Origin of the sequence: Azospirillum agricola (assembly GCF_020005195.1) — a bacterium.
GTDB lineage: Bacteria > Pseudomonadota > Alphaproteobacteria > Azospirillales > Azospirillaceae > Azospirillum > Azospirillum agricola.
Genome location: NZ_JAIFZR010000005.1, coordinates 1,179,398 through 1,234,517 on the forward strand (window position 1 = coordinate 1,179,398; position 55,120 = coordinate 1,234,517).

Annotated in this window: 54 protein-coding genes and 3 tRNA genes (2 of these 57 cut by a window edge); 34 read left to right on the top strand and 23 right to left on the bottom strand. The window is 68.9% G+C overall.

Annotated features, from left to right (window positions below; translation table 11 throughout):
- Positions 1-491: the 5' portion of a zinc metalloprotease HtpX gene (gene htpX / locus JN22_RS20555; RefSeq protein WP_085555703.1), read on the bottom strand. The gene continues 430 nt to the left of window position 1, outside the view; the window shows 491 of its 921 coding nt (coding positions 1-491); the start codon lies at positions 489-491; its stop codon lies beyond the left edge, outside the window.
- A gap of 107 nt (positions 492-598) precedes the next feature.
- Here htpX and JN22_RS20560 point away from each other — a divergent pair, with 107 nt between their 5' ends.
- Together JN22_RS20560 and JN22_RS20565 are read left to right on the top strand one after the other, a co-directional pair.
- Complete coding sequence (locus tag JN22_RS20560) at positions 599-817, top strand: succinate dehydrogenase assembly factor 4 (RefSeq protein ID WP_085555704.1); 219 nt, start codon at positions 599-601, stop codon at positions 815-817.
- Positions 818-992: 175 nt separating this feature from the next.
- Entirely contained in the window at positions 993-1,463 is a 471-nt protein-coding gene (locus tag JN22_RS20565; RefSeq protein WP_085555705.1) for a thermonuclease family protein, read from the top strand.
- A 76-nt stretch (positions 1,464-1,539) separates the two neighbouring features.
- Here JN22_RS20565 and JN22_RS20570 read toward each other — a convergent pair whose 3' ends face one another.
- Together JN22_RS20570 and JN22_RS20575 are read right to left on the bottom strand one after the other, a co-directional pair.
- Complete coding sequence (locus JN22_RS20570; protein WP_085555706.1) at positions 1,540-2,460, bottom strand: replication protein RepA; 921 nt, start codon at positions 2,458-2,460, stop codon at positions 1,540-1,542.
- 297 nt (positions 2,461-2,757) lie between these two features.
- Positions 2,758-3,597, bottom strand: coding sequence for a universal stress protein (locus tag JN22_RS20575; RefSeq protein WP_085555707.1), 840 nt, complete (start codon positions 3,595-3,597; stop codon positions 2,758-2,760).
- A 242-nt stretch (positions 3,598-3,839) separates the two neighbouring features.
- On the opposite strand from JN22_RS20575, the gene JN22_RS20580 reads away from it, so the two are divergent.
- From JN22_RS20580 to JN22_RS20590, 3 genes are all read left to right on the top strand, one after another.
- The gene (locus tag JN22_RS20580; protein WP_143268370.1) at positions 3,840-4,064 is read left to right on the top strand and encodes a hypothetical protein; all 225 of its coding nucleotides are present in this window, start codon (positions 3,840-3,842) and stop codon (positions 4,062-4,064) included.
- Positions 4,040-5,806, top strand: coding sequence for a putative bifunctional diguanylate cyclase/phosphodiesterase (locus JN22_RS20585; protein WP_223677816.1), 1,767 nt, complete (start codon positions 4,040-4,042; stop codon positions 5,804-5,806). Before JN22_RS20580 ends, JN22_RS20585 begins: the two co-directional genes overlap by 25 nt.
- A 253-nt stretch (positions 5,807-6,059) precedes the next feature.
- Positions 6,060-7,049 carry a hypothetical protein gene (locus tag JN22_RS20590; RefSeq protein ID WP_085555709.1) on the top strand — a complete coding sequence of 330 codons (990 nt, stop codon included), beginning with the start codon at positions 6,060-6,062 and terminating at the stop codon, positions 7,047-7,049.
- Between the two features lie 25 nt (positions 7,050-7,074).
- On the opposite strand, the gene JN22_RS20595 is transcribed toward JN22_RS20590, so the two are convergent.
- Complete coding sequence (locus JN22_RS20595; RefSeq protein ID WP_085555710.1) at positions 7,075-7,743, bottom strand: response regulator; 669 nt, start codon at positions 7,741-7,743, stop codon at positions 7,075-7,077.
- A 488-nt stretch (positions 7,744-8,231) separates the two neighbouring features.
- On the opposite strand from JN22_RS20595, the gene JN22_RS20600 reads away from it, so the two are divergent.
- The 4 genes from JN22_RS20600 to JN22_RS20615 all read left to right on the top strand — a co-directional run bounded on the left by JN22_RS20600 (position 8,232) and on the right by JN22_RS20615 (position 11,328).
- On the top strand, positions 8,232-10,115 hold the full coding sequence (locus JN22_RS20600) for a methanol/ethanol family PQQ-dependent dehydrogenase (RefSeq protein ID WP_085555711.1): 1,884 nt from the start codon (positions 8,232-8,234) through the stop codon (positions 10,113-10,115).
- A 90-nt stretch (positions 10,116-10,205) separates the two neighbouring features.
- Positions 10,206-10,853, top strand: coding sequence for a pentapeptide repeat-containing protein (locus JN22_RS20605; RefSeq protein ID WP_085555712.1), 648 nt, complete (start codon positions 10,206-10,208; stop codon positions 10,851-10,853).
- A 112-nt stretch (positions 10,854-10,965) separates the two neighbouring features.
- Positions 10,966-11,040, top strand: a tRNA-Gly gene (locus JN22_RS20610).
- A gap of 213 nt (positions 11,041-11,253) precedes the next feature.
- A tRNA-Gly gene (locus JN22_RS20615) sits at positions 11,254-11,328 on the top strand.
- A 123-nt stretch (positions 11,329-11,451) separates the two neighbouring features.
- On the opposite strand, the gene JN22_RS20620 is transcribed toward JN22_RS20615, so the two are convergent.
- Positions 11,452-12,087 carry a glutathione S-transferase family protein gene (locus JN22_RS20620; protein WP_085555713.1) on the bottom strand — a complete coding sequence of 212 codons (636 nt, stop codon included), beginning with the start codon at positions 12,085-12,087 and terminating at the stop codon, positions 11,452-11,454.
- Positions 12,088-12,309: 222 nt separating this feature from the next.
- On the opposite strand from JN22_RS20620, the gene JN22_RS20625 reads away from it, so the two are divergent.
- The 4 genes from JN22_RS20625 to JN22_RS20640 all read left to right on the top strand — a co-directional run bounded on the left by JN22_RS20625 (position 12,310) and on the right by JN22_RS20640 (position 16,863).
- A complete protein-coding gene (locus JN22_RS20625; RefSeq protein ID WP_085555714.1) occupies positions 12,310-13,680 on the top strand; it encodes an aspartate aminotransferase family protein in 1,371 nt (456 codons plus the stop codon).
- 355 nt (positions 13,681-14,035) lie between these two features.
- Positions 14,036-15,250, top strand: coding sequence for a 5-aminolevulinate synthase (hemA, locus tag JN22_RS20630; protein WP_085555715.1), 1,215 nt, complete (start codon positions 14,036-14,038; stop codon positions 15,248-15,250).
- Between the two features lie 166 nt (positions 15,251-15,416).
- On the top strand, positions 15,417-15,962 hold the full coding sequence (locus tag JN22_RS20635) for a hypothetical protein (protein WP_085555716.1): 546 nt from the start codon (positions 15,417-15,419) through the stop codon (positions 15,960-15,962).
- 124 nt (positions 15,963-16,086) lie between these two features.
- A complete protein-coding gene (locus JN22_RS20640; RefSeq protein WP_085555717.1) occupies positions 16,087-16,863 on the top strand; it encodes an Hpt domain-containing protein in 777 nt (258 codons plus the stop codon).
- A gap of 42 nt (positions 16,864-16,905) precedes the next feature.
- On the opposite strand, the gene JN22_RS20645 is transcribed toward JN22_RS20640, so the two are convergent.
- From JN22_RS20645 to mscL, 5 genes are all read right to left on the bottom strand, one after another.
- A complete protein-coding gene (locus tag JN22_RS20645) occupies positions 16,906-17,328 on the bottom strand; it encodes an SH3 domain-containing protein (RefSeq protein ID WP_223677817.1) in 423 nt (140 codons plus the stop codon).
- 148 nt (positions 17,329-17,476) lie between these two features.
- On the bottom strand, positions 17,477-18,190 hold the full coding sequence (locus tag JN22_RS20650) for an ArsR/SmtB family transcription factor (protein WP_085555719.1): 714 nt from the start codon (positions 18,188-18,190) through the stop codon (positions 17,477-17,479).
- 85 nt (positions 18,191-18,275) lie between these two features.
- Complete coding sequence (locus tag JN22_RS20655; RefSeq protein ID WP_085555720.1) at positions 18,276-18,524, bottom strand: DUF1272 domain-containing protein; 249 nt, start codon at positions 18,522-18,524, stop codon at positions 18,276-18,278.
- 183 nt (positions 18,525-18,707) lie between these two features.
- Positions 18,708-20,084, bottom strand: a complete 1,377-nt coding sequence (locus JN22_RS20660; RefSeq protein ID WP_085555721.1) for a DEAD/DEAH box helicase — start codon at positions 20,082-20,084, stop codon at positions 18,708-18,710.
- Positions 20,085-20,397: 313 nt separating this feature from the next.
- Entirely contained in the window at positions 20,398-20,844 is a 447-nt protein-coding gene (mscL, locus tag JN22_RS20665; RefSeq protein WP_085555722.1) for a large conductance mechanosensitive channel protein MscL, read from the bottom strand.
- Between the two features lie 340 nt (positions 20,845-21,184).
- Between mscL and JN22_RS20670 the strand changes: the two genes are divergently transcribed.
- Positions 21,185-21,679, top strand: a complete 495-nt coding sequence (locus JN22_RS20670) for an AraC family transcriptional regulator (RefSeq protein WP_211099677.1) — start codon at positions 21,185-21,187, stop codon at positions 21,677-21,679.
- 73 nt (positions 21,680-21,752) lie between these two features.
- Here JN22_RS20670 and secA read toward each other — a convergent pair whose 3' ends face one another.
- On the bottom strand, positions 21,753-24,470 hold the full coding sequence (gene secA / locus JN22_RS20675; protein ID WP_085555724.1) for a preprotein translocase subunit SecA: 2,718 nt from the start codon (positions 24,468-24,470) through the stop codon (positions 21,753-21,755).
- A gap of 321 nt (positions 24,471-24,791) precedes the next feature.
- Here secA and JN22_RS20680 point away from each other — a divergent pair, with 321 nt between their 5' ends.
- The 5 genes from JN22_RS20680 to JN22_RS20700 all read left to right on the top strand — a co-directional run bounded on the left by JN22_RS20680 (position 24,792) and on the right by JN22_RS20700 (position 30,107).
- A complete protein-coding gene (locus tag JN22_RS20680) occupies positions 24,792-25,751 on the top strand; it encodes a peptidylprolyl isomerase (protein WP_085555725.1) in 960 nt (319 codons plus the stop codon).
- Positions 25,752-25,946: 195 nt separating this feature from the next.
- A complete protein-coding gene (gene argJ, locus JN22_RS20685; protein ID WP_085555726.1) occupies positions 25,947-27,185 on the top strand; it encodes a bifunctional glutamate N-acetyltransferase/amino-acid acetyltransferase ArgJ in 1,239 nt (412 codons plus the stop codon).
- Between the two features lie 7 nt (positions 27,186-27,192).
- Positions 27,193-27,636: a (deoxy)nucleoside triphosphate pyrophosphohydrolase gene (locus JN22_RS20690; RefSeq protein WP_085555727.1), complete on the top strand. Its 444-nt coding sequence runs from the start codon at positions 27,193-27,195 to the stop codon at positions 27,634-27,636.
- 418 nt (positions 27,637-28,054) lie between these two features.
- Entirely contained in the window at positions 28,055-29,962 is a 1,908-nt protein-coding gene (gene recQ, locus JN22_RS20695) for a DNA helicase RecQ (RefSeq protein WP_085555728.1), read from the top strand.
- 70 nt (positions 29,963-30,032) lie between these two features.
- Positions 30,033-30,107, top strand: a tRNA-Thr gene (locus JN22_RS20700).
- 187 nt (positions 30,108-30,294) lie between these two features.
- Here the strand turns inward: JN22_RS20700 and JN22_RS20705 are convergent.
- From JN22_RS20705 to JN22_RS20715, 3 genes are all read right to left on the bottom strand, one after another.
- The gene (locus JN22_RS20705) at positions 30,295-31,173 is read right to left on the bottom strand and encodes a lysophospholipid acyltransferase family protein (RefSeq protein WP_085555729.1); all 879 of its coding nucleotides are present in this window, start codon (positions 31,171-31,173) and stop codon (positions 30,295-30,297) included.
- Positions 31,174-31,189: 16 nt separating this feature from the next.
- Positions 31,190-32,011, bottom strand: coding sequence for a GNAT family N-acetyltransferase (locus JN22_RS20710; protein ID WP_085555730.1), 822 nt, complete (start codon positions 32,009-32,011; stop codon positions 31,190-31,192).
- A gap of 271 nt (positions 32,012-32,282) precedes the next feature.
- The gene (locus JN22_RS20715; RefSeq protein WP_085555731.1) at positions 32,283-32,699 is read right to left on the bottom strand and encodes a MucR family transcriptional regulator; all 417 of its coding nucleotides are present in this window, start codon (positions 32,697-32,699) and stop codon (positions 32,283-32,285) included.
- A gap of 90 nt (positions 32,700-32,789) precedes the next feature.
- On the opposite strand from JN22_RS20715, the gene JN22_RS20720 reads away from it, so the two are divergent.
- Entirely contained in the window at positions 32,790-33,044 is a 255-nt protein-coding gene (locus JN22_RS20720) for a sulfurtransferase TusA family protein (protein ID WP_085555732.1), read from the top strand.
- On the opposite strand, the gene JN22_RS20725 is transcribed toward JN22_RS20720, so the two are convergent.
- Positions 33,041-33,532, bottom strand: a complete 492-nt coding sequence (locus JN22_RS20725; RefSeq protein ID WP_085555733.1) for a GNAT family N-acetyltransferase — start codon at positions 33,530-33,532, stop codon at positions 33,041-33,043. The genes JN22_RS20720 and JN22_RS20725 overlap by 4 nt on opposite strands.
- On the bottom strand, positions 33,529-34,206 hold the full coding sequence (tsaB, locus tag JN22_RS20730) for a tRNA (adenosine(37)-N6)-threonylcarbamoyltransferase complex dimerization subunit type 1 TsaB (protein WP_085555734.1): 678 nt from the start codon (positions 34,204-34,206) through the stop codon (positions 33,529-33,531). Before tsaB ends, JN22_RS20725 begins: the two co-directional genes overlap by 4 nt.
- A gap of 70 nt (positions 34,207-34,276) precedes the next feature.
- On the opposite strand from tsaB, the gene ddpX reads away from it, so the two are divergent.
- Both ddpX and JN22_RS20740 read left to right on the top strand, forming a co-directional pair.
- A complete protein-coding gene (gene ddpX, locus JN22_RS20735; protein WP_085555735.1) occupies positions 34,277-34,828 on the top strand; it encodes a D-alanyl-D-alanine dipeptidase in 552 nt (183 codons plus the stop codon).
- Positions 34,829-35,015: 187 nt separating this feature from the next.
- On the top strand, positions 35,016-36,059 hold the full coding sequence (locus JN22_RS20740; RefSeq protein ID WP_085555736.1) for a polysaccharide deacetylase family protein: 1,044 nt from the start codon (positions 35,016-35,018) through the stop codon (positions 36,057-36,059).
- A 4-nt stretch (positions 36,060-36,063) separates the two neighbouring features.
- Here JN22_RS20740 and JN22_RS20745 read toward each other — a convergent pair whose 3' ends face one another.
- Entirely contained in the window at positions 36,064-37,098 is a 1,035-nt protein-coding gene (locus tag JN22_RS20745; protein ID WP_085555737.1) for a lysine-2,3-aminomutase-like protein, read from the bottom strand.
- A 66-nt stretch (positions 37,099-37,164) separates the two neighbouring features.
- Here JN22_RS20745 and JN22_RS20750 point away from each other — a divergent pair, with 66 nt between their 5' ends.
- The 6 genes from JN22_RS20750 (at position 37,165) to JN22_RS20775 (ending at position 42,887) form a co-directional block, all read left to right on the top strand.
- Positions 37,165-37,929 (top strand): glycerophosphoryl diester phosphodiesterase, encoded by a 765-nt coding sequence (locus JN22_RS20750; protein WP_085555738.1) that lies wholly within the window; start codon positions 37,165-37,167, stop codon positions 37,927-37,929.
- A gap of 177 nt (positions 37,930-38,106) precedes the next feature.
- Positions 38,107-39,504 carry an NAD(P)H-dependent flavin oxidoreductase gene (locus JN22_RS20755; protein WP_179166198.1) on the top strand — a complete coding sequence of 466 codons (1,398 nt, stop codon included), beginning with the start codon at positions 38,107-38,109 and terminating at the stop codon, positions 39,502-39,504.
- 168 nt (positions 39,505-39,672) lie between these two features.
- Entirely contained in the window at positions 39,673-40,098 is a 426-nt protein-coding gene (irrA, locus tag JN22_RS20760) for an iron response transcriptional regulator IrrA (RefSeq protein WP_085557268.1), read from the top strand.
- A 181-nt stretch (positions 40,099-40,279) separates the two neighbouring features.
- Positions 40,280-40,693, top strand: coding sequence for a rubrerythrin family protein (locus JN22_RS20765; RefSeq protein WP_085555740.1), 414 nt, complete (start codon positions 40,280-40,282; stop codon positions 40,691-40,693).
- A gap of 224 nt (positions 40,694-40,917) precedes the next feature.
- The gene (locus JN22_RS20770; RefSeq protein ID WP_085555741.1) at positions 40,918-42,282 is read left to right on the top strand and encodes a heterodisulfide reductase-related iron-sulfur binding cluster; all 1,365 of its coding nucleotides are present in this window, start codon (positions 40,918-40,920) and stop codon (positions 42,280-42,282) included.
- 14 nt (positions 42,283-42,296) lie between these two features.
- Positions 42,297-42,887, top strand: a complete 591-nt coding sequence (locus tag JN22_RS20775; RefSeq protein WP_085555742.1) for a DUF3501 family protein — start codon at positions 42,297-42,299, stop codon at positions 42,885-42,887.
- A 15-nt stretch (positions 42,888-42,902) separates the two neighbouring features.
- Here JN22_RS20775 and JN22_RS20780 read toward each other — a convergent pair whose 3' ends face one another.
- On the bottom strand, positions 42,903-43,433 hold the full coding sequence (locus JN22_RS20780) for an SH3 domain-containing protein (protein WP_085555743.1): 531 nt from the start codon (positions 43,431-43,433) through the stop codon (positions 42,903-42,905).
- A gap of 263 nt (positions 43,434-43,696) precedes the next feature.
- Here JN22_RS20780 and JN22_RS20785 point away from each other — a divergent pair, with 263 nt between their 5' ends.
- On the top strand, positions 43,697-44,686 hold the full coding sequence (locus JN22_RS20785; RefSeq protein WP_085555744.1) for a 2-hydroxyacid dehydrogenase: 990 nt from the start codon (positions 43,697-43,699) through the stop codon (positions 44,684-44,686).
- 48 nt (positions 44,687-44,734) lie between these two features.
- Here JN22_RS20785 and JN22_RS20790 read toward each other — a convergent pair whose 3' ends face one another.
- From JN22_RS20790 to JN22_RS20805, 4 genes are all read right to left on the bottom strand, one after another.
- A complete protein-coding gene (locus JN22_RS20790; protein WP_396021955.1) occupies positions 44,735-46,399 on the bottom strand; it encodes an acyl-CoA synthetase in 1,665 nt (554 codons plus the stop codon).
- Between the two features lie 60 nt (positions 46,400-46,459).
- The gene (locus JN22_RS20795; protein WP_085555745.1) at positions 46,460-46,681 is read right to left on the bottom strand and encodes a hypothetical protein; all 222 of its coding nucleotides are present in this window, start codon (positions 46,679-46,681) and stop codon (positions 46,460-46,462) included.
- 57 nt (positions 46,682-46,738) lie between these two features.
- Entirely contained in the window at positions 46,739-47,131 is a 393-nt protein-coding gene (locus tag JN22_RS20800; protein ID WP_085555746.1) for a tetratricopeptide repeat protein, read from the bottom strand.
- A gap of 126 nt (positions 47,132-47,257) precedes the next feature.
- On the bottom strand, positions 47,258-50,218 hold the full coding sequence (locus JN22_RS20805) for a PAS domain S-box protein (protein ID WP_085555747.1): 2,961 nt from the start codon (positions 50,216-50,218) through the stop codon (positions 47,258-47,260).
- A 242-nt stretch (positions 50,219-50,460) separates the two neighbouring features.
- Here JN22_RS20805 and JN22_RS20810 point away from each other — a divergent pair, with 242 nt between their 5' ends.
- From JN22_RS20810 to JN22_RS20820, 3 genes are all read left to right on the top strand, one after another.
- A complete protein-coding gene (locus JN22_RS20810) occupies positions 50,461-50,700 on the top strand; it encodes a hypothetical protein (protein ID WP_085555748.1) in 240 nt (79 codons plus the stop codon).
- Entirely contained in the window at positions 50,700-50,927 is a 228-nt protein-coding gene (locus JN22_RS20815; protein ID WP_085555749.1) for a hypothetical protein, read from the top strand. Before JN22_RS20810 ends, JN22_RS20815 begins: the two co-directional genes overlap by 1 nt.
- Before the next feature lie 103 nt (positions 50,928-51,030).
- On the top strand, positions 51,031-52,269 hold the full coding sequence (locus tag JN22_RS20820; RefSeq protein ID WP_085555750.1) for an argininosuccinate synthase: 1,239 nt from the start codon (positions 51,031-51,033) through the stop codon (positions 52,267-52,269).
- An 85-nt stretch (positions 52,270-52,354) separates the two neighbouring features.
- Here JN22_RS20820 and JN22_RS20825 read toward each other — a convergent pair whose 3' ends face one another.
- Positions 52,355-52,792, bottom strand: coding sequence for a VOC family protein (locus tag JN22_RS20825; RefSeq protein WP_085555751.1), 438 nt, complete (start codon positions 52,790-52,792; stop codon positions 52,355-52,357).
- 327 nt (positions 52,793-53,119) lie between these two features.
- On the opposite strand from JN22_RS20825, the gene JN22_RS20830 reads away from it, so the two are divergent.
- Entirely contained in the window at positions 53,120-53,995 is an 876-nt protein-coding gene (locus JN22_RS20830) for a DMT family transporter (protein WP_085555752.1), read from the top strand.
- A gap of 227 nt (positions 53,996-54,222) precedes the next feature.
- Positions 54,223-55,120: the 5' portion of a helix-turn-helix transcriptional regulator gene (locus tag JN22_RS20835; protein ID WP_085555753.1), read on the top strand. It continues 158 nt past the right edge of the window; the window shows 898 of its 1,056 coding nt (coding positions 1-898); it begins with the start codon at positions 54,223-54,225; its stop codon lies off the right edge, out of view.

Sequence of the window (55,120 nt, forward strand, 5' to 3'; positions counted from 1 at the left end):
AAGAACAGGCCGAAATTCGCCAGCATCGACACGGCGCCGGCGATGGTCGCGGTGACGGTCATGATCAGCGTGTCGCGGTTCTTCACATGGGCCAGCTCGTGCGCCATCACGCCGGCGACCTCCTCCGGGCTCAGCATGCGCAGCAGGCCGGTGGTGGCGGCGACGGCGGCGTGCTCCGGGTCGCGGCCGGTGGCGAAGGCGTTGGGCTGGTCGTTCTCGATGATGAAGACGCGCGGCATCGGCAGGCCGGCGCGCTCGGCCAGCCGGGCGACGATGCCGTAATATTCGGGGGCGGAGTAGGCGTCGACCTCGCGGGCGCCGTACATCGACAGCACCATGTCGCCGGAATTCCAGTAGCTGAAGAGATTCATGCCAAGCGCGGCGACGAAGGCGACGATCAGGCCAGTCTTCCCGCCCAGCAGGAAGCCGACCGTCATGAACAGGGCCGTCAGGGCGGCGAGGAGGATGGTGGTCTTCAGGGTGCTGGTCATGGCAGTCGCATCGGTTCAGGATGGGGCCGGCGGGCTTTCCGCCCCGCCTCGCCGATGATATGGGCTTGGCCGAAGCCCCCGTTCAAGATGGTTGCACGCAGGTTGCCATGACCGACAAGACCCCCGCCGCCCCCGCCCCCGCCGCACCGACACCCCTTCCGGTCGATCCGAAGGCGGACGCCACCACGCCGCCCGCCGGGACGGCTTCCGACGCCTCCGCCCTGACGGGGCCGGAGCAGAAGCCCGGCGAGATCGGCGGCCCGCAGGGGCCGGAACCGACCCGCTACGGCGACTGGGAGTTCAAGGGGCGCTGTTCGGACTTTTGAGGCGGACCGGGTGATAGGGAGAATAGGATTTCTGTCTGATTGTGGGCCGGAATCCAAATAGAATACAAAGGTATTCAGGAATAAAAGCCCTTATGCGCCTTGCTCCGGCCGGGCGGGCGCGGTAGTCTCGGCGCCAAGGACACGCTTTCCGTTCCTTGGCCCGAGGTTTCCTCCCATGCACGCGCTCCGCCGCTGGACATCGACCGCCACGCTGGCCGCCGCCTTGGCCGCGGCCTGGGCCCCGTCGGCCGGCGGTGCGCCCGCCACGCTGCCCGGCCCGATCCCGGCGGAGGTCGTCGAGGTGGTGGACGGCGACACCCTGACCGTCCGCGCCATCATCTGGCTCGGGCAGTCGGTGGAAACCAAGGTGCGGCTCGACGGCGTCGACGCCCCCGAAATGCGCGCCCACTGCCCGGAGGAGAAGGCGCTGGCGGAATCGGCGCGCGACGCGGTGCGCGAGCTGGTCGGCGTCGGGCTGGTGCATCTCCTGGACGTGCAGCCCGACAAGTACGGCGGCCGGGTGCGCGCCCGCGTGCGGGTGGCCGGCGGCGGCGACCTGACCGAAGCCCTGCTGAGGACCGGCCTGGTCCGGCCCTATCATGGCGAGCGGCGCCAGCCCTGGTGCGGGGAATCCGGGCCGAGTTGAGAGGGCCAGGCCGGGAGGGGAGGCGTGGGGTTAAGCGACCGGTCGCCTCACCCCACGGCGCCCGCCGGGACCGGCCTCAGGCCAGCAGGCGGGCGATCGGCGGGCGGCTGGGGTGCAGGACCACGCCGTCGTCGGCCGGCTCGACCTTGGCGTCGGGGTAGGCGGCCAGCGCGTATTGCAGGGCCTGCACGAATCGCGGCTTGAAATGCTTCATCTGGTCGTAGCCGGCGCCGAACTGGGCGTAGAGCGACGGCCAGGAGATCGGCTGCGGCCGTTGCAGCGAATGCAGCCGGTAGGCCAGCCAGACATAGAGGTCGAGGCTGAGCGAGCGGTCCTTCAACTGCCGCACCGCCTCCTCCAGCAGCGGCACCGGGTGATCCTGGAGCGCCTGGAAGAAGGTCTCGTCCAGTTGCACCACGTCGTTCCACAGCGTGCCCTGCCGCTGGTCGCCGAGATCGTCGTGGAAGATCAGGCCGCGCTTGACGATGCCGCCCTTCTCGAAGACGTCGGCGTTCTCGCCGTCCCAGAAGAACTTCAGCGTGCAGGCGGAGATGCGCAGCGACTGTTCGCGGAAACCCTTGAAGGTCTCGCCGCCGACGCTGATCCCCATGCGGGTCAGCCAGTCGCGCATCGAGCGGCCGAGTTCCACCTCGCGCCGGCCGGTGCGCACCGCCTGGGTTTGCAGATAGATCAGGATCATGCGGGCGCGGGCGCCATAGGGCACGCCGAACAGCTTCACCTTGCCGTTCACCTTCAGGCGGCCCGGCTCGACCAGCAGCGTCACCTGATGGCCGCGCTTCTCCCAGGGGGCGTCGTCGGCCAGCTTCTTGTGCGGCAGGCTGGTCAGGCAGAAGCCGCTGTAGGTGATGCCGAGATGCTGGTTCTCGTCCGCCAGGATGTCGGCGGCGATGTCGACCAGCGGACGCTCCTCCGGCCGGACGAGCGCCCTCGCGCGGTCGCGGCCATGCTCGATCACCAGCCTGTGTATGTCGCCCATCGCCGCCCCACCAAAATGTTGAGGCATCCTGGTGAGCCGGCGGCGGGGGAGTCAATGTGGGGTTAGGCGACCGGGCTATTTGCGGCTAGTTGGATTTCTTATTAGTTGATTCGCCGCTTCTCCCCAGGGGAAAGCCCCGAGTCGCGCCGCTTTCCCCCACGGTCCGGCCGCTTTCCCCCACGCCGGGGGACGGGGAAAAGCGGGCCGGTCGCTTTTCCCCACGGCCGACTCCGCGACGACTCCACAGCGCCGCCAGGGCGACTCCGGCGGGAGCGGTCGCTTAACCCCACAGGCGCCTCAGTGGCTCATCAGCACGGGCACGGTCATGTGCTGGAGCATGAAGCGGGTCATCCCGCCCAGCACCAGCTCGCGCAGGCGCGACCGGCCGTAGGCGCCCATCACCAGCAGGTCGCAGCTTTCGTCCGCCGCGACGTTCAGCAGCGTGTCGCCGGCCTCGACCACGTCGGTGCTGATGTGCGCCGCCTCGACCTTGCAGCCGTGGCGGGACAGGTGGCGGGCGATGTCGGCGCCGGGCTCGTCGCCCAGGCCGTTCGGGCCGGGCTTCGGGTTGGCGGCCATCACCACCACCCTGCGGGCCTGCTCCAGCAGCGGCATGGCGTCGCCGATCGCGCGGGCGGCCTCGCGGCTGCCGTTCCAGCCGACCAGCACCCGCTCGCCGATGCTGGCGAAGCGGCCGGCGTAGGGCACGACCAGCAGCGGGCGGCCGGTTTCGAACAGCAGGTCGGCGGGCTGGGCGACCGGCGTTTCGCGGTCGTGATGCGGGTCGGGCTGGCCGACGATGATCAGGTCGGCGTAGCGGCCGCGCAGCGCGGCGGCGGCGGTCGGATCCCCCTCGATGGCGACCCATTCCGACCGCTCGGTCCGGCCGTGGCGGCGCATCGCCTCCTCGAAGCGGCGGGCGGCGGCGGCGGCCTGCTCGTCCAGCGCCTTGCGGCGGTTCGCGCGCAGCTCGGCCGGAAGCTCGGCCTGGATGTAGCCGGGAAGCGCCACGTCGGTGAAGGTGTAGAGCGCGGTCAGATGGGCGTCGGTCTGCGTCGCCAGCCGGGCGGCCAGATCGAGGCGGGCCTCGGATGCGGCCCCGCTGTCGACAACGACCAGCAGATCCTTGAAAGCCATGGCGTCGTTCTCCCCTGATGCCGTTGATCCGGGGCGCCGGCCGGGCCAACGCCCCTATTTGTCTTGGCAGTATAGGGGGAAAGCGCCGGTGCTGGCGACCGTTCGAATGGGAAGCGCAGGCATGCCCGTTGCGCGCGACTCTCTCAAAACGGATTGGTTTGGCGAATTGAGCAACCTTGGATTTTTTCCCGGTAACGGGTGGAAGAATGATACTTCTCAGGCGTCGCGGCAGGAGCAATCGCATGGGCACGCAAGATCAATCGCAAAAACAATTTGATTCCCTGCCCAGCCGCAACCCCGGCTTGCGTGAATACTGGAGTATGAAGCTTGATTGTCGGTTCCGATCTCGTGGAAACGGCAAAGATAAGGCTCGTTTCGGTGGCTTTGGTTTTGACGCGAAGGCAACACATCGCGTAAGTGTTGGGCGACGATTTCCCGCTGGTTGCTCCGCTCTTTCCTCGCCATGAATCCGGACCCCCACATCTCCGCGCTGGTCGAAGCTTTGTCCGGGACCGCCTCCGGTGCTCCGGCGCTCGACACGCTGCGCCAGATTCTTGACGCGATGCCGGTCAAGGTCGGGCTTCTCGATCGCGAGCGCCGCCACATCTACGCCAATCGCGCGTATCTGGAAATGATGGGCGCCACGCTGGATCGCGCGCTCGGCTCCACCATCGGCGACATGCTCGGGCCGGAGGTGCAGCGCAGCACGACCAGCCTGGTCAAGCGCGCGCTGAACGGCGAGGTCGCCGGCTCGGAAGGCTGGATGACCCAGGCCGACGGGCAGCAGCGCTACATCCTGCGCGTCCACGCTCCCCACCGCACGCCGGACGGCGCCATCGCCGGCTATTTCGTCATCATCCAGGACATGACGGAGCGGCGGCAGGTGCAGGACGACCTGTTCCGCCTCGCCTACTACGACCCGGTGACCGGGCTGGCCAACCGCCTGATGCTGCTCAAGCACATGGCCGACTACCGCAACATGGGCGAGCCCTTCACGCTCGTCATCATGGACATCGACCGCTTCGCCGACATCCGCACCAGCCTGGGCCAGGCCTTCGCCAACGAGCTGCTGGACGACCTCGCCCACCGGCTGGGCGCGCACGGGGCCGCCTTCGACCTGATCGCGCGCGTCAGCGACCACGCCTTCGCGCTGCTGGTCGCGGGGCCCTGCGACCGGCCGGTGGTCGAACGCTCGCTGGACGAGCTGTCGGGCGTCGTGCGCTCGGCGCGCTCCAGCTCCGGCGGCACGGTGTTCCTGTCGGCCAGCATCGGCGTCGCCGTGGCGATGCCCAGCCACGAGCGGCCCGAGGACGTGCTGCGCGACGCCGAGATCGCCACCGGCCGCGCCCGCGAGCAGGGCGGCGGCCGCCAGAGTTGGTTCGACCCGGCCATGCACGCCCATGTGGTCGAGCAGGTGCGGATGGAGAACGACCTGCGCGGCGCGCTCCAGCGCGGCACCGACCTGTGGGTCGCCTACCAGCCGATCGTCGAGATGGTGACGGGGGGCCTGGCCGGCTTCGAGGCGCTGGTCCGCTGGAACCACCCCGAGCGCGGCAACATCCCGCCCGGCGTCTTCATCCCCATCGCCGAGAGCACCGGCCTCGTGGTGTCGCTCGGCACCTGGGTGCTGCGCGAGGCCTGCCGGCAGATCGCCCTCTGGCAGGACCACCGCGAGCCGGGATCGGCGCCGCTGTTCATGAGCGTCAACCTGTCGACCCGCCAGCTCTCCGACCCGAACTTCGTCGAGGTGGTGCGCGAGGTGCTGCGCGAGACCGGGGTCGAGCCGTCCTGGCTGAAGCTGGAGCTGACCGAAAGCGCGGTGATGGACAAGGCGGAGCAGTCGATCCGCCTGCTCCAGGATCTGCGGGCGCTCGGCATCAAGCTGTCGATCGACGATTTCGGCACCGGCTATTCGTCGCTCTCCTACCTCCACAAGCTGCCGATCGACAGCCTGAAGGTGGACCGCTCCTTCGTCTCGGCCATGCACCAGTCGGAAGAAAACCGCGCCATCGTGCGCATCATCATGGATCTGGCGCGCCTGCTCGGCTTCGACGTCATCGCCGAGGGCATCGAGACCAGCGCCGACGCCAACCTGCTGCGGGCGCTGGCCTGCGACTATGGCCAGGGCTACCACTTCGCCCGGCCGCTGCCGCCCGAGGACGCCGGTAAGCTGGTCGGCGGCGAGCTTCCCTGGCAGGCGCCGCGCTGACGCGCGGGAGCGTCCTGTCCCTCTCCTGACCGACACGGATAGCGGCGCACCCGCGCCGCCATTCCGCGATTCATGGAAACCGCCGCTTTTTTCCCGCCACCGCGCGGTTCCCGGCGTCGTCGCCGCACGCCTGCACGCTTCGCTTTCGAAGAAATGCACCCCAGGATTTTGTTTTTCTTTGTGTGACAACCTGGAATTTACCCGTTATCCTGTCCTTCCGGCATGTGAACTCTCGTGGGATCGCTGAGGCATCATGAGCAGCCTGTCGTCTCTCTCGTTCGGAGTCTCCAGCCCGGTCAACCGTTCCGACATGGTCGAGCGGTTCACGGCGGGCGGCTCGGTCACGGCGGGCAAGGCCGCCGGCACCGGCTACGGCGCCGTCGCCGACAGCGTTTCCCTCAGCCCGCTGGGGAAAGCGCTGCGCGACGAATCCCTGACCGCCTTCAACGCCCTGTCCGACAAGCAGCGCAACCAGTTGGTCAGCCTCGTGGACAGCGGCAAGATGACCGGCGAGGAGGTCCACGACGCGCTCAAGCAGCGGGTCAAGGAAGCCCGCTCCGGCGCCCTGGCGGCGATGCGCCGCATGTTCGACAACGACAACGCCGGCCTCGACCTCGGTGGCGGCGACCTGCGCAACGCGCTGGGCGCCACGCTCGACCGCCGCTCCTCCCTGATGGACAAGCTGGCCGCCGCCACCGATCCGGGCGAACGGAAATCCCTGTCGGACACCCTGTCGGCGCGCGGCCTCAACCCGTTGCTGAGCAGCGGCCGTTCCGGCACGGACCGCTCCGTCATGGCCTCCTTCTTCGAGGAGAATCCCGGCGACTCGCGGCTGAACAGCACCCGCAAGGAAGGCGACGCGGCCTACAAGCTGGAGTCCCTCGGCGTCGATCTGGGCGGCATCGACGAGGCCCTGCGCCCCATCGGGGAGGAGGACGCCAGGGCCATCCTGTCGGAGCGGGCCGGCCTGCCGTCGTCGCGGGCGGTGGCGCACGACGCCTCCTTCTTGGCGGCCGACGCGCTCCGGCAGGGCTTTACGATCGGGGCGCCCCGTGACGGCGTGCTGGACGGGCTGGGCGCCCCTCCGCCCCGCTTCGACACCGGCGGCGGCCCGGTCGGCCAGCCGCGCCGGATCGATGTGCCCAAGGCGTCTCCCCGCGTCTCCGACATCGCCCCCGCCGCCGCCAGCGCCAAGCCCGACCCGATTGTCGATTATCTCAAGGGGCTCCAGGTCCGTTATTGACCGGGCGTGTCGGCCGGGCGGCGCCCTACCCGGCGAGACCGGCGTCGATGGCGATGCGGACCAGGGCGCGCGGACCGTCGGCGCCCAGCTTGTCCTTGATCTGGGTGCAGGCGTTGGCCACCGTCTTCCGGCTGATCCCCAGCGAATCGGCGATCGCCGCCGCCGTCAGCCCGCGCCCGAGAAGGCCGAGGATCTCGCGCTCCCGCAAGGTCAGCGGGGCCAGCGGGTCGGGCGGTGGCGACAGGGACATCAAGGCGAGGTCGCGCGCCAGTGCGTGGTCGAGGTGGATGCCGCCGGCCAGAACCCGTCCGACCGCCGATAGCAGGGTGTCCAGGGCGCTGTTCTTGGCGACGTAGCCCTTCGCCCCCGCCTTCAGCGCGCCGGCCGCGACCGCCGGATCCCCGTACCCCCCGCCCTGACCGCCGCCCTGACCGCCGCCGCGCCCGCCGAAGACCAGGACGCGCGCCGCCGCGTTTTCCGCCAGCATGGCCCTCATCACCCCCATGCCGCCGTCCGGACCGGGAATGTCGGGGTCGAGCACGACGATGTCCGGCCGCTCCGACCGCCACAGCGCCAGCGCGCCGCCGGCATCCTCCGCCTCGACGACCCGTCCCAGACCGGCGTCGCCGAACAGCCGCCGGCAGCCGGCGCGGATGATGGGGTGGTCGTCCACCAGCAAGATGGTCGCGGTCATCGGAAGCCCTCGCTGGCTGGGATTGCGGCTGTGCGGAAGGGTAGCAACCGCGCCGTCCGCCCGGCCATGAGCCCTTCGATCAAGCTCCCGCGGGCAGGATATTTTCCCGGATCACGATAGGAATTCATCCTATTTGTTGGGGGAATTCATCATCCGTCCAACGTCCCATTGTCGCCGCCCCGGCTTTCGGAGAAACAATAGGACACGGCAAGACGACGAAGGCCGATCCGTGCGGGGGTCTGCTTTCGCCGGTCTCAGGCGGATCTTGCCGGATCAGGGCTTTTTCTTGGAAGCGGCGCCCTTTCGCGCGTTCCGTCATTCCCGGCCGGGAGGCATCGCACTCCCGTCTTCCGGCCGGATGGCGATGGACGGCCGCGGGCCGGCGCCGGCCGCTCCGCCGAAAGTCCGATTGCCCATTCTGCTCAAAGTCCGGCCACCCGGATTCGGATCGCCCGAATCCCCAAGGGCCAAACATTCGGGGGAAACGCATGACAGCTTGGTCCCATAAGGCGCGCTCTCGCCTCACGCTCGGCGCCAGTGTGGCCGCCATCGTCGCCGGTCTGCTCGGCACCGCCCTGACCGCCGCGCCGGCCTCGGCCGCCGACGTCACCTGGGACGACATCGCCAAGGACGGCAAGACCAACCACGACGTGCTGATGTACGGCATGGGCGTGGAAGGCAAGCGTTTCAGCACCCTGAAGCAGATCGACACCTCCAGCGTCTCGCGCCTGGTGCCGGCCTGGTCCTTCTCCTTCGGCGACGAGAAGCAGCGCGGGCAGGAGACGCAGGCGCTGGTGCATGACGGGGTGATCTACGTCACCGCCTCCTACTCGCGCATGTTCGCGCTCGACGCCAAGACCGGCAAGCGGCTGTGGTCCTACGCCCACCGCCTGCCCGACGACATCCGCCCCTGCTGCGACGTGGTGAACCGCGGCGCCGCCATCTATGGCGACAAGGTGTTCCTCGGCACGCTCGACGCCTCGATCGTCGCGCTGAACAAGAACACCGGCAAGGTGGTGTGGAAGCAGAAGTTCGCCGACCACAAGGTCGGCTACACGATGACCGGCGCGCCGACCATCGTGAAGGACCAGAAGACCGGCAAGATGCTGCTGATCCACGGCTCCTCGGGCGACGAGTTCGGCGTCGTCGGGCGGCTCTACGCCCGTGATCCCGACACCGGCGAGGAGATCTGGATGCGCCCCATGGTCGAGGGGCACATGGGCCGGCTGAACGGCAAGGACAGCACCGTCACCGGCAACAAGGAAGCGCCGTCCTGGCCGCGCGACAAGGACGGCAAGCTGGTCGAGGCGTGGAGCCACGGCGGCGGCGCCCCCTGGCAGAGCGCCACCTTCGACGTCGAGACCAACACCATCGTCATCGGCACCGGCAACCCGGCGCCGTGGAACGGCTGGGCGCGCTGGCCGGGCGACAGCCTCTACACCTCGGGCCAGGCCTACGTCGATCCGACCACGGGCGAGCTGAAGGGCTTCTACCAGCACACGCCGAACGACGCCTGGGACTTCTCCGGCAACAACGAGCTGGTGCTGTTCGACTTCACCGACTCGTCGGGCAAGACGGTCAAGGCGACGGCGCACGCCGACCGCAACGGCTTCTTCTACGTCACCGACCGCAACAAGCTGGCCAACGCCGGCGGCGAGGCGAACAAGCCGAACAGCGTGCTGGCGGCCTATCCCTTCGTCGACGGCATCACCTGGGCCAAGGGCATCGACCTGAAGACCGGCCGCCCCATCGAGAACGAGGGCCAGCGCCCGCCGTTGCCCGTGGGCGACGAGAAGCGCGGCAAGTCGGTCGAGGTTTCCCCACCCTTCCTCGGCGGCAAGAACTGGAACCCGATGTCCTACAGCGAGGACACCGGCCTGTTCTACATCGCCGCCAACCACTGGAAGGAGGATTACTGGACCGAGCATGTCGGCTACAACCCCGGCTCGGCCTATCTCGGCATGGGCTTCCGCATCCACAAGCTGTTCGACGACCATGTCGGCACGCTGCGGGCGCTTGATCCCAAGACCGGCAAGATCGCCTGGGAGCACAAGGAGGAACTGCCGCTGTGGTCCGGCACGCTGGCGACCGCCGGCAACCTGGTCTTCACCGGCACCGGCGACGGCTACGTCAAGGCGTTCAACGCCAAGACGGGCGAGGAGCTTTGGAAGTTCCAGACCGGCTCGGGCATCATCTCCTCCCCGGTCACCTGGGAGCAGGACGGGGTGCAGTATGTCGGCATCACCACCGGCTACGGCGGCGCCGTGCCGCTGTGGGGCGGCGACCTCGCCGACCTGACCACCCGCGTGACCCAGGGCGGGTCCTTCTGGGTGTTCAAGCTGGCCGACGTGAAGGTGTCCAGCGTCAAGTGAGGCGCTGTCCGTGACGGGCGGGGCGGTTCGGCCGCCCCGTCCTTACCGCTTCCTTGCCCTCCGTTTTTTGCCGGAACCGTGGAGACGTTGATGAACGCGAGCCTGCGCGCGCTGTGCCTGTTGAGCGCTCTTGCCCTGCCCGCCGCCTTGTCCGGGACCGGCGCGCTGGCGCTGGCGACGGAGAGCGAGCCGAGCGAAACCTCCACCGAAGCCCTCGTCGGCGGCGGCGAGGAGCCGAGGCCGACCGAGGTGGCCGGCTGCAAGCTGGTGCCCAAGGCCGTCTGCCCGAACCTGGATCTGCGCCACCGCAACCTGCGCAACATCGACCTCGGCGGCGCCGACCTGCGCGGGGCCAACCTGATGCGGGCCGACCTGCGCCACGCCAACCTGCGCAACGCCGACCTGCGCGGCGCCATCCTCGACGCGGCCGACCTGCGCACCGCCTTCCTGCAAAACGCCAAGCTGGAGGGCGCGCGGATGCGCGGCGCCAACCTGGAGCAGGCGCGGGCGAGCGGCGCCGACTTCCGCCACACCGACCTGACCGCCGCCAGCCTGGAGGCGATCAAGGCCGACAAGGCCGACCTGACCGGCGCCAACCTGGAAGGGGCCGACCTTCAGGAGGCCAAGCTCGCCAACACCAACCTGTCGGGCGCGGTGATGGAGGGGACCAAGATCCGCTTCGCCATCTTCCAGGGCGCCTTGATGGACAATTGCCGGGGCTGCCCGACCGACTGGTGAGCGGCCAGCGGGAAGGGGAGGGCGGCTTTTGGGAAAAATGCGGGAGACCGCGTTTTTCTGCTTGCGGGAGCGGTCGGATTTCCGTAGAAAGCCGCTCCCGGACGACGGGAACGCGGGCGTAGCTCAGGGGTAGAGCACAACCTTGCCAAGGTTGGGGTCGAGGGTTCGAATCCCTTCGCCCGCTCCAGTTCGTCAGGGCACGGCAGGTGCTGGACAGCACGGGCCGGACAGCACAGCGAAGACCAAAGGGCCGGGCGCGCACAGCGCACCGGCCCTTCGCTTTTCCGGCCTCCGTTTTCCAGCCTGTGCCGCGTGACGATTATTTTTCGGCGCGGCGTCAGATTCCCTGTTGCGGAGCCGGCCGGATTTCCGTAGAAAGCCGCACCCGGACGACGGGAGCGCGGGCGTAGCTCAGGGGTAGAGCACAACCTTGCCAAGGTTGGGGTCGAGGGTTCGAATCCCTTCGCCCGCTCCAGTTCGTCAGGGCACGGCAGGTGCTGGACAGCACAGGCCGGACAGCACAGCGAAGACCAAAGGGCCGGGCGCGCACAGCGCGCCGGCCCTTCGCTTTTTCCGCCCTTCCGCTCGGAACGACGGATCAGAAATACGGAGCCGCCAGCCCTTCCGCCGCGAAGACGGCCTTCACCGCCGGGCGTTCCAGGACGCGGGCGAGGTAAGGCCCGAGATTGGGCAGGCTGCGGGCCGGGCGCCGCATGAAGCGGGTCCAGCGGCACAGCATGAACAGATACGGATCGACCGCCGAGTAGCCGCCGTCCAGCATCCACTCGCGCCCGTCCAGCGCCCGGTCCAGCCCGTCGAACTGGTCGTTCAGCCGGGCCTCCGCCACCCGCCTGAAGGCGGCCTGGGCGTCGGCGCCCTCGACGTAGCGCTCCGGATAGAAGTACAGCAGCATGTCGGCCTGGACGCTGTTGGTCAGGTAGACCAGCCATTTGTAGAAGGCCGCGCGCTCGGGCGTGCCGACGGCCGGGGCGAGGCGGGCCTCCGGGTGCGCGTCGGCCAGATGCAGGCAGATCGCCGCCGCCTCGTACAGCACCAGATCGCCGTCGACCAGCGTCGGGACCCGGCCGTGCGGATTCAGCGCCAGATAGTCCGCGCGCTTGTGCTCCGCCTTGTCGCGGTCGAGCAGGACCAGATCGAAGGGCGCGCCGATCTCGCGCAGCAGGATGTGCGGCGCCATCGCGGCGGTGCTGGGCATGGCGTAGAGGGTGGTCAAGGGAGCCTCCGGATCCGTGGAACGACGCGTAGCGGGGCAATAGCGCCGGACGCGGCCGTCGGTCCAGCGGTCATCGCCCTCTCCCGTGCCCGCGCATGGCACGATTGCCCGAAGCGCGGGTTTGTCGCGAGACCGAACTGTGCGTATGATCCCCGAGGCTGTTTAACATATCGAACACCCCGCGACGAATTGGGGGTTCGTTCCTCGAACAGGAAGAGCAAGATGACCGCGATCGGCAACTCGGCGGCAAGCCGCGACAAGGCCTTCGTTCTCCACCCCTACACCAACCTGCACGCCCACGAGACCCAGGGCCCGCTCGTCATCGAGCGCGGCGAGGGCGTGCGCGTCTTCGACGACGCCGGCAACGCCTACATCGAGGGCATGGCCAGCCTGTGGTGCGTCTCGCTGGGCTGGGGTGAGGAGCGTCTGGTCCAGGCCGCCGCCAAGCAGATGCGCCAGCTCTCCAGCTACCACATCTTCGGCCACAAGTCGCACGAGCCGGGCATCGACCTCGCCGAGAAGCTGATCGCGCTGGCCCCGGTGCCGATGTCGAAGGTGTTCTTCGCCAATTCGGGATCGGAGGCCAACGACACGGCCATCAAGCTGATCTGGTACTACAACAACGCGCTCGGCCGGCCCGAGAAGAAGAAGATCCTGGCGCGGACGCGCGGCTATCACGGCGTGACGGTGGCGACCGCCAGCCTGACCGGCCTGCCGAACAACCACCGCGACTTCGACCTGCCGATTGCCCGCATCCTTCACGCCGACTGCCCGCACCACTACCGCAACGCCAATCCGGGCGAGAGCGAGGAGGACTTCGCGACCCGTCTGGCCGAGCAGCTGGAGGCGCAGATCCTGGCCGAGGGTCCGGACACCGTCGCCGCGATGTTCGCCGAGCCGATCATGGGGGCCGGCGGCGTGGTGGTTCCGCCCGCGACCTACTATGAGAAAATCCAGGCGGTGTTGAAGAAATACGACATCCTGCTGGTCGCCGACGAGGTCATCTGCGGCTTCGGCCGCACCGGGAATTTCTGGGGCAGCCAGACCATGGGGATGCGTCCGGACATCCTGACCTGCGCCAAGCAGCTGTCCTCGGGCTATCTGCCGATCTCGGCGGTGATGGTGTCGGAGGCCGTCTATCAGGCCTGCGTCGACGAGAGCAAGAAGATCGGCACCTTCGGCCACGGCTACACCTACTCCGCCCATCCGGTGGCGGCGGCGGTGGCGCTGGAGACGCTGGCGATCTACCAGGAGCGCGACATCGTTTCCCATGTCCGCGACGTCGCCGCGCCCTTCCAGAAGCGGCTGAAGGCGCTGGCCGACCATCCGCTGGTCGGCGAGGCGCGCGGCACCGGCCTGATCGGCGCCATCGAGCTGGTCGCCGACAAGGCGACCAAGGCCAATTTCGAGCCGGTCGGCCGCGCCGGCGCCGTGGTCAACGGCCTGACCCAGGAGAACGGCCTGATCATCCGCGCCATGGGCGATTCCATCGCGCTGTGCCCGCCGCTGGTCATCACCGAGGCCGAGGTCAACGACATGTTCGACCGCCTGACCACGGCGCTCGACGCCGCGATCCCGGTCCTGCGCGGGTAAGGAGATCGGGCCTTCCCGCTTCGCCGCCTCCAAGCATCGTCATGCCCGGCCTTGTGCCGGGCATCCACGCGCAAATCTCACGTGCGCTCGGGGATGGCCGGGCCAAGCCCGGCCATGACGAAGGGGGAAACCGTCTTCCAGACTTTGGTATGAGGGACCCGCTGGAACCGGCGGCGACCGAGGCCGTCGGCTCGTGCGAATGTCCCAGTGGGGCGGTCTTGATTTCGATCAATGCCGGATGGCACTTTGATGATGAAGATGCCATCCTCCCGTTGCGCAGGGACGGAGCGAAGGGTTTATCCCCTCCGGGCCGGCGCAGCAGATCGTTGGTACGACCGCGAACGGAACCCGCGCGATGGATTACGAGAGCTTCTTCCGCAGCCAGATCGCAACGCTGAAGCAGGATGGCCGCTACCGGTTCTTCGCCGATCTGGCGCGGCAGGCCGGCAACTTCCCGACGGCCACCTTCCGCGACGGGCAGGGGCGGGAGCGGACCGTGACGGTCTGGTGCTCCAACGACTATCTCGGCATGGGCCAGCACCCGACCGTGCTGAAGGCGATGCACGACGCGCTCGACGAGGTCGGGGCCGGGGCCGGCGGCACCCGCAACATCTCCGGCACCAACCGCTACCATGTGCTGCTGGAACGCGAGCTGGCCGACCTGCACGGCAAGGACGCCGCCCTGCTCTTCACCTCGGGCTATGTGTCGAACGACGCGACGCTGACCACGCTGGGCAAGATCCTGCCCAACTGCGTGATCCTGTCGGACGCGCTGAACCACAACTCGATGATCACCGGCATCCGCAACTCGGGCGCCGAGAAGCACATCTTCCGCCACAACGACCCCAAGCATCTCGACGAGCTGCTGTCCGCCATCGCCCCCGGCCGACCGAAGGTGGTCGCCTTCGAGAGCGTCTATTCGATGGACGGCGACATCGCCCCCATCCATGACCTGTGCGACGTCGCCGAGAAGCACGGCGCCATGACCTACCTCGACGAGGTGCACGCGGTCGGCATGTACGGCGCGCGCGGCGCCGGCGTGGCCGAGCGCGACGGCGCGATGGACCGCCTCACCATCATCGAGGCGACGCTCGGCAAGGCGTTCGGCGTGCAGGGCGGCTACATCACCGGCTCGGCGGCGCTGATCGACTGCGTGCGCAGCTTCGCCGCCGGCTTCATCTTCTCGACCTCGCTGGCCCCGGTGCTGGCGGCCGGCGCCTTGGCCAGCATCCGCCACCTGAAGACCAGCCAGACCGAGCGCGAGCGCCACCAGGAGCGCGCCGCCACGCTGAAGCGGCTGTTCGCCGACGCCGGACTGCCGGTGATGCCCTCGGTCAGCCACATCGTCCCGCTGATGGTCGGCGACGCCCACCGCTGCAAGCGCGCGTCCGACGAGCTGCTGGAGCGGCACGGCATCTACGTCCAGCCGATCAACTACCCGACCGTGCCGCGCGGCACCGAGCGGCTGCGCTTCACCCCGACCCCGCTGCACGGCAACGCCGAGATGGAGCGGCTGGTCGAGGCGCTGCTCGACGTGTGGAGCCGGCTGGATCTGCGTCTGGCCGCCTGACCGGACTCCCGGGCGGACTCCGGTCGCGGGCGCTTCCCCCGCGGTACGAATATTTTCCCCTCTGGACAGACGGGGCGCGCGGCCCTAACTTGACAGGGTGGTTGCGATTGACTCGCAGCCATCCTGTTCGCGCCCGCCCGTCCCTAAACCTGTCCAGGGGTTTGCCATGTACCGTGACAACTCGCTGATGCCGAAGGAGGCCGTGCGCCTCGTCGTCCTGGGCACGCTGATCCAGGGCGGGCCGTTGCGCTACGCCGACCTCGCCGGGTCGGTGCGCCATTTCCTCGACCGCCTCGTCGGGCCGTCGCTCGACCTGATGGGCACCTCGCTGGAGATGCTGCGCTACGAGGGGCTGATCGAGGCGCTCGACGGCAGCGGGATGGAGGACAACGCGCTGCTCGGCCCGACCGCGGCCGGCCGCGCCGAGTTCGACACGCTGATCCGCGCCAACGTCCGCGCGCCCTCGGCCGACGGGCTGAACAAGCTGGTCATCGCGCTGAAGCTGCGCTTCCTGCATCTGCTCGACACCGAGTCGCAGAAGGAGCAGGTCGACAACCTCGTCGCCCTGTACGAAACCGAACTGGCACGGCTGGGCGACCTGAAGCGCGCCAACACCGCCTCCACCGGTCATTTCGCCGCATGGCTGGAGCAGGACGTCGCCCAGGCCGAAGAACGGCTGGCCTGGTTCCAGGATCTGCTGAACCGTCTGTAACCTTTTATTTACCGAATTCTTGCGCGGACGCGACCTTTTCGACCGGGGTCGCGTCCGCGTTTGTTTTGGGGCCGGATTCTGGTGTAGCTTGGCGGCGACATCAACCTGCCGGAATGACCCCTCCATGGCCTCGACCCTGTCGACCGACGACCTTGAAGACCGCCTTCGCATGGAATTCGTCGATGACGCGCGGGATCGGCTGGAGCTGATGAACGGCGCGTTGGCGGAACGGGCCAAGGGCGCGCGCGGCGACGCCGAGACGATCGGCGTGCTGCGGCTGGAGGCCCACAACTTCAAGGGCATGGGCACCAGCTTCGGCTATCCCACGGTCAGCCTCGTGGCGCACCGGCTGGAGGATTACCTGAGCGGCCTGAAGCAGCTCGACATCCGGCAACTCACCGACGCCCAGACCTTCATCGACCGCATCGCCGAGCTGGTGGACCGCGCCGAGCAGCCGCGGCTGGCCGAGACCAACCAGATCATTCGCGCGCTGCCGGTGCGCTACGAGTTCCAGGTCACCGACATCGAGGTCCGCAACGTCGAGATCATGCTGGTGACGCCGTCCAAGGTGATCGCCAAGAAGCTGGGGGCGGAGCTGGCCGCCTGCGGCTTCCGCACCATGACGGTGACCGATCCGATCGAGTCGATCAGCCTCGCGGTCCGCGTGCCGCCCGACATGGTCATCGCCTCGATGGTGATGGACGGTCTGTCCGGCCTCGACCTGATCCGCGGCCTGCGCGCGATGAGCGTCACCCACAACGTGCCGATGGCGCTGCTGACCTCGCTGAACCTCGACCACCCGTCGCTCAAGGAAATTCCGCACGGCGTCTCGGTGATCCGCGTCGGCGAGCATTTCGGCGACGATTTCGCCGCGGTGGTGGCCAAGCACAATCTGGGCTGAGGGAATTCGGTTGGGGGCGGCGGGCCGCCCCCTGTCCCTTCCTCACTCCGCGATCGGCGAGGCGCCGATCTTGCGGCGGGGGGCGGCCTTGATCGACGGGCCGGCGTTGTCGGCCGGCTTGGCGATGGTGGTGGTCGTGCCGCGCGATCCGGCGGGGGCGCTGCCCTTCAGCCGCAGCAGATGCAGCCGGACATAGGCGGTGGAGCCGCCGGCCTTCACCGCGATCCAGTCGCTGTTGCGCACCCGCCCCAGCACGCTGACCGCCTGCCCGGCGCCGATGGTGGCGACCACCGGGCCGCTGGCCGAGGGCTGGCTGCGCAGCTGCGTCGCCTTGTCGGCCTCCCATTGGCCGTAAACGGGCTCCAGCCCCGTGCCTTCCGGCGCGGAGCGCACATCGGGCGGGTTGGGAATGCGCTCGCGCGGCATGCAGCCGGGGACCATCAGCGTGGTCAGGGCCAGTGCCACGGGGAGAAGGCATGGAAGAAGACGCGCAGGCCGGATCATCGGACACCCTGGGGATCGCTCAACCGTTGGCGCGACCATACAGGAGGAACGCCGCTCTTCGCCACCGCAGCGCAACCGGACGGGGTATGCGCTTTTTGGGGCGGCCGTTTCAGAAGGCTGCCCTGTCGGCGAGGGCGCCGATGCCGAACAGGTCGCGCAGCACGGCCCGCCCCTGCGGCGTGGTGGACAGGGTCCGGCTTCCGCCGCTGCGCCGGATGACGTCCCGCTCCAGAAGATGGGCGCACAGCGCGGCGCCGACGGCGCCGGCGACGTGCGGGCGGCGCTCGCTCCAGTCCAGGCAGGGCCGGCAGAGCGGGCGCGACGAGCGGGGCGCCGGGGCCACCACGATGCCGAGATCGCGGAAGAAGGCGACGCCCTGGTCGGTGACCAGCCCGGCCCCGTCGTCGAACTCGATGGCGCCGCGCGCCAGCAGGGCGTCGGTGATCGCCACGCCGAGCTCCCCGGCGAGGTGGTCGTAGCACAGGCGCGCGTGGCGCAGCGCCGCGTCGCGCGGCCCGGTGCGCGGCGGCTTCGCCAGCGGCGGCGCGGTGAGCGCCGCGATCTGCATCACGGTTTCGAGCAGCCGGGCGATCTCCGGGCCGGCCAGCCGGTGGTAGCGGTGGCGGCCCTGCCGCTCGGCCGTGATCAGCCCGGCCCCGCGCAGTTGCCCGAGATGGCCGCTCGCCGTCTGCGGCGTGACGCCCGCCACGGCGGACAGCTCGGTCGCCGTCAGCGCGCGGCCGTCCATCAGGGCCGCCAGCATCGCGGCGCGCGCCGGCTCGCCGAGCAGAAGGGCGATCTCCGCGATCCGGTTCGTGTTCATCGCCGGCCTCCTTTCACCTCCAGGCTACAGGGGAAGCTCCCTCGCCGGTTTCGGTCAAGACCGAAGCGTCGGCGATCGCGGCCGTTCAGAAGGCGAAACCGCAGCCGCCGGGCTTCACCGTGCGCTCGGCCACGGGCGGGTTGGCGGCCAGCTTGGCCGCCGGACGGATCGGCCGGCGGACCAGCTCGCCGCCGCAGTTGGGGCAGCGCTCGCCCGGCAGCCGGCTGCGGCAGCCGCCGCAGAAGGTGCATTCGAATGAGCAGATGTAGGCATCCACGGAGTCGGGCGGCAAATCCCGGTCGCAGCATTCGCAGTTGGGGCGGAGTTGCAGCACGGCGGGCGTTCCTTCCAAGGGGGGCGATGCGGGGAAGGATAGCGGAGGCGCCGCCGCCATGACATCGGCGGGATTGCCGACAGCCGTCAACATCGCGCCAATCCGCGAGGGCAAACGAAAACGGCGCGGCCCTCCACGGAGAGCCGCGCCGTTCTCAGTCACGCCGGTGAAGGCGTTGTCGTCTTACCAGGACTTGGCGCGGGCGTGCGCCGGCTTGCCGCTGGCGTGCGGCTCGCGCCGCGCGTGGCTGTGGTCCGGGCGGCCCTGGCCGTGGTGGTTGTCCGACCGGGCATGGTCCGGACGGGCGGAGCGGGCCGGGTGGCCGCCCTTGCTGTCGCCGCTGTGGTTGTTGTTGCGCTGCCACGGCTTCGGACCGCCGCTCGGGCGGCCGTTGCGGCTCGGCGGACGGCCGCCGGCGGTGAAGGGACGCTGCGGCTCCAGGCCGGGGATCGTGTGGATCGCCAGCGTCGCGTTGGTGTAGCGCTCGATGCGGAACAGCGTCTCGCGGTCGGCGCGCGAGGCGAAGGAGATCGCGATGCCCGAGGCGCCGGCGCGGCCGGTGCGGCCGATGCGGTGAACGTAGTCCTCCGCCGAACGCGGCAGGTCGAAGTTGATGACGTGGGTGATGTCACGGACGTCGATGCCGCGCGCCGCCACGTCGGTCGCCACCAGCAGGCGGACCTGGCCGGTGCGCAGGCGCTGGAGCGTGCGGTTGCGCTTGCCCTGGTCCATGTCGCCGTGCAGGGCGGCGGCGGCGTGGCCGGCGAGGCTCAGCTCCTCGGCCAGCGTGTCGGCGTCGCGCTTGGTCGCGGCGAAGATGATCGCCTTGCCGACCTCCGGGGTCGCGGCGATGTGCTGGAGCAGACGGCGCTTGTGGTCGAGGTCGTCGGCGTGGTGCAGGCGCTGCTCGACGTTGATCGAGGTCGCCTGGCTCTCGACGGCGACGCGCTCCGGGTTGCGCAGCAGGTTGCCGGCGAGCCCGGCCATGCGGCGGTCGAGCGTCGCGGTGAACAGCAGCGTCTGGCGGGTCGGCGGGCAGCACTTGGCGATGGTCTCGACGTCGTCGAGGAAGCCCATGTCCAGCATGCGGTCGGCCTCGTCGAGGATCAGAACCTCGACGGCCTCAAGATCGATGCGGCGGCGCGACACATGGTCGAGCAGGCGGCCCGGGGTGGCGACCAGCACGTCGACCGGGCGCGACAGCAGGCGGAGCTGCTCGCGGTAGGGCATGCCGCCGACCACGTCCACGATGTTCAGCTTCATGAACTTCGCGTATTTGCGGGCGGCGTCGGTGACCTGCTTGGCCAGCTCGCGGGTCGGGGCCAGCACCAGAACGCGCGGGGCGGCGACGCCCAGGCGCGGCAGCTCGGCGATGCGGGTCAGGGCCGGCAGCATGAAGGCGGCGGTCTTGCCGGTGCCGGTCTCGGCGGTGGCGAGGATGTCGCGGCCTTCGAGCGCCGGCGGAATGGCGGCGGACTGGACGGGGGTGGCGGTGGTGTATTCGAACGCCTCGAGGGCCTTCAGGACGAGCGGGTGCAGACCGAGTTCGGAAAACGACAAAGCGAGTCAACCTTCTCAAAGCAAGACGGCACGCCCACGCGCGCCCGGATGGCGGACGTGGGAGAAGCCGGCGGTTTCGCCGGGAGGAGGTCGAGAGGGAGAGGCGTCTATCCGAAGCACGGACCGTCCGTCCCCAGCATGGGGTGGACGCCCTGCGAAATCTAAGCGCGTCTCGCTCAAGAGACGCGCGAGCCTCCAGCGATCAAGACGCACTACATAGTCTATTGCGGCGCACAAACCAAGATCTTTCCACCAGGGAAAGCCCTGCGCCTGTCACGGACCCTCCATGCGTTTGCCGGGGTTGCCCCGCCGGTCAGGCCGGACGGTCCGGCGGAGGCGCCGTGTCGGGAGTGGCGGCGCGGGCGCGGAGCGCGTCGCGGATCTCCTCCAGCAGCACCTCCTGGCGCGACGGTCCGGCCTCGGCCTTGTGCATGAAGTGCAGGCGGTTGACCTGCCGGACGATCAGGAACAGGGCGCCCGAGACGATCAGGAAATTGATCAGCGCGTTGATGAAGCGGCCGTAGTTGATGGTCGCCGCCCCGGCGGCCTCGGCGGCGGCGAGGCTGTCGTAGCGGCCGCCGGACAGGCTGATGAAGTAGTTGGAGAAGTCGATGCCGCCCATGATCCAGCCGATCGGCGGCATCAGCATGTCCTTGACCAGCGAGTTGACGATGCCGGTGAAGGCGGCGCCGATGATGATGCCGACCGCCAGTTCCACGACGTTGCCGCGGCTGATGAATTTCTTGAACTCGTTGAGCATGGCGTCAGTCCCCGAACCGTTCGGTTGAGGAAACGGTGCGAGGCTGCCATGGTTTCCGTCGCCGCGCCGTTGCGTCCGGGTGGAGCGGCGGGTGTACCACGATCAGGCTGCGATACCGCCAAGCGGAAGCGCTGGCACACCCAGCTTCCTTTCCGTCATGACCGGGCTTGTTCCGGTCATCCGCGCCCGGTCTCCTTCCGATCGTTCGCGGCCGTGGATGCCCGGCTCAGGGCCGGGCATGACGAGTCAGGGGGCTGTCAGGACTTGCGCCCGGCGCTATGAGAGTTCGGGTGGGTGTATGTGGGGCAGGACTTGCGTCAAGCGGATCGGAGGAGATGGAATGGTCGATGCCGAACGGGGTTTCCGAAACGGCGAGGTCCGGATCGTCGCGGTGCCGGACATCCGCGTTGCCGTGCTGGAGCATCGCGGCGACCCGGCGCTGATCGGCGAGTCGATCCGGCGCTTCATCGCGTGGCGCAAGGCGGTGGCGCTGCCGCCCAGGCTCGGCGCCACCTTAAACATCCTGTACGACGATCCCCTGACCACGCCGCCCGCCGCGTTCCGCCTCGATCTCTGCGCCGCCACCGATCGCGCGATCGAACCGAACGACGCCGGCGTCGTCGTCAAGACCATTCCCGGCGGCCGTTGCGCCGTGCTGAGCCACACCGGCTCCGAGGAGTCGCTTCGCGCGGCGATCCTGCATCTCTGCATGGATTGGCTGCCGAGCAGCGGCGAGCAACGGCGCGACTTTCCACTCTATTGCCAGCGGATCGCCTTCTTCCCCGAAGTGCCGGAGGACGCGGCGGTCACCGACCTGTTCCTGCCCATAAGATAGCGCCACAACGAAAAGGGCGGCCCCCGATCCGGAAGGCCGCCCCTGTCGTGATTGTCCGGCTTTCCGCCGCGTCCTACGCGATACGCCCGTGGCAGTGCTTGAACTTCTTGCCCGAGCCGCAGGGGCAGGCGGCGTTGCGCTGGGTGGTCGCCATCACGTCGGCCGGAAGCGGCTGGTCTTCCGGAATCCCGGCGGCGGAGGCGCGGACCATGCCGTCGGGAAGCTCCTCGCCGCCGGCCAGCGCCAGCGCCGGGTCGTTGCGGCCCTCGTGCATCTCCTGCATCTGGCGGGCGAACAGCTCCTCCGGCGAGGGCGACATGCGGATCTCGACGTGCATCAGCACCGAGGTGACCTGCTCGCGCAGCGCCATCAGCATGCCGTCGAACAGCTCGAACGCCTCGCGCTTGTACTCGTTCAGCGGATCCTTCTGGGCGTAGGCCCGCAGGGAAATGCCCTGGCGCAGATGGTCGAGCTGGAGCAGGTGGTCCTTCCATTCCTGGTCGAGGATCTGGAGCAGCAGGCTCTTCTCGACGTGGCGCATCGTCTCGGCGCCGTAGGACTCCTCCTTCTCCGCGTATTTGCGGTCGGCGGCCTCGCGCACGCGCTCCTCGATCTCCGGCTCGGCGATGCCCTCTTCCTTGGCCCACTCGTGAACCGGCAGATCCATGCCCAGCAGGCGGTTGGCGGCCTCGTGCAGGCCGTCGATGTCCCACTGCTCGGAGTAGCTGTTCGCCGGGATCGCCGTCGCCACCATGTTGGCGACGATCTGATGGCGCATCTCCTGGATTTCCTCGGCGATGTCGGCGCTCTCCATCACCTCGCGGCGCTGCTCGTAGACGACCTTGCGCTGGTCGTTCATGACGTTGTCGAACTTCAGCAGGTTCTTGCGGACGTCGAAATGATGCGCCTCGACCTTCTGCTGCGCCTTCTCCAACGCCTTGTTGATCCAGGGGTGGATGATCGCCTCGCCCTCCTTCAGGCCGAGGCGCTGGAGCATGCTGTCCATCCGCTCCGACCCGAAGATGCGCATCAGGTCGTCTTCCAGCGACAGGAAGAACTTGGAGGTGCCCGGGTCGCCCTGGCGGCCCGAACGGCCGCGCAGCTGGTTGTCGATGCGGCGGCTCTCGTGCCGCTCGGTGCCGACGACGTAGAGGCCGCCGGCCTCCTTGACCTTCTCGCGGGCCTCGGCGATCTCCGCCTCGATCCGCTTGATGGCGGCGTCGCGCTCGGGACCTTCCGGCAGATCGGCCAGCTCGACCTCGATCCGCATCTGCAGATTGCCGCCGAGCTGGATGTCGGTGCCGCGGCCGGCCATGTTGGTGGCGACCGTCACCGCGCCGGCGCGGCCGGCCTGGGCCACGATGTAGGCTTCCTGCTCGTGGTGGCGGGCGTTCAGCACGTTGTGGGGAATCCCACGCTTGTTGAGCAGGTCGGACAGCAGCTCCGACTTCTCGATCGAGGTGGTGCCGACCAGGACCGGCTGGCCGCGCTTGCGCGCGTCCTCGATCAGGTCGATCATCGCGTGGTACTTCTCGGTCGCGGTCCGGTAGACCTCGTCGTCGTGGTCGATGCGCTTGACCGGGACGTTGGTCGGGATGTCCACCACCTCGAGGCCGTAGATCTCGCCGAACTCGGCGGCCTCGGTCAGCGCGGTGCCGGTCATGCCGGCCAGCTTGGGGTAGATGCGGAAGTAGTTCTGGAAGGTGATCGAGGCCAGCGTCTGGTTCTCGCGCTGGATCGTCACCTTCTCCTTGGCCTCCAGCGCCTGGTGCAGCCCTTCCGAGAAGCGGCGGCCGTCCATCATGCGCCCGGTGAACTCGTCGATGATGATGACCTTGTCATCCTTGACGATGTAGTCCTTGTCGCGCTGGAACAGCGTGTGGGCGCGCAGCGCCTGCTGGGCGTGGTGGACCAGCGCCACGTTCTGGATGTCGTAGAGCCCGCCCGACTTCAGCAGCCCGGCCTCGGCCAGCAGCCGCTCCATGTGCTCCTGCCCGATCTCGGAGAAGCTGACGGAGCGGTGCTTCTCGTCCTTCTCGTAATCCTCGGGCGTCAGTGCCGGGATCAGCGCGTCGACCTGCATGTACATCTCGCCCGCGTCGGTCGACGGGCCGGAGATGATCAGCGGGGTGCGCGCCTCGTCGATCAGGATCGAGTCGACCTCGTCGACGATCGCGTAGTTGAAGGGCCGCTGGACCAGCTCCTCCAGGCGGAACTTCATGTTGTCGCGCAGATAGTCGAAGCCGAACTCGTTGTTCGTGCCGTAGGTGATGTCGCAGGCGTAGGCGGCGCGGCGCTCCTCGTCGTCGAGGCCATGGACGATGACGCCGGTGGAGAGACCCAGGAAGCCGTAGACCCGGCTCATCCAGCCGCTGTCGCGGGTCGCCAGATAGTCGTTGACGGTGACGACGTGGACGCCCTTGCCCTCCAGCGCGTTCAGGTAGACGGCCAGCGTGGCGACCAGCGTCTTGCCCTCGCCGGTCCGCATCTCCGAGATCTTGCCCTGGTGCAGCACCATGCCGCCGAGAAGCTGCACGTCGAAATGCCGCTGGCCGAGCACGCGCTTGGCCGCCTCGCGCACGGTGGCGAAGGCGTCGGGCAGGATGTCGTCCAGCGACTCGCCCTTCGACAGGCGCTCGCGCAGCCAAGTGGTGCGCGCCTTCAGCTCGTCGTCCGACAGCGCGATCAGCGACGGTTCCAAGTCGTTGATTTGCTGGACGGTTTTGTGCAGCGCCTTGACCGCGCGCGTGTTGGCGGTGCCGAAAATCTTGCGGGCGAGAGCGCCGAACATGAAAACCTCGGAAGTAAAGCGGAGTTGGGCCAGCCTATCGACGGGTCTGACATAGGACTATGGCAAGGCCCTGTCAACGAGACCCGCCCCTTTGCCACGCCGGAAACCTTCGGGAAAGCGGGCGGAAACCCGCCGGAAAACGCGGCGGGGGACTGGTATCGGCGGGTGGGCGGTCACAGTTGTGTGACGGATCGATGGGACCCTTGCCCCGTGCGCGCGACCCATGCTTAATCCACGCGGAATCGGGCGCGGAGCGGCGGATGGCTCCGGCGCCTCGGGAGCTTGCTTTCGATAACATCCGCCGGAAGGAAAAGACAGGTCATGGTCAATCGTATGTTCCGCACCGCGCTTCTCTCGATGGCGGCCTGCGGCATCGCCCTGGCGGCGCACGCCCAGACTCCCGCTCCGGCTACTCCCGCTCCGGCTACCCCCGCCCCGGCGACCGCCGCCGTCGCCGACCCCGTGGTCGCCCGCGTCAACGGTGAGGAGCTGCACCAGTCGGACGTCACCCGCATGGTGTCGCAGCTGCCGCCGCAGGTGCAGCAGATGCCGATCGAGATGATCTACCCGGCGGTCCTCGACCAGCTGGTCAGCGGCAAGCTGGTCGCCGCGGCCGGCTACAAGGACAAGCTGGCCGACAGCCCCGAGGTCAAGGACGAGATCAAGCGCGCCGAGGAGCGCGCCGTGCAGCGCGCCTACATCCAGAAGGAGGTGAAGGCCCGCATCACGGCGAAGTCGCTCGACGACGCCTACCAGGCCTTCCTGAAGCAGAACCCGCCGCAGGAGGAGGTCAAGGCCGCCCACATCCTGGTGGAGAAGGAGGACGAGGCCAAGGCCATCCTCGCCGAGCTGAAGAAGGGCGGCGACTTCGCCAAGATTGCCAAGGAGAAGTCGAAGGACACGGTCGCGGCCCAGGCGGGCGGCGATCTCGGCTACTTCACCAAGGACGCGATGGTCGAGCCCTTCGCCAACGCCGCCTTCGCCATGAAGAAGGGCGAGGTGAGCAAGGAGCCGGTGAAGACGCAGTTCGGCTATCACATCATCAAGGTCGAGGACAAGCGCACCCAGCCGGCGCCGACGCTCGACGAGGTGAAGCCGCAGCTGGAGCAGACGCTGTCCAAAGACATCGTGACCGCCCTGGTCGACGAGCTGCGCGCCGGCGCCAAGGTCGAGACCTTCCAGATGGACGGCTCGCCGATGCCCAAGGAGGAGCCGAAGGCCGCCGAGCCCGCCCCGGCCGCCGCCGCGCCCGCTCCGGCGGCCGAGCCGAAGAAGAACTGAGGACACCGGCCAAGCCGCCGCTCTCTTGCCTCCACCCCGACCCTCCCCCGCATCGCAGGGGAGGGGGTAAGTGGCGGAGCGGCGGCAGTCCCCTCCTCTGCGAAGCGGGGGAGGGTCGGGGCGGGGGCCTGTGTTCCCCACCCCCGCCATACTCCCCGACACCCCGCACCACGCGCCCATCACGGGAATCGCCCCATGGCCACGACGCTCTCCCCCTTGGCTCCCGCCAGCTTTCCGACGCTGCCCTCGATCGCCGGCGTGCGCATCGCCACGGCGAACAGCGGCATCCGATACAAGGGCCGCGACGATCTGCTGCTGGCCGTGCTGGATCCCGACACCGCCGTCGCCGGCGTGCTGACCCGCTCGCTGACCTGCTCGGCCCCGGTGATCTGGTGCCGCGACAGCCTGCCCAAGGGCTCGGCCCGCGCGGTCGTGGTCAACGCCGGCAACGCCAACGCCTTCACCGGCAAGGCGGGCGACGCCACCGTGCAGGCCACCGTGCAGGCCGCGGCCTCCATCGCCGGCTGCGCGCCGGACGAGGTCTACATCGCGTCCACCGGGGTGATCGGCATCCCGCTCGCCGCCGACGCCATCGGCAAGTGCCTGCCGGGCATGGTCCCGGCGCTCAGCCCCGACTCGGCCGCCTGGGAGAAGGCGGCGCGCGCCATCATGACCACCGACACCTTTCCCAAGGGCGCGGTGCGCACCGCCAGCATTGGCGGCACGACGGTGACGATCTCCGGCTTCGCCAAGGGCTCGGGCATGATCGCGCCGGACATGGCGACGATGCTGGGCTTCGTCTTCACCGACGCCGCCATCGCGCCGACCGCGTTGCAGGACATGCTGTCGGAGTTCACCGAGCGCACCTTCAACGCCATCACGGTGGACGGCGACACCTCGACCAGCGACACGCTGCTGCTGTTCGCGACGGGCAAGGCCAACAACGCTCCGGTCGCCAGCGCCGACGCCGCCGAACTGACGGAGTTCCGCGCCGCGCTGGAGGATCTGCTGCTCGATCTGGCGTTGCAGGTCGTGCGCGATGGCGAGGGAGCGACCAAGTTCGTCGCCATCACGGTGGACGGCGCCGACAGCAACCCGGCGGCCAAGCGCATCGCGCTGACCGTCGCCAACTCGCCGCTGGTCAAGACCGCCATCGCCGGCGAGGACGCCAACTGGGGCCGCATCGTCGCCGCCATCGGCCGCGCCGGCGAGCGGGCCGACCGCGACCTGATCAGGATCACCGTCGGCGGCACGCTGATCTGTGCCGACGGGATGGAGGTTCCCGGCTACGACGAGACTCCGGTCGCCGCCCACATGAAGGGCAAGGAGATCGACGTCCACATCGACCTCGGGCTCGGCCGCGGCACCGCCAAGGTGTGGACCTGCGACCTGACCCACGGCTACATCGACATCAACGGCAGCTACCGGAGCTGAGCCGGCCATGGCCGCCTGTTTCGATCCCAGCTCGACGCCGGCCCGCGGCTCGCTGCCGACGCTGCTGGTGGTGGCGGTCGCCCTGGTCGACGCCGACGGCCGAGTCCTGCTCGCCCAGCGCCCGCCCGGCAAGTCGCTGGCCGGACTCTGGGAGTTTCCCGGCGGCAAGGTCGACGAGGGCGAGACTCCCGAGGCGGCGCTGGTGCGCGAGCTGAAGGAGGAGCTGGGGATCGACACGGCGGCGAGCTGCCTCGCCCCCTTCACCTTCGCCTCGCACAGCTACGAGAGCTTCCATCTGCTGATGCCGCTCTATGTCTGCCGGGTGTGGGAAGGCGACGTCACCGCGCGCGAGGGGCAGACCCTGGCCTGGGTCCGGCCGGTCCGCATGGGCGACTACCCGATGCCGCCGGCCGACGTGCCGCTGGTGGCGATGCTGCGGGATCTTCTGTAGACCCTGCGTTGAAAAGCGTTCCAACCGGGGGTATCTTGTCTGGAGGTAGCCGGTGGGTGTTCCCGCACCCACCGGCACGCTCCTGATGCGCCTAGCGCCGGAACCTTTCAGGTCCGAATGGGGCGGATCCCGATCCGCCATTTCCGCCACTGGAGCACCAGGAAGAAAGGCATCGTCTTCATGCCGTTTTCTTCCTTCTGAAACGGCGGGCGGCCCACTCCGCCCGCCGTTTTCAGTTTACGCGCGCAGGAGGAGCAACGCCATCGCTTCACACGTCTGTGTGGCAGCCCAACGCTTGTTCCAGCCCCCGCCCGTTCCGGCTTCCGATTGCGGCTTTGCCGGTGGGGCGATCTGTGCCACATGATGGACCCAGAAACGCAAAGCCGGTTTCCGGCCCCACCAACTGAACCGCATCGGCGTGGATTTGTTGTTTTCCCTTTCCGGCCGTGACCCCGACGGGGGTTTCGGCAAAGGCTCCGACGCGGCGCTGAACGCGCTGCGGGCGGTGTTCGGCTACGATTCCTTCCGCGGCCAGCAGGCGGACATCATCGACCACGTCGTCCATGGCGGCGACGCGCTGGTGCTGATGCCGACCGGCGGCGGCAAGTCGCTGTGCTACCAGATCCCGGCGCTGGTCCGCGACGGCGTGACCGTGGTGGTGTCGCCGCTGATCGCCCTGATGCGCGACCAAGTGATGGCGCTGCGGGAACTCGGTGTGCGCGCCGCCTTCCTGAACTCCTCGCTGGGCGCCGGAGAAGCGCGCGAGATCGAGCGCGACATGGTGGCCGGCGACCTCGATCTGGTCTATGTGGCGCCGGAGCGGCTGGTGACGCCGCGCTTCCTCGATCTGCTCGACCGCACCAACCTTGCCCTGTTCGCGCTGGACGAGGCGCATTGCGTGTCGCAGTGGGGCCATGACTTCCGGCCCGAGTATCTCCAGCTCTCGATCCTGCACGAGCGCCACCCGATGGTGCCGCGCATCGCGCTGACCGCGACCGCCGACGTCCAGACCCGCAACGAGATCAAGGAGAAGCTGGGCCTGACCGACGCCCGCGTCTTCCTGTCCAGCTTCGACCGCCCCAACATCACCTACCGCGTGGTCCCGAAGAAGAGCGAGCGCCAGCAGATGCTGGCCTTCCTGAACGAGAACCACCCGGAGGACGCCGGCATCGTCTATTGCATGTCGCGCGCGAAGGTCGAGGACACAGCGGCCTGGCTGAACGCCCAGGGGCGCGAGGCTCTGCCCTACCACGCCGGCCTGCCGGCCGACGTGCGCGAGGCCAACCAGGACCGCTTCATCAAGAGCGAGGGCTTGGTCATGGTGGCGACGGTCGCCTTCGGCATGGGCATCGACAAGCCGAACGTGCGCTTCGTCTGCCACCTCGATCCGCCCAAGAGCCTGGAGGCCTACTACCAGGAAACCGGCCGTGCCGGGCGCGACGGCCTGCCGGCCAACGCCTGGATGTCCTACGGCATGGCTGACGTGGTGATGCTGCGCCAGATGCTGGAGCAGTCGGAGGCCGGCGACAGCCACCGCCGGGTCGAGCGCGGCAAGCTGGAGGCCCTGCTCGGCTTCTGCGAGACCGCGCATTGCCGGCGCCAGGTGTTGCTGAACTACTTCAACGAGACGCTGGCCGAGCCCTGCGGCAACTGCGACACCTGCCTGGAGCCGGTCGAGCGCTGGGACGGCACCATCGCGGCGCAGAAGGCGTTGTCGGCGGTCTACCGCACCGGCCAGCGCTATGGCGCCGGCCACCTGATCGACGTGCTGCTCGGCAACACGACGGAGAAGGTGGCGCAGCAGGCGCACGACACGCTGAAGACCTTCGGGGTCGGCAAGGATCTGTCGAAGGCGGAGTGGCAGTCGGTCTACCGGCAGTTGGTGGCCAACGGCCTGCTGACGGTGGATCTGGAGTATGGTGGCTTCCGCCTGACCGACGCCGGGGTCGCCGTCATCAAGGGCCAGCGGACGGTGGCTCTCCGCAAGGATCCGGTGCAGGAGCGCCGCCGTGGTGTGAAGGACGCGCTGCGCCGCCAGAGCGGGCGCGGCGGTTCGTCGGGCGACGGGGTGTCGCGCGGCGGCGCGCGCGGGGCGCTGTCGGCGGCCGACGACGCGCTGTGGCACGCGCTGCGCGACTGCCGCACGGGGCTTGCCAAGGCGCAGGGGGTGCCGCCCTACGTGATCTTTCACGACAGCACCTTGCTGGAGATGGTCAGCCAGCGTCCGCGCGACCACGCGGCCTTCGGGCACCTTCCCGGCGTGGGCGGGCGGAAGCTCGAACGCTACGCCGACGCGTTTCTGGAGGTGATCCGCCAGCATGGCTGAATGAGCGATTTTCTGAAATTGTTCGCTTGCATCCGGCAAGGCACGTCGCTATGTTCCCCGCCACGACGACGCCGCAGTAGCTCAGGGGTAGAGCAACTGATTCGTAATCAGTAGGTCCGGGGTTCAAATCCCTGTTGCGGCACCAGTTTCTAAGGCCCTGGAAGGTAATGCCTTCCGGGGCCTTTCCATGTCTGGGCCATGGTAAAGCTCAGCGTTTCGCCAACTCTGAATTCAGAGGGCGCTTGGCGGCCGGTCCGTCATGGCTGGCATCAGGCGTGCCTTGACTGGGCGGTTCGCTCCCCCACAGGCACACCCCTTCGAACCAAGTCCGTTCAGGTCGCCGTGGTGGCGGCGACAGCCGGTGCCGGTGCAGCCGGCGGCGTGACGGGGAGCGGCTGGTCGGCAAGCTCGTGGCGGCCGGAGACGGCGCGGGCCACGCCCAGGGTGACGGTGCGGTGGCAATGCTCGGCCAGAGCCTTGCGGCTGGAGAAGCCGTCGATGGTCACCGGCGGATGGAACTCCACCTCCACCGTCATGCCGCCGAGCTTGAACGCCTGCCACAGATGCGGCGCGAGGTCCATGTCGCCGTACCAGGCGTAGAAGGGGCGGAAGGCGAAGCCCATGGGAATGTTGTCGAGCCGCGTCGGCGTCACGCTGACCGGCTGCACCGTCAGCGGCTTGTCGCCGATGCGCCGGGCGGCGACGGCGAACAGGGCGGTCTTGAAGGGCAGGGTGCGGTTGCCGTCGCTCGACGTCCCCTCGGGGAACAGGATCAGGCTGTCGCCGGCGTCCAGGCGGCCGCCGATGTCGTCGCGCTGCTTGCCGACCTCGGTCCGCGCCTTGCGCTCGACGAAGACCGTCCGTTGCAGCTTGGCGAGCAGCCCGAAGAAGGGCCAGCCGGCCACCTCGGTCTTGGCGACGAAGGAACCGGGAATGACCGAGCCGAGAACCGTGATGTCCAGGTAGGACGAGTGGTTGGACACGAACAGGACCGGCCCGTCGGCCACCCGCTGCCCGCGGACCACCACGTCGATGCCCAGCAGGCGGGCGCAGCTCCGGTGGTAGAAGACCGGCAGGCGGTGCCGGAGTGGCCAGCCACGGGCCACGGCCAGCGCCTGAAGGGGAATCAGCAGCAGCGTCCACGCCGCGTACAAGGTCAGACGCAACGCCCCGCGCCCGGTCGATCCCAACGCTCGCGCGGTGTCCGTCATCGCTGTCTTCAAACCTTCAGCCGGGTTGGCCGTCGCGGCTGCGACGTTCGTAATGCTTGAAATACTTGTCGGTGATCAGGTCGGTCTTCACCACGATGCAGACGTCGGTGGTGTTGAACTGGTGGTCGATCACCACCCCGTCGCCGATGAAGCCACCCAGACGCAGATAGCCCTTGATCAGCGGCGGCAGGATGTTCAGCGCGCGGCGCGGGTCGATCGCGTCTTTCTCCATCAGGTTCATGGAGACGTAGCGCTCCGGCAGCGCGGTGGCGCGCAGTTCCGGCGGGGCCAGATGATGGTGGTGCAGGTAGGCCAGAGGTTCGGCCAGGGCGCCGGGATCCGTGCCCGGCAGGCTGGCGCAGCCGAACATCAGGGCGATGTCGTGCTGGAACACATAGGCGGCGATGCCCTGCCACAGAAGCTGCATGCTGCCGCGCGTGCGGTAGCCGGCATCGACGCAGGAGCGTCCCAATTCCAGGATCTCGCCGGGCCAGGCGACCAGCGGGGAGATGTCGTACTCGTCGCTGGAGTAGAAGCGGCCGGCCCGGGCGGCGGCCGGGCGGCGGATCAGGCGGTAGGTGCCGACCACCATGTCCGGGCCATTGCCGCGCGCGTGGTCGATGACCAGCAGATGGTCGCACAGCGCGTCGAACTCGTCGAAGTCGCGGAGCTGCGCCTTCATCGCGTCCGACGGAATCGCCGTCATTTCCTCGTAGAACACGCGGTAGCGCAGAGCCTGCGCCCAATCGACCTCGGCGGCGGTCTTGGCCAGCCGCACTTCCAGGGATCCCGTCCGAATGCCGGACATCTCGCCCTGGTCAACGCTCGTATCAGCCATGTCGACGGTTCGCTGCCGTGGTTCGCGACGGTGCGGCGCACCGGCCTTCGTCACCGGGAACAAGCGGCCGGTGACGATGCGCGAAGGTGCGATCGCATCGCAAGGGATAACACGAAGCGGCGGGCGGCGGTCAACCGACATCGTCGGGGCTGCCGGCTTCCTGTCCGACTTCCCGCCCCGCTTGCCAGGCAGCGGCCGGAAGGGCCGCGCTCCGTCACAAATCCGTCAGCATGACGCCGGGCTGGGCCGCCCCGGTCAGGCACAGCCCCGGTCAGGCGGCGCCGCGGCGGGCGCGCGTGCCCAGGCCGATCTGCTTGGCCAGCGAGCTGCGCTGGCGGGCGTAGTTGGGGGCGACCATCGGGTAGTCGGTCGGCAGGCCCCAGCGGTCGCGGTATTCCTCGGGCGACATATTGTACGCCGTCTTCAGATGCCGCTTCAGCATCTTCAGTTTCTTGCCGTCTTCCAGGCAGACGATGTAATCGGGAGTCACCGACTTCTTGATCGGAACGGCGGGCTGCGGCCGCTCCTCCGCCACCACGGGTTCGGTGCCCACATTGGCCAGCGACTTGTAGACCTGCTCGATCAGCGTCGGAAGATCGGTGAGAGCGACTGTATTGTTAGAGACATGCGCCGCCACGATCTCCGTGGTCAGAGACAACAGCGCGTTGGAAGGGGACCCGTTGCTCATGTAAGCTTGCTCCGCGGCATTCGTTCCTCTCCATATAAAGAGGTTTCACCCGAGGTGCAATATCCATCCTTTGCTCATAAAGAGGAAGCAGTGGGCGAAAAAATCTCCACGGACTTGTTTCTCGACATCACCACCCAGCTCTGCCCGTTAACCTTCGTCAAGACCAAGTTGATGGTGGAGCGGATGGCGGCGGGGCAGACCCTCGAAGTCCGCCTGAACGCTGGCGAACCCTTGGAAAACGTGCCCCGTTCCTTGGCGGAACTGGGGCACAGCATTCTGTCGGTCGTTCCCGAACGACCGGAGGAGCCGATGGGCGTTCACCGCCTGGTGGTGCGGAAAAATTAACCCCCCTGCTCCGGGAGGGCCGGGGCGAGGTCGTGGCGCAGAACCAGGGCGGCCACCCGCCCGTCCCGCCGCCTGTAGTAACCGGGGCGGCGGCCGACGGAAAAAAAGCCGCAAGCCTTGTATAGAGCGCGCGCCGCGTCGTTGTCCTCGGCCACTTCAAGAAACAGCGCAGTCGCGCCCAGGTGCCGGGACCCGCTCAACGCCGCCTCGACGAGGCGGCGCCCGACCCCGGACCGGCGGCCGGCGGGAAGCACGCCGATGGCGAGGATCTCGGCGTCCTCCGCCGCGACCCGGGTCATGACGAAGCCGACCGGTTCCTCTCCCCGCAGGGCCAGCGCGGCGAAGCCGCCGGGGGGGCCGATCAGCGCGGCGACGGACGCGACGTCCCACGGATCGTCGGGGAAGCAGGCCTGCTGGAGCGCCGCCACCACGCCGGCTTCCAGCGGGCCGGCGGCGTGAAGGCGCGGATCGTCCCGCCCGGCGGTCATGATCTGGGCTTCGGCAGCGTGACGTCGGGCGGGCGCAGGTAGAAGGGCTCCGCCGGCAGTCCGGCGGGCCGCGCGGCCCCCAGCGCCGCCACCACGGCGGCGTCCGGCACGCCGTCGCCCGTCGCCCAGGACAGGTCCGGGCGCCCGTCGAGAACCGGGCGCAGCGGACCGGCGCCGTCGCCGGCGATCAGGAGCGGGGCGCCGCTGGGGAGGCGGGCGTCCAGCCAGGCCGGCACCGCCGCCGGCTCCAGCATCGCCGGCTCGCCGAGCGGGGCCAGGGCGGCGTCGAAGAGCTGGAGGAAGGGCTCCGTCCGCCGGCTGTCGACCGTCACCAGAACGGCCCGCCCGGCGCGCTCCGCCTCCGGCAGGCCGTGGGCGACGGCGTCGAAGGTGGTGACGCCGATCACCGGCAAATCCTGCGCCACGGCGATGCCGCGCGCGGCGGCCAGCGCGATGCGCAGGCCGGTGAAGGCGCCCGGCCCGACCGTCACCGCGATGCGGTCGATCCCGGAGAAGCCGATCCCGGCGTCGGCCAGCACCGCCTGGGCCAGCGGCACCAGCACCTCCGCCTGACCGCGCGCCATCGGCGCGCTGCGGCGGACCGTCAGCGCGCCATCGTCCCACAGCGCGGCGGAACAGCCCGACGTCGCCGTGTCCAGTCCCAGAACCTTCATCGTCCCGTCAAACCCGTGCTAGACAGCACCCCTCGGCCCTCCCATCCGTACACAAACGGTTTCACGCATCATGCTGATCGACATCGCGCCGCCGGATTACGACATCGACCTGGACCTTCTCTACGCCACGGCGGACAATTTGTCCGGCGTGCCGATCTACCGCGCGCCGGTGTGCCTGCTGCACCCCGAGGCCGCGCGGCGGCTGCGCGCGTCGATCGCGCTGGCGCGCGGAATCGGCTGCCGGCTGCGGGTGTACGATGCCTTCCGGCCGGCCGAGGCGCAATGGAGGCTTTGGCAGGCCTTTCCCGACCCCACCTACATCGCCGATCCCCGGCTGGGCTCCAACCACACGCGCGGCGTCGCCATCGACCTGACGCTGGCCGACGCGGCGTCCGGCCGGCCGCTCGACATGGGGACCGGCTTCGACGAGATGACCGAACGCTCGCACCACGGCCGCGCCGACCTGACCACCGAGCAGCAGCGCAACCGCGCCCTCCTGCTCGGCGTCATGAGCGCCGCCGGCTGGGACCATTACGCGTCGGAATGGTGGCACTACCAGCTTCCCGACGCCGAGCGCTACCCGCTGCTGGCCGACACCGCCGCCGGCGGCCGGATGATGTGAGCGCGGGCGGCGGGCGGGCCCGCGCACGAAACGAAGCCCGCCGCGCATCGGTTGTTGCATGCGCGCATCGCATCGCCGGCGTTGGTGGAAAAACGCTGTGGCGGACTTGTTCCGGCATGGGGGACTGTGGCACATCTCTTGCGATAAGCCGGGTTTTTGATCCGGCTTCCCGTTGTCACAGGACGCCATGCCGTTTCGCCGTGCCGTCAGGGTGCTCGCCACCGCCATTCTGACCGTCTGGACCGCCCTGGTTCCGGCGGGACGCGGGGCCATGGCGGCGGACCCCGGCCCCAGCGCGGTGGTGTTCGCCTACGACCGCTTCGGCGAGGACCAGAACCCGTCGATCAGCATCCGCATCGACCAGTTCGAGGCGCATCTCGACGAGCTGACCGACGGCGACTATCAGGTCCTGCCGCTTCCGAAGATCCTCGACGCGCTGCGCACCGGCAAGCCGCTGCCCGACCGGGCGGTGGCCATCACCATCGACGAGGCCAGCCGCTCCGCCTACACCGAGGCGTGGCCGCGCCTGAAGGCCGCCAACCTTCCCTTCACCCTGTTCGTCGCCACCGACGCGGTCGACCGCGGCTCGCCCGCCCACATGAGCTGGTCGGAGATCCGCCAGATGGCGGCGGCGGGGGTGACCATCGGCGGGCTGGGCGGCTCCACCCAGTCGCTGGTGCCGCGGTCGCCGGCCGAGGTGGTGGCGGAGCTGCGCCGCATGTCCGACCGCTTCCAGACGGAACTCGGGCAGCGGCCGACCCTGTTCGCCTACCCGCAGGGTGAATATTCCCTGGCGGTGCGCAAGGCGGTGGCCGAGCAGGGCTTCGTCGCCGCCTTCGGCCAGCAGTCGGGCGTGCTGCACCCGCAGGCCGATCCGTGGGGCCTGCCGCGTTTCGTGATGAACGAGACCTACGGCAGCGTCGACCGCTTCCAGCTCGCCGCCAACGCGCTGCCGCTGCCGGTGTCGGACCTGACGCCGGACGATCCGCTGATCACGGTGAATCCGCCGCCGCTGGGCTTCACCATCGCCGACAGCGTCGGCGACAGCGCCAAGCTGGCCTGCTTCGCGGCGGGGCAGGGGCGCACGGTGCTGGAGCGCATCGCCGAGGACCGCGTCGAGGTCCGCATCAAGGATCCCTTCCCGCCGGGCCGGGCGCGGGTCAACTGCACCCTGCCGACCCCGGAAGGCCGCTGGCGCTGGCTGGGCGTGCAGTTCCTGATTCCGGATTGAGTCTTCACCCCCGGTAGCGGTGCGTCGCTCCGGTGAAATCCTCGACCCTGTAGTCCCCCTTTCCCTCATCCGCGATCCAGGCGGGTGCGGCGGGGGCCTTGCCGTGGCCGCCGGGGATGTCCAGCACGTAGGTCGGTTGGCAAAGGCCGGACACCCGCCCGCGCAGCCCCTTCACCAGCGCTTGCCCCTCGGCCAGCGTGCTGCGGAAATGGCTGGTGCCGGCGGCGAGATCGGGGTGGTGCAGGTAGTAGGGCTTGACCCGGTTGCGCACCAGCCCGCGGAACAGCGCCTCCAGCGCCGCCGGGCTGTCGTTGATCCCCTTCAGCAGCACCGTCTGGCCGACCAGCGGAATGCCGGCCTCGACCAGCCGGGCCAGCGCGGCGCGGACCGGCGGCGTCAGCTCGTCGGCGTGGTTGACGTGGACGGCGACCCAGGTGGCGAGGCCGGGGGCGGTGAGCGCCTCGACCAGCTCGCCGGTCACCCGGTCGGGGTCGGCGGCGGGGATGCGGGTGTGCAGACGGACGATTCCGACATGCGGCATGGCCGACAGCGCCTGGACGATGCCGCGCAGCCGGCGCGGCGACAGCAGGAACGGGTCGCCGCCGGTGACCACCACCTCCCACACCTCGTCATGGTCGCGGATGTAGGCGAGCGCCGCGTCCAGCTCCTCGCCGGTCAGCGCCTCGCCGCCGGGGCCGACCATCTCGCGGCGGAAGCAGAAGCGGCAATAGACCGCGCAGGCGTGCAGCGGCTTCAGAAGCACCCGGTCCTGGTAGCGGTGGACGATGCCCTTGACCGGGCTGCGCGCCACGTCGCCGATCGGATCCTCGCGCTCCTCCGGCGCCGTGTACGCCTCCTCCGGGGAGGGGACGTACTGGGCGTACAGCGGGTCGTCCGGCGTACGCCCGGCGAGCTGGTCGCGCAGGTACGGGGTCACCGCCACGGCGTAGCGTTCGGCCACCGTTTCCACGGCCTTGCCGGCCTCGGGGGTCATCAGCCCGGCGGCCACCAGATCGGAAACACTGTGAAGGGCCTTCATCGCTCTTTCCCGCCTCGGCGGATTCCGTCATGTAAGGAAGCGTCCGCTCTTACTCCCGTGAGACCCATGCTGTCGACTCTTCCCCGTCTGATCGGCCACCGCGGCGCCAAGGAAAGCGCGCCGGAGAACACGCTCGCCTCGATCCGCGAGGCCGCCAGCCAGGGCGCCCGCTGGGTCGAGGTCGACGTCATGCTGACGCGCGACCAGCGGCCGGTGCTGATCCACGACGACACGCTCGACCGCACCACCACCGGCAAGGGCCCGGTTCCGCTGCTCGACCTCGCCGAGTTGCGTCAACTCGACGCCGGCTCCTGGTTCGACCCGCGCTTCGCCGACGAGCGGGTGCCGACGCTGGAGGCGGCGGTCGGGCTGATCCGCGAGCTCGGCCTCGGCCTCAACCTGGAGATCAAGCCCTATCCGGGGCAGGAGGCGGCGACGGCCAAGGCGGCGCTGGAGGTGCTGCGCCCGCTGTGGCCGGCCGACCGGCCGCTGCTGCTCTCCAGCTTCGAGGTGCCCTGCCTGGAGGTCGCCCGCGACCTGTGGCCGGAGATCCCGCGCGGCTACCTGATCTGGGAGGAGCCGGCGGATTGGGCGGCCATCGCCGACCGGGTCGGGGCGGCGAGCCTCAACGTGAACCAGGAGTGGCAGACGGCGGAGAGCGTCGCCGCCTACCGCGCTACCGGGCGGCCGGTGCTGGCCTACACCGTCAACGACGCGGAGCGGGCGCGGACGCTGTTCGGCTGGGGCGTGGCAGCGGTCTTCACCGACGCGCCGGGGCGGCTGGCGGCGGAGTTGGCGGAACCTTCCGTTCGCGGTTGCGGAAAAGTGTGAACGTTTTTTGCGTGCCGGGCCGAATCCACTCGTAGGATGGGCCGTTTCCTCATATATAGAACCGCATGGCGCGCCCTGCCGGAACCGGTCCGTTTCCGGCGGGGTCTTTCGTCGTCTGGTATCCGCCGCTTTGATCCGGCGCCCCCATGGGTGCACGTACGGTTTTTGGAGGGTTCGTTGAAGGCGTTGAAGCCGTTGCCGATGTCCGGCCGGGATGTTCTGCCGCTCGTCGAGGGTGGCAAGGGGATTGCCGTGTCCAACGGCGAAAGCTCCGGCGCCTGGGCGGCGGCCGGCGGCATCGGCACCTTTTCGGGGGTCAACGCCGACAGCTACGACGAGAACGGCAATCTGCTGCCGCAGATCTACAAGGGCAAGACCCGGCGCGAGCGGCATGATGAGCTGATCGCCTTCGGCATCCAGGGTGGCATTTCCCAGGCCCGCATCGCGCACGAGGCGTCGAACGGCCAGGGCCGCATCCACATGAACGTCCTGTGGGAGATGGGCGGCGCCGAGCACATCCTGCACGGCGTGCTGGAAGGCTCCAAGGGCATGATCCACGGCGTCACCTGCGGCGCCGGCATGCCCTACAAGGTGGCCGAGATCGCCGTCAGCTACGGTGTCCACTACTACCCGATCGTGTCGTCGGCCCGCGCCTTCCGCGCCCTGTGGTTGCGCGCCTACCACAAGTTCCGCGACAACCTCGGCGGCGTCGTCTACGAGGATCCCTGGCTGGCCGGCGGCCACAACGGCCTGTCCAACTCGGAGGATCCGCAGAAGCCGGAGGATCCGTTCCCCCGCGTCCTGGCGCTGCGCCAGATGATGAACAGCTTCGGCCTGAACGACACGCCCATCGTCATGGCGGGCGGCGTCTGGTGGCTGTCGGAGTGGGAGGACTGGATCGACAACCCCGATCTCGGCCCCGTCGCCTTCCAGTACGGCACCCGCCCGCTGCTGACCCAGGAAAGCCCGATCTCCGACGCGTGGAAGAACCGGCTGCTGAACCTGAAGCCGGGCGACGTCTTCCTCAACCGCTTCTCGCCGACCGGCTTCTATTCGTCGGCGGTGAAGAACCCGTTCCTGCTCGACCTGATGGCGCGGTCGGAGCGGCAGATCGCCTACCTGTCCAAGCCGGTGGGCGAGCATTCCTCGGAATTCCCGGTCGGTCCGCGCGGCCGCCCGGTCTACGTCACCGAGACCGACAAGGCCCGCGCCGAGGGCTGGCTGAGCCAGGGCTTCACCACCGCGCTGAAGACGCCGGACAGCACGCTGGTCTTCGTCACGCCGGAGCAGTCGGAGAAGATCCTGCGCGACCAGGTGGACTGCATGGGCTGCCTGTCGGCCTGCGGCTTCTCCAACTGGATGCAGAACGAGGCCGGCACCACCGGCAAGAAGGCCGACCCGCGCTCCTTCTGCATCCAGAAGACGCTCCAGGCGGTCAGCCACACCGACGACTGCGAGAACCAGCTCATGTTCGCCGGCCACAATGCCTACCGCTTCGCCTCCGATCCCTATTACAAGGACGGCTTCATCCCCACGGTGAAGCAGCTGATCGAGCGCATCGCCAGCGGCTACTGAGCGGTTTTCAGCACCCGGTACACCCCCGATACCGCCGCGCGACGCAGTTTCTTGCGTCGCGCGGCGGATTCGTTCTACAGTGGAACGATCTGCGGCCTTCCGCCGCAAGTCATCGTGCCTCACGTCGTGCCCCGTATCGGATCTCGACGTATCAGCGGGTTGCTGCCCATGACGACCGCCCACCGCCCCTTCAAGCGCGCCCTCGACCGCCTGCACGGTGCCGGCCTGCGGCCGACCCGCCAGCGCCTGGGACTCGCCCGTCTGCTCTTCGAGGGATGCGACCGCCACGTCACGGCGGAGCAACTGCATGGCGAGGCGGTGTCGGCCGACCTGCCGGTGTCGCTGGCGACCGTCTACAACACGCTGAACCAGTTCACCGCCGCCGGTCTGCTGCGCGAGGTGGTGGTGGAGGCCGGAAAATCCTATTTCGACACCAACACCAGCGACCATCACCATTTCTTTCTGGAGAACACCGGCCGGCTGGAGGACATCCCCGGCGACCATCTGGCGATCCAGAACCTGCCGAGCGCGCCGACCGGAACGCGAATTGCCCGCGTCGATGTGATCGTCCGTCTCGTCGAAGACGGCGAGTGATCGTCCGGGGCGACTGCGACTTACTCTCAGAAAACCTTTTGTGCACGGCGGTTTGCCGGGGTTTTTAGAGGGTCTCCAGACTGTTGACCTGACCAACGGTTGGTGCGAAGATCCCGCTCACGCCAGCGCGTCGCGCCGTGGGCGTGGCGACGCCGGGCGCAACCGTCCGGAGGAACCAGTCATGTCGCTGAAGGGTACCAGGACCGAAGAGAATTTGAAGGCCGCCTTCGCCGGCGAGAGCCAGGCCAACCGCCGCTATCTCTATTTCGCCCAGAAGGCCGACGTCGAGGGCTTCAACGATGTCGCCAGCGTCTTCCGCTCCACGGCGGAGGGCGAGACCGGCCACGCGCATGGCCATCTGGAGTTTCTGGAGGAGGTCGGCGATCCGGCGACCGGCCTGCCGATCGGCGCCACCGACGCCAACCTCAAGGCGGCCATCGCCGGCGAGACCCACGAATACACCGACATGTATCCGGGCATGGCCAAGACCGCCCGCGACGAGGGCTTCGACGAGGTTGCCGACTGGTTCGAGACCCTCGCCAAGGCCGAGAAGAGCCACGCCGGCCGTTTCCAGAAGGCGCTCGACGCGCTGTAAGGGGAGACTTCTCCCGCACCGACACGGGCGCGCCGGTCCTTCCCATGGACGCCGACAAAGCCCTTCTCCCTGAGGGAGAAGGGTTGGGATGAGGGGGAGCCGCCGGAGGTGGAAGGATTTGCTTGCCCCCTCACCCCAACCCCTCTCCCGCAAGGGGAGAGGGGCTCTTCAAAAGCATCACCAGGAAAAGAGCGCCAGAAGAAAATCCCAAGGGAGACACGCCCATGCGCGAAGGCAGCCTGGAGCCGCCCGTCCGCCACCCGCTCGACTGGCAAAACCCCGACTTCTCCGACGAGGCCAAGCTGGACGCGGAGATGCGGCGCGTCTTCGACATCTGCCACGGCTGCCGGCGCTGCTTCAACCTGTGCGACAGCTTTCCCCGCCTGTTCGATCTGATCGACGCGGCGGGCGAGCCCGAGCTGCACGGCGTACCGTCCGGGTCCTTCAAGAGCGTCGTCGACGCCTGCACGCTGTGCGACATGTGCTTCATGACCAAATGCCCCTACGTGCCGCCGCACCCCTGGGCGCTCGATTTCCCGCATTTGATGGTGCGCCACCGGGCGGTGGAGGCGCAAAAGCACGGCGTTCCCTTCGCCCTCAAGCAATTGACGCAGACCGACCGCAACGGCGAGCTGGCGCGGCCGGTCGCGGCCATCGCCAACTGGGCCTCGGCCGAGACCAACAGGATCACCCGGCCGCTCCTGGAAAAGGTTGCCGGCGTCCATCGCGAGGCGCATCTGCCGAAGTTCAACGGCAAGACCCTGGCCATGCGGGCCAAGGCCGAGCCGCTGGAGCTCAACCGCGCGGCCCCGGCCTTCGGCAAGCGCAAGGCGGTGCTCTACGCGACCTGCTTCGCCAACTACAACAACCCGGCCATCGGCATGGCGACCCGAGCCATCCTGGCGCGCAACGGCGTCGAGAGCGCGGTGGTCTATCCCGCCTGTTGCGGCATGCCGCAGCTGGAGCAGGGCGACCTCGCCAAGGTCGATTCGCGGGCGGCGACGGTGGCGGCGGCGCTCGGCCCCTGGATCGACAAGGGCTACGACGTCATCGCCCTGGTGCCGAGCTGTGCTTTGATGCTGAAGCTGGAATGGCCGCTGATCGTGCCGAGGGACGCGCCGCACCGCGCGGCGGTGGAGAAGCTGGCGCAGGCGACCTTCGACGTCAGCGAATACATCGTCGACATCGCCCGGCGCGACGGGCTGGCCGAGGGGCTGGAGCCGCTGCCGGGCGGGATCGCGCTGCACGTCGCCTGCCACGCCCGCGCCCAGAACATGGGGCAGAAGGCGGCGGAGATGCTGCGGCTGATCCCCAAGGCCGACCTGAAGGTGATCGAGCGCTGTTCCGGCCATGGCGGGTCATGGGGCGTGCTGACCGGGAATTTCCCGGTGGCGCTCAAGGTCGGCAAGCCGGTCGCCACCCAGGCTTTGAAGGCCGGCAAGAGCTACGTCGCCTCGGAATGCCCGATCGCCGGGCCGCACATCATGCAGGGCATCGACCGCCTGAACGGCGGCGGGACGGACGGTCCCAGGCCGGAGAACCTGCACCCCGTCGAGCTGTTCGCCCGCGCCTACGGAATCACCGTTTGAACGCAGGAGCCGCCATGGCCGCCAAGACCGAGATCACCCGCGCCGACATCATGCCGATGGCGCAATACGCCGAGGAGCGGCTGGCCCGCCGCAAGGCGCTGGTCGCGGTCAAGAGGAACCGCCGCGTTTCGGTCGGTCCGCACGCGACCTTCTATTTCGAGAATTACGAGACGATGTGGCAGCAGATCCACGAGATGCTGCACATCGAGAAGGGCGGGGAGGAGCAGATCGCCGACGAGCTCCACGCCTACAACCCGCTGATTCCCAAGGGACGCGAGCTGGTCGCCACGGTGATGTTCGAAATCGACGACCCCGAGCGCCGCGACCGGGTGCTGAGCGCGCTCGGCGGGGTCGAGGGCTTCATGACGATCCGGCTCGCCGGCCAGGCCATCGCCGGCCGTCCGGAGGGCGACGTCGAGCGGACCAACGCCGCCGGCAAGACCTCCTCCGTCCATTTCCTGCATTTCGACTTCACCGACGAGCAGGTCGCCGCCTTCCGCGAGCCGGGCGCCCAGGTGCTGGTCGGAATCGGGCATCCCAACTACGGTCATCTGGCGGTGATGCCGGAGGCGGTGCGGGCGGAACTGGCGAAGGATTTCGCCTGAAAAACCTTTCCGGCCTTACTCCACCTTTTCGCCCGGATAGGTGCCCCAGAAATCGGCGCGCTGGAGCCAGCCGCGATAGCCCTTGATGTCGATCTCGCACCAGTCGCCCTGGCACTTCTTCAGCGAGCCGATGACGCCGGTCTCGGCGCGGGCGACGACCGGGGCGTCGGCCTGCGGCGCCTTGCGCAGGGCGCGGACGCCGCCGACCACCAGGGCGCCGCGCTTTCCCGACAGGGCGCTCTGGTGGACCCAGCCCTCGCTGCCCTCCCAGTCGCGGATGCGGCGCCAGGTGTCGAACTCCTGGATGATCTCCACCGGCATTTCCTTGCGGGTGAACACCCAATCGATCGGGTAGCTGCCGTTGGGACCGGAGCGCAGGTTGACCTCGCCGACGCGCATCGTGACGAAGCGCGGGATCGGCAGGCCGGACGCGTGGGTCGGGTCCTTCTCCTTGCGGGCCTGCGCGTCGGCGGCGCCGGACGCCAGACCGACTCCCATCCCGGCAAGCAGGACCAGCGCGGCGGAGGCGAAACGGCGGACGGGCATGGACGACACCGGGGGCAAGCGGGGGTGCGACGGCGGGACGGCACTATAGATAGGGGTGCTCCCTGGGGGCAAGGCTCGCCGCCGCCGGAGCGTGGCCGGCGGGCGGTTGTCACGGGCCGGGGGAGGGCCGGCAGGGCGTCGCCTTCCACAGGGCGGTCATTCGTCACAGCCGGCTGGACAGTGCCCCAACCGCTTGGTATGGCAACGACTGGCCGATCCACGCCGCGCGGCGCGGACGGTCGAGGTTAGGGAGGCCCCGCTCGATGACCGACAAGAAGAAGCCGCTCGTTGTCGTCACCCGCAAGCTGCCGGACGTCATCGAGACCCGGATGATGGAGCTGTTCGACACCCGGCTCAATCCGGACGACGTGCCGCTGACACCGGTGCAGATGCGCGACGCGGTCGCCACCGCCGACGTGCTGGTTCCCACCGTCACCGACCGCATCGACCGCGAGCTGATCGAGCAGGCCGGGCCGCAGCTCCGCCTGATCGCCTCCTTCGGCACCGGCGTCGATCACATCGACCTGCGGGCGGCGCGCGAGCGCGGCATCGTCGTCACCAACACGCCGGGCGTGCTGACCGAAGACACCGCCGACATGACCATGGCGCTGCTGCTGGCCACCGCGCGGCGCGTGGCGGAGGGCGAGCGGCTGGTCCGCTCCGGCCAGTGGACCGGCTGGGGGCCGACGACGATGCTCGGCCACCGCATCACCGGCAAGCGGCTGGGCATCCTCGGCATGGGGCGGATCGGGCAGGCGCTGGCCCGCCGGGCGCGCGCCTTCGGCATGTCGATCCACTACCACAACCGCCGCCGCGTCCATCCCGAGCTGGAGCAGGAGCTGGAGGCGACCTACTGGTCCAGCCTCGACCAGATGCTGGCGCGGATGGACGTGGTGTCGATCAACTGCCCGCACACCCCGGCCACCTACCATCTGCTGTCGGAACGCCGGCTGAAGCTGCTGCGGCCGCACTGCTACATCGTCAACACCTCGCGCGGCGAGGTCATCGACGAGGTGGCGCTGACCCGCATGCTGTCCAAGGGCGAGATCGCCGGCGCCGGCCTCGACGTGTTCGAGCACGAGCCGGCGGTGAACCCGAAGCTGCTGCGGCTCGACAACGTGGTGCTGCTGCCGCACATGGGCTCGGCCACCATCGAGGGCCGCATCGACATGGGCGAGAAGGTCGTCATCAACATCAAGACCTTCACCGACGGCCACACCCCGCCCGACCGGGTGCTGGAGACGCTGCTGTAGGCGGAAGGAGCGGGCCGGGGGCCGTGAGCCCCCGGCCCGCCTTGGGCCCTACAGCGCCTCGGTCTGCTTGCGCAGGACGAACTTCTGGATCTTTCCGGTGGAGGTCTTTGGCAGGGGGCCGAAGACGACGGTGCGCGGGCACTTGAAATGGGCCATGTGGGCGCGGCAGAAGGCGATGATGTCGGCCTCCGTCGCCGCCGCGCCGTCCTTGAGGGTGACGAAGGCGCAGGGCGTCTCGCCCCATTTCTCGTCGTGGCGGGCGACCACGGCGGCCTCCAGCACCTCGGGGTGCCGGTAGAGCACGTCCTCCACCTCGATCGACGAGATGTTCTCGCCGCCCGAGATGATGATGTCCTTCGAGCGGTCCTTGATCTCGACATAGCCGTCGGCGTGCCACACCGCCAGGTCGCCGGTGTGGAACCAGCTGCCGGAGAACGCCTCCGCCGTCGCCTTCGGGTTCTTCAGGTAGCCCTTCATCACGTTGTTGCCGCGCATCAGGATCTCGCCCATCGAGCGGCCGTCCTTCGGCATCGGCTCCAGCGTGCCGGGATCGGCGACGATCACCTCCTCCAGCATCGGGCCGCGCACCCCCTGGCGCGCCTTGATCGCCGCCTTGTCGTCGAGCGGCAGATCGTTCCAGCGGTCGTGCCAGACGTTGACCACCGTCGGGCCGTAGCATTCGGTCAGGCCGTAGACGTGCGTCACCTCCCAGCCCATCCGCTCCATCCCGGCGATCACCGCGGCCGGCGGCGCGGCGCCGGCGGTCATCGCCTTGACCGGCTGCGTGATGCCGGCCTTCAGCTCGGCCGGGGCGTTGTTCAGCATGTTCAGCACGATCGGCGCGCCGCAGAAATGCGTCACCTTCTCCTCGCGGATCAGGCGCAGCACGGCGTCGGGGCGGACCTGGCGCAGGCAGACGCTGGTGCCGGCGGTCACCGCGATGGTCCAGGGGAAGCACCAGCCGTTGCAGTGGAACATCGGCAGCGTCCACAGATAGACCGGCGCGTCGCCCATGTTCCAGGACAGCGCGTTCGACACCGCGTTCAGGTAGGCGCCGCGGTGGTGGTAGACGACGCCCTTGGGGTTGCCGGTGGTGCCCGAGGTGTAGTTGAGCGCGATGGCCTGCCACTCGTCGGCCGGCAGGACCCAGGGATGCTCGGTGCCGACGTCGGTGAGGAAGGATTCGTAGTCGCGGTCGCCGATCAGCTCGCCGCCGCCGTAGGCCGGGTCGTCGATGTCGATGACCGGGATCGGCGCGTCGAGGCTGGCGAGCGCCTTTTTGGCGACGGCGGAGAACTCGCGGTCGACGATGAGGATCTTCGCCTCGCCGTGCTTGAGGATGAAGGCGATGGCGTCGGCGTCGAGGCGGGTGTTGATGGCGTTCAGCACGGCGCCGGCGAGCGGCACGCCGAAATGCGCCTCGAACAGTTCCGGGGTGTTGGCGGCGAGCATGGCGACGGTGTCGCCCGTGCCGATGCCGGCGTTCGCCAACGCGGCGGCCAGCCGGCGGACGCGGACGAAGGTCTCCGCCCAACTGCGGCGGATCGTGCCGTGGACGACGGCGGTGCGCTCGGGCCAGACGGCGGCGGCGCGCTCCAGATAGGTCAGCGGCGTCAGCGCCACGAAGTTCGCGGCGGTGCGCTCGAGATCGCGTTCGTACATGTTCGGCTGGGCCGTGGGTTGGGCAATGGGCTGGGCGGAAACCTCGTTCATCGGACCGTTCTCCCTCGTGATTCTTGTTGGTTGTGCGGCGCTTGCTCGCGGCCGATCCTCTCAGCCGGCCGCCACCGTGTTGTCCTTGCGGCGGGACAGTTGGACCTGCCCGTCCAGGCATTTGACGTAGCCGGTCTTGCCCGGCTTCAGCCCGTCGAGGATCGTCACCAGCGCGCGCGGGATCGCCGCGAACTCCTTCGAGCCGCGCGACTGGCTGTTGTAGTGGGCGATGTGCTGGCGCAGCGCCTCCTTGGACACCGGCTTTCCGTCATTCCCGATCATGGTGCGATGGCCTTCTGGCGGTGATGGTCGATGCGGCGAAGTCTCCGGGGACCGGGCCTATCTTGCCAGGAATCTCATATAGGGGAACGCTTCGAAATCGTGCCAGACCACCGATGGGACCGCACCGCACCGCGCCATCCAGTCATGCACGCAGTAGGGCGCCGTCTGGTCCAGGGTCCAGAACGCCCGTCCCCGGTCGAAGGACCAGCCGATGTGGGCGACCACCCGGTCGAGGAACGCGCGGCCGGCCGGGGTGGGGTTGAACGCCATGAAGCCGGCGGCCCGGGAATGGTCTCCCGTCTGGAGGCGCGGCACGCCCAGAAGGTGCCAGGCGGCGGCCACCGTGGGATCGGCGTCGAGGGTGCGTTCGTAGAGGCTGGCCGCTTCCGGCAGGCGGTTGCCCTGGTGCAGGCCGACGGCGATCCGCAGGGCTTCGGAAATGGTGGCCATGGATGGAGCCTTTCCGCTCCCGGTTGTTCATCGACCCATGACGACGGCGCCGAGATTGCGCACGCTCCATCCTCTACCCCACTCCGTGCCCGTCTGCAAAGCGGGTCGGGGGCGGATCGGAGCGGCTCAGGCCGACCCCGCGACCTTCGCGACCGTCGGGATGCCGGCCCGCGCGGCGGGGAACAGGATGGTGACGGCGGTCCCCCGGCCCAGCTCGCTGTCGATGACCAGGCTGCCGCCATGCAGCTCGACCAGGTTGCGGCTGATCGACAGACCGAGCCCGGTGCCGCCGAAGCGCCGGGTGATGGAGCTGTCGGCCTGCTGGAACGGCTCGGCGATGCGGGCGAGGGCGTCCGGGGCGATGCCGATGCCGGTGTCGCGGACGGTGATGGCGAAGCCGCCCGCCTTGCCGTCGCCGTCCGGCCGGACGCCGGCCTCGACCTCGACCCGCCCGCCCTCGGGCGTGAACTTCACGGCGTTGGCGAACAGGTTCAGCAGGACCTGGCGCAGCGCGCGCTCGTCGGCGAGGAGGGCCGGCAGGTCCGGCGGGCAGGCGACGGTCAGCGACAGGCCGCCATGCTCGGCCGGCACCGCCATCAGCGCGCGGCAGGATTCCAGCGTGTCGGCGACGTCGACCCAGCCCTCCTCCAGCGTCAGGCGGCCGGCCTCCAGCTTCGACATGTCGAGCACGTCGTTGATCAGCTCCAGCAGATGGCGGCCGCTGTTCTGCACATGGCGCGCGTAATCGTGGTAGCGCGGGCTGCCGAGCGGGCCGAACAGCTCGTGCAGCATGATGTCGGAAAAGCCGATGATGGCGTTCAGCGGCGTGCGCAGCTCGTGGCTCATGGTCGCCAGGAAGGCGCTCTTGGCGCGGTTGGCGGCCTCCGCCTGATCCCTGGCCGCGGCCAGCCGTTCGGCCGTCTCGACGCGGTCGGTGATGTCGCGGGCCAGCACCATCACCATCGGGCGGTTGCCGAAATCGGCCGCCAGCATCTGCGTGCGCCCCTCGAACCAGCGCTGTCCGGCCTGGACGGCCAGCGGGTATTCGGCCCGCTGCGGCTGGCCGGTCTCCAGCGTCCGCCGCAGCGTCTCCATCAGCCGGTCGGCGATGTCGGGCGGAAGAAGCTCGTGCAGCTTGCGGCCGACGGTGTCGCGGACGGGACGCGGCAGCAGGGTGCCCTCGCTGGCGATCACCTCGCGGTAGCGGCCCTCCTCGTCGAGGATGAAGACCAGATCGGGCAGGGCGCGGACCAGCGCCGACAGGCGGCTGGTGCTGGCGCGCAGCGCCTCCTCGGCGAGGCGGCGCTCGGTGACGTCGCGCGCGACGCCGAGATAGAGGCCGTGCTCCAGCCGCACCGCGTTGACCTCGGCGCGGACGATGCCGCCGTCCTTGCGGCGCAGCGCCATCTCGCCGCGGAACAGGCCGGTCTCCTTGACCGCCAGGAAGCCGGCGAGGCTCGCCTCGCTCAGGGGATGCTCGCGGGCGACCAGATCCGGCACCCGCATCGCCAGCAGCTCGTCCCGCGAGAAGCCGAGCGTCTGGCAGGCGGCCGGGTTGACGTCGATGAAACCGCCGCCGTCGCCGCTGATGAAGAAACCCTCCATCGCGGCGTCGACGTAGGAGCGCAGGCGCGCCTCGCTGTCGCGCAGGCTGTCCTCCATGCGCTTGCGCTCGGTGATGTCGCGCCCTTCCACCACCAGCAGAACGACGGTCCCGGTTTCGTCGAGGATGGGCTTGATCGACACGTCCATGACGCGGAGGCCGTCGTCGGTGGCGAGGTCGGTTTCGTAGCGCAGGAAACGGCCGGCGGCGGCGGTCTCGATGGATTGGCGGAACTGGGCGGCGATCGCGTCGGTGCCGGCGAAACCGCGGAAGCTCCAGACCGGCCGGCCGATCACCCGGTCCGGCGGCAGGCCGGCGAGCGCGCAGGCCGAGCGGTTCAGCGCCACCACCGTGCCGTCGGGGGCGATCAGCCCCATGGTCTGGAAGCTGCTGTCGAACAGGGCCTGGAACTGGCGCTCGCTGGCGCGCAGCGCGCGGGTGGTCTGTTCCAGCCGGCCCAGATGGCGCAGCACCTGCGTGGCCAGCAGGATCAGCACGGCGGACAGGGCGGCGGTCTCCAATCCGCGCTGCCATAGGTCGGTGCGCCAGCTTTCCAGATAGTCGGCGGCGCCCAGCCGGACGACGATGTTGAGCGGCAGCCCTTCGATCCGGCGGACGACGCCGACGCGCTCCTCCCCGTCGAAGGCGGACAGGCCGGTCAGGGTGTGGACCGGCTCGCCGTCGTCGTGGCGCGGGAGCGCGGCGGCGAAGGCGTAGGGATCGGCCTCCAGCCTCGTGCTGCCCCGCGAATTGGCGAGGACCGCCCCGCTGTCGTGCCACAGGCCGATGAATCCGTGGGGGCCGATGTCGACCGAGGCGTAGAAGGCGGAGAAGCGCCGCAGGTCGATCACCGCGGCGGCGACGCCTTCGAAACCGCCGTCGGAATCGGTCAGGGGGCGGCTGACGGCGACGCGCCAGCCATCCTCCCGCCCGTCGCGGAAGGGGGCGGAGATGTGGAAGCCCCGGCTTTGCCGGACGGGGGGGGAGCGGTGCGCCTCGAACAGGTCCAGTCCGGCGACCGAGGCGAGGGAGGTGGCGCCCGAGACGTGGCGGACGCGGCCCCCGGCGTCGGCGACCAGCAGGGAGCGGACGGCGGGCAGGGGGACGGCGGGCAGGGCGTCGGTGGCGTCGGCCCGTCCCGTCGCCGGCTGGGCGGTGCCGGCCATATGGGCGAACGGTGACGGCACGCTGTCGATCAGCGCCAGGACGGCCTGGTCGGCCGAGCGGACGGTGTTGAGGGCGTCGGCCTCCAGCGTCAGGGCGAGGTTGCGGCTCTGGCGCAGCGCCTCCTCGACCGCGCGGTCGCGCGCGCGCTGCAAATCCTGGTAGGCGACGAAGGCGAAGCCGCCGATCAGCACCGCGACCAGCGCGATGCGCAGCCCGACGACCCGGCCCGGCAGGCTCCACCGCGCCTCGGTGTGCCGGCCGCCGGATGGCCGAGTGTCGCGGGCCTGTCCAGGCCCGTGTTCTGAGGTGTCCGCCAAGATCGTCCGCCGATGGTGCCGCCGGGACCCTGGGCCGGATCGCCGCGGCCGGAGTGTAGCACGCGGTCCCGCCCGATCCACCGCTTCCGGGGCGGATCAGGGATTCCCCCGGTGGAACAGGTCCGGGGATGGGCATGGCGGCAAACTTTGCTCGACAAACAGGGGAAGCCGCGCTTACCTCTCGCCCGGTTCCGCCTCCCCCTCAACCCGCGCCCTCAACCCGCGCAAGCCGGAGAGGTTTCGTGCAGGAGTTCCTTCAGGACGTCGTCAACAGCCCGCTGTTCGGGCTGCTGCTGTTCAACGTGGCGATCGTCTGGCCCTTCTGGCGCATCCTGCGCCGCGCCGGGCTGCCGACCTGGTGGGCGCTGCTGGTGCTCATCCCCTTCGGGCTGGTGCCGGTGATCGGCGTGCTCGCCCACAGCCGCTGGCCGGTGCTGCCGGAGCGGCGGACGCGCGCGGTCAAGGCCCGCAGGAGCGTGTGATGGCCTTCATCAACGATCTGGAACCCTGGCAGTTCTATCTGATCATCTCGCTGGTCCTGACCTACACGATGGTCGCCGGCGGCTGGGTGCTGGCCAAGGCCGGGCGCAGCCCGCTGTGGGTGCTGCTGCTGCTGTTCCCCTACGTCAACGTGCTGGCCGTCTGGATCTTCGCCTACATGCGCTGGCCCTTCGTCGATCCCGCGGTTCCGCCGAAGGGCGACCGGTAAGGGCCGAAGGCCGGGCGTGCGACGGCGGAGGACTTGAAGGCGGGGGGGAAAGGCCGTACGGTCGCGGCGGTATTTCCCCCTTCCCATCCGCATGAGCAGTCCCATGAGCGGCGCGTCCAAAAAGCAGGTCAAGAAAGTGGTGCTCGCCTATTCGGGCGGCCTCGACACCTCGGTCATCCTGAAGTGGCTTCAGGAGACCTATTCCTGCGAGGTGGTGACCTTCACCGCCGACCTCGGCCAGGGCGAGGAGTTGGAGCCGGCCCGCAAGAAGGCCGAGCTTCTGGGCATCAAGCCGGAGAACATCTTCATCGACGATCTGCGCGAGGAGTTCGTTCGCGATTTCGTCTTCCCGATGTTCCGCGCCAACACGCTGTACGAGGGCACCTACCTGCTCGGCACCTCGATCGCCCGGCCGCTGATCGCCAAGCGCCAGATCGAGATCGCCAACATGGTCGGCGCCGACGCCGTCTCGCACGGCGCCACCGGCAAGGGCAACGACCAGGTCCGCTTCGAGCTGGGCTACTACGCGCTGCGTCCGGACATCACCATCATCGCGCCGTGGCGCGAGTGGGACCTGAACAGCCGCACCACGCTGCTCGACTACGCCGAGAAGAACCAGATTCCGATCGCCAAGGACAAGCGCGGCGAGGCGCCCTATTCGACGGACGCCAACCTGCTGCACATCTCCTATGAAGGCAAGGCGCTGGAAGACCCGTGGGTCGAGCCGGACGAGGACATGTTCACCCGCTCGGTCGCCCCGGAGAAGGCGCCGGAAACCCCGACCTACATCGAGGTCGAGTTCAAGAGCGGCGACGCGGTCGCCATCAACGGCGTCGGCATGACCCCGCGCGAGATCCTGACCGAGCTGAACCGGCTGGGCGGCGAGAACGGCATCGGCCGCCTCGACCTCGTCGAGAACCGCTACGTCGGCATGAAGTCGCGCGGCGTCTACGAGACGCCGGGCGGCAGCATCCTGCTGGTCGCGCACCGCGCCATGGAGAGCATCACGCTCGACCGCGGCGCCGCGCATCTGAAGGACGAGCTGATGCCGCGCTACGCCGAGCTGATCTATTGCGGCTACTGGTGGAGCCCGGAGCGTCTCGCCATCCAGTCGCTGATCGACCAGACCCAGGACGTGGTGAACGGCACGGTCCGTCTGAAGCTCTACAAGGGCAACGTGACGGTGGTCGGCCGCAAGTCGCCGAACTCGCTCTACCGCATGGACTATGTGACCTTCGAGCAGGACAGCGTCTACAACCAGAAGGACGCGGAAGGCTTCATCAAGCTGAACGCGCTGCGTCTGCGTCTGGGGGCGATGGCCAAGCAGAAGCTCGGCCAGTAAGGAAGGAAAGGCGGGAGGGCGGCGCCCTCCCGCAACCCACCCGCCAAGGGCCGCCCATCGTCGGGAAGGGGGCCCTTGGAACCCGTCATTCGGTGGGCAGGGACAGGTTTCCCGCCTCGTCGAGCGGGAAGAAGGGGTTCCAGGCGACCTCCCACGGGTGCCCGTCCGGATCGGCGAAATAGCCCGAATAGCCGCCCCAGAAGACGTCCTGCCCCGGTTTCAGGATCCGCGCGCCGGCCCGTTCGGCCAGGGCCAGCACGGCGTCCACCTCCGCCTTGGAGCGGACGTTGTGGGCCAGCGTGATGCCGCCGAAGCGCGCCGGATCGCCGGCGTCCGGCAGATGGGCGTCCTTGGCCAGCGCGGTGCGGCCGTACAGCCCCAGCGCCATGCCGCCCAACTGGTAGAAGGCGACCTGCTCGCTGCCGCCCGGCGACGGCGTCCAGCCCAACCCCTGTTCGTAGAAGCGCCGGGCGCGGGCGAGATCGCCCACACCCAGGGTGACGAGGCTTATCCGAGGTTCCATCAGAGTCTCTTTCCAAAAAGACGACCATGCCACAACGGGGCAGCGGTTCCCATGGAGGCGCTTTGCAGCCGCGGCGGAGCCATGGGTTTGGCGATGCACGCTTCCATGTTGATGGATTTTCAACCGAATGCATGCATCGCCATGGGAAGTATCCGCTGAGTTGATTTCCTCTAATGATTGTTGGGATTGCGTGCTTCTTCAAAAAATTGATGAATCTCATATTCATGCAGCCTTGGCTTGGAGGCTTGGTTATACTTGAGCCGTTGGTTGGAGCCCCCGGCTTTGACTGACGCGCGCGTTGCAATTCACCCGGCTTTGAAACACGGCATGACTCGCCCCCTTCTGTCCGCTCCCGGTCATGCGTTCGTCTGGGCCACCGTTTCGGCGGTTGCCTTCGCTGCCAGTTCGGCGGCCGCGAAGTTCCTCGGGGAAAAGCTGCCGGCCGCGGAACTGGCCTTCTTCCGGTCGGCCTTCGGGGTGCTGCTGCTGGTCGGGGTGTGGCGATTCGTTGCCGACCTCGGGAAGGCGCGCGACCTCTGGGGCTATGTGATCCGCTGCGGCCTGGGCGTGGTGTCCCTCTACAGCTTCATGTACGCCATCACGACGATCCCCCTGGCCCTGGCGAGCCTGCTGTTCATCACGCGCGTGCTGTTGCTGCCGGTGAGCGCGCGGGTGATGCTGGGGGAGCGGTCGGGGCCGCTGGTGTGGAGCGCGGTGACGGTGGGCTTCGCCGGAGCGGCGGTCTCCCTCTGGCCCGCCCTGACGGTGCCCGAACTGCGTCTGGGGGTGCTGGCCGGCTTGATCGCCTCGGTTGCCTCGGCGGGTTCCCAGACGGCGGTGCGGCGGTTGACGGCGACGAATTCCGCCAGCCTGATCGTGCTGATCTACACGGCGGTTTCCGTGGCCGCCACGCTGCCGCTTGCCGCGGTCGATTGGAGGACGCCGCCGTTCGCCGATTGGACGGTCCTCGCCATCCTCGGGCTGTTCGCCGTCATGGCGCAGTTCGCCGCCGCGAGGGCTTTCAGCGCGGCTCCGGTCGGTTTCCTCGCTCCGTTCGATTTCCTGACGGTTCCGGTGGCGGCCATGTTCGGATTCCTGCTGTTCCACGAGGTGCCGACCATCCATGACATGGTCGGGGGAAGCCTTATCCTCATGGCCGCGGCCTTCGTCGGCTGGACCCGCACATCCCGAGTCGCGGGCTGACGCTCGACCGGAGCGGCATGTTCACCCCATCGGCCGGATTGAATCAGACCTTTGCACCCCTCCCGTCGGGAGAGCGGATGCCGGTGTTGCGTCCAAGCGCAATAAATCAACAAGCTTTACATATTTTCGTATGTGATTTTGGGTCATACCCTTTTGGATGATGCGCGTGTCGCCGAAAGATGGCACTATCCATGAGTGTGTGAAACGGATCATGGACCCGCATACCGATGGGCAGTGCGTTCAATTGCCGCCGGACCGATATACCGGAGCAGTTCCAAAGCTGGGCCAGCGCCGCCGACGACATGGGCGGTGCCTTCTTCGCCTATGATGTCGACGACATCGTGCTGGCGAACGGTCCCGGTCAGCGGCTTTACCCGGACGCGGACTGGACCGGGCCCGTCCCATTCGACGAGTGCTTCTGGTACGGGCTTCGGGTGGGCGCCACCCAGGACCAGCGGATCGCGGCGAATCCCGATTTCCACCTTCAGACGGTGAAGGCGTTCCGCTCCATCAGTCCCGCCTTCCGCTTCCAGCGCCGTTACGGCGGCACGCTGTTCGACCGCCATCACGTCAGGCTGGACGCCCGTTGGAACGCACAGCTCTGGCTGCCGGTCCAGGACGAGAGGCGGATGAGCGAGTTCACATTGACTCCGCGATCGACGGCCGTCGACCTGCAACGGCACAGCGTCCAGGAAAGGGCGCTCGCGCGGCTGATGGCGCTGGTGGACGGGATGGGGGTGTGCGTCGGGGTGGTCAACGCCGCCGGCCGGATGGTGGACTACACGCCGTCGATGGTGTCGTTTCTCAGCGAAGCCAATGGGTTGTACCTCGACGAGCATGACGTGCTCACCTGCACGTCCCCGCCGGTGACGGAACGGCTCAGGGCGTCCATCGCCCAGATCGCCCTGGGCCGCCTGCCCGCGACCATGGTCTCCGTCCCCGTGTCCGGAGCGGCGCCGCTTCAGGTCGGGCTGCTCGCGTCATCGCCGGGTGATCCCTGCGCCATCGTCGCCGTCTCGCACAGCGATGACTCGGACCGCTTCGCGGAGATTCTGCGTGAGGCCTACGGGCTGACCCCGGCGGAAGCCGAGGTGGCCATCCAGATCGGGGCCGGGGTCCAGATCG

Bases quoted from the DNA above. Each gene is read 5' to 3' on its own strand.
- JN22_RS20560 (WP_085555704.1), top strand. From the start codon at position 599: ATGACCGACAAGACCCCCGCCGCCCCCGCCCCCGCCGCACCGACACCC.
- JN22_RS20565 (WP_085555705.1), top strand. From the start codon at position 993: ATGCACGCGCTCCGCCGCTGGACATCGACCGCCACGCTGGCCGCCGCC.
- JN22_RS20570 (WP_085555706.1), bottom strand. From the start codon at position 2,460: ATGGGCGACATACACAGGCTGGTGATCGAGCATGGCCGCGACCGCGCG.
- JN22_RS20575 (WP_085555707.1), bottom strand. From the start codon at position 3,597: ATGGCTTTCAAGGATCTGCTGGTCGTTGTCGACAGCGGGGCCGCATCC.
- JN22_RS20580 (WP_143268370.1), top strand. From the start codon at position 3,840: ATGGGCACGCAAGATCAATCGCAAAAACAATTTGATTCCCTGCCCAGC.
- JN22_RS20590 (WP_085555709.1), top strand. From the start codon at position 6,060: ATGAGCAGCCTGTCGTCTCTCTCGTTCGGAGTCTCCAGCCCGGTCAAC.
- JN22_RS20595 (WP_085555710.1), bottom strand. From the start codon at position 7,743: ATGACCGCGACCATCTTGCTGGTGGACGACCACCCCATCATCCGCGCC.
- JN22_RS20600 (WP_085555711.1), top strand. From the start codon at position 8,232: ATGACAGCTTGGTCCCATAAGGCGCGCTCTCGCCTCACGCTCGGCGCC.
- JN22_RS20605 (WP_085555712.1), top strand. From the start codon at position 10,206: ATGAACGCGAGCCTGCGCGCGCTGTGCCTGTTGAGCGCTCTTGCCCTG.
- JN22_RS20625 (WP_085555714.1), top strand. From the start codon at position 12,310: ATGACCGCGATCGGCAACTCGGCGGCAAGCCGCGACAAGGCCTTCGTT.
- hemA (WP_085555715.1), top strand. From the start codon at position 14,036: ATGGATTACGAGAGCTTCTTCCGCAGCCAGATCGCAACGCTGAAGCAG.
- JN22_RS20635 (WP_085555716.1), top strand. From the start codon at position 15,417: ATGTACCGTGACAACTCGCTGATGCCGAAGGAGGCCGTGCGCCTCGTC.
- JN22_RS20640 (WP_085555717.1), top strand. From the start codon at position 16,087: ATGGCCTCGACCCTGTCGACCGACGACCTTGAAGACCGCCTTCGCATG.
- JN22_RS20650 (WP_085555719.1), bottom strand. From the start codon at position 18,190: ATGAACACGAACCGGATCGCGGAGATCGCCCTTCTGCTCGGCGAGCCG.
- mscL (WP_085555722.1), bottom strand. From the start codon at position 20,844: ATGCTCAACGAGTTCAAGAAATTCATCAGCCGCGGCAACGTCGTGGAA.
- JN22_RS20670 (WP_211099677.1), top strand. From the start codon at position 21,185: ATGGTCGATGCCGAACGGGGTTTCCGAAACGGCGAGGTCCGGATCGTC.
- secA (WP_085555724.1), bottom strand. From the start codon at position 24,470: ATGTTCGGCGCTCTCGCCCGCAAGATTTTCGGCACCGCCAACACGCGC.
- JN22_RS20680 (WP_085555725.1), top strand. From the start codon at position 24,792: ATGGTCAATCGTATGTTCCGCACCGCGCTTCTCTCGATGGCGGCCTGC.
- argJ (WP_085555726.1), top strand. From the start codon at position 25,947: ATGGCCACGACGCTCTCCCCCTTGGCTCCCGCCAGCTTTCCGACGCTG.
- JN22_RS20690 (WP_085555727.1), top strand. From the start codon at position 27,193: ATGGCCGCCTGTTTCGATCCCAGCTCGACGCCGGCCCGCGGCTCGCTG.
- JN22_RS20705 (WP_085555729.1), bottom strand. From the start codon at position 31,173: ATGACGGACACCGCGCGAGCGTTGGGATCGACCGGGCGCGGGGCGTTG.
- JN22_RS20710 (WP_085555730.1), bottom strand. From the start codon at position 32,011: ATGGCTGATACGAGCGTTGACCAGGGCGAGATGTCCGGCATTCGGACG.
- JN22_RS20715 (WP_085555731.1), bottom strand. From the start codon at position 32,699: ATGAGCAACGGGTCCCCTTCCAACGCGCTGTTGTCTCTGACCACGGAG.
- JN22_RS20725 (WP_085555733.1), bottom strand. From the start codon at position 33,532: ATGACCGCCGGGCGGGACGATCCGCGCCTTCACGCCGCCGGCCCGCTG.
- tsaB (WP_085555734.1), bottom strand. From the start codon at position 34,206: ATGAAGGTTCTGGGACTGGACACGGCGACGTCGGGCTGTTCCGCCGCG.
- ddpX (WP_085555735.1), top strand. From the start codon at position 34,277: ATGCTGATCGACATCGCGCCGCCGGATTACGACATCGACCTGGACCTT.
- JN22_RS20740 (WP_085555736.1), top strand. From the start codon at position 35,016: ATGCCGTTTCGCCGTGCCGTCAGGGTGCTCGCCACCGCCATTCTGACC.
- JN22_RS20745 (WP_085555737.1), bottom strand. From the start codon at position 37,098: ATGAAGGCCCTTCACAGTGTTTCCGATCTGGTGGCCGCCGGGCTGATG.
- JN22_RS20750 (WP_085555738.1), top strand. From the start codon at position 37,165: ATGCTGTCGACTCTTCCCCGTCTGATCGGCCACCGCGGCGCCAAGGAA.
- irrA (WP_085557268.1), top strand. From the start codon at position 39,673: ATGACGACCGCCCACCGCCCCTTCAAGCGCGCCCTCGACCGCCTGCAC.
- JN22_RS20765 (WP_085555740.1), top strand. From the start codon at position 40,280: ATGTCGCTGAAGGGTACCAGGACCGAAGAGAATTTGAAGGCCGCCTTC.
- JN22_RS20770 (WP_085555741.1), top strand. From the start codon at position 40,918: ATGCGCGAAGGCAGCCTGGAGCCGCCCGTCCGCCACCCGCTCGACTGG.
- JN22_RS20775 (WP_085555742.1), top strand. From the start codon at position 42,297: ATGGCCGCCAAGACCGAGATCACCCGCGCCGACATCATGCCGATGGCG.
- JN22_RS20780 (WP_085555743.1), bottom strand. From the start codon at position 43,433: ATGCCCGTCCGCCGTTTCGCCTCCGCCGCGCTGGTCCTGCTTGCCGGG.
- JN22_RS20785 (WP_085555744.1), top strand. From the start codon at position 43,697: ATGACCGACAAGAAGAAGCCGCTCGTTGTCGTCACCCGCAAGCTGCCG.
- JN22_RS20790 (WP_396021955.1), bottom strand. From the start codon at position 46,399: ATGAACGAGGTTTCCGCCCAGCCCATTGCCCAACCCACGGCCCAGCCG.
- JN22_RS20795 (WP_085555745.1), bottom strand. From the start codon at position 46,681: ATGATCGGGAATGACGGAAAGCCGGTGTCCAAGGAGGCGCTGCGCCAG.
- JN22_RS20800 (WP_085555746.1), bottom strand. From the start codon at position 47,131: ATGGCCACCATTTCCGAAGCCCTGCGGATCGCCGTCGGCCTGCACCAG.
- JN22_RS20815 (WP_085555749.1), top strand. From the start codon at position 50,700: ATGGCCTTCATCAACGATCTGGAACCCTGGCAGTTCTATCTGATCATC.
- JN22_RS20820 (WP_085555750.1), top strand. From the start codon at position 51,031: ATGAGCGGCGCGTCCAAAAAGCAGGTCAAGAAAGTGGTGCTCGCCTAT.
- JN22_RS20825 (WP_085555751.1), bottom strand. From the start codon at position 52,792: ATGGAACCTCGGATAAGCCTCGTCACCCTGGGTGTGGGCGATCTCGCC.
- JN22_RS20830 (WP_085555752.1), top strand. From the start codon at position 53,120: ATGACTCGCCCCCTTCTGTCCGCTCCCGGTCATGCGTTCGTCTGGGCC.